General features: G+C 71.8%; 45 protein-coding genes. 23 read left to right on the top strand and 22 right to left on the bottom strand.

What is annotated here, in order from left to right; translation table 11 throughout:
- Positions 1-247 precede the first annotated feature (247 nt).
- The 12 genes from glyA (at position 248) to ACIPXM_RS24815 (ending at position 11,694) form a co-directional block, all read left to right on the top strand.
- Complete coding sequence (gene glyA, locus ACIPXM_RS24870) at positions 248-1,501, top strand: serine hydroxymethyltransferase (RefSeq protein ID WP_401659159.1); 1,254 nt, start codon at positions 248-250, stop codon at positions 1,499-1,501.
- 118 nt (positions 1,502-1,619) lie between these two features.
- Entirely contained in the window at positions 1,620-3,032 is a 1,413-nt protein-coding gene (locus ACIPXM_RS24865; protein WP_401659156.1) for an MraY family glycosyltransferase, read from the top strand.
- 262 nt (positions 3,033-3,294) lie between these two features.
- Positions 3,295-3,708 (top strand): hypothetical protein, encoded by a 414-nt coding sequence (locus tag ACIPXM_RS24860; RefSeq protein WP_401659153.1) that lies wholly within the window; start codon positions 3,295-3,297, stop codon positions 3,706-3,708.
- 225 nt (positions 3,709-3,933) lie between these two features.
- Entirely contained in the window at positions 3,934-4,743 is an 810-nt protein-coding gene (gene atpB, locus ACIPXM_RS24855; protein ID WP_401659150.1) for a F0F1 ATP synthase subunit A, read from the top strand.
- Between the two features lie 92 nt (positions 4,744-4,835).
- Positions 4,836-5,069 carry an ATP synthase F0 subunit C gene (atpE, locus tag ACIPXM_RS24850; RefSeq protein ID WP_010474382.1) on the top strand — a complete coding sequence of 78 codons (234 nt, stop codon included), beginning with the start codon at positions 4,836-4,838 and terminating at the stop codon, positions 5,067-5,069.
- Between the two features lie 41 nt (positions 5,070-5,110).
- On the top strand, positions 5,111-5,656 hold the full coding sequence (locus tag ACIPXM_RS24845) for a F0F1 ATP synthase subunit B (RefSeq protein WP_401659147.1): 546 nt from the start codon (positions 5,111-5,113) through the stop codon (positions 5,654-5,656).
- Positions 5,653-6,468 (top strand): F0F1 ATP synthase subunit delta, encoded by an 816-nt coding sequence (locus ACIPXM_RS24840; RefSeq protein WP_401659144.1) that lies wholly within the window; start codon positions 5,653-5,655, stop codon positions 6,466-6,468. Before ACIPXM_RS24845 ends, ACIPXM_RS24840 begins: the two co-directional genes overlap by 4 nt.
- A 134-nt stretch (positions 6,469-6,602) precedes the next feature.
- Positions 6,603-8,198, top strand: a complete 1,596-nt coding sequence (atpA, locus tag ACIPXM_RS24835; RefSeq protein ID WP_401659141.1) for a F0F1 ATP synthase subunit alpha — start codon at positions 6,603-6,605, stop codon at positions 8,196-8,198.
- A 20-nt stretch (positions 8,199-8,218) separates the two neighbouring features.
- The gene (locus ACIPXM_RS24830; protein WP_401659138.1) at positions 8,219-9,136 is read left to right on the top strand and encodes a F0F1 ATP synthase subunit gamma; all 918 of its coding nucleotides are present in this window, start codon (positions 8,219-8,221) and stop codon (positions 9,134-9,136) included.
- A complete protein-coding gene (gene atpD, locus ACIPXM_RS24825; protein WP_401659135.1) occupies positions 9,136-10,575 on the top strand; it encodes a F0F1 ATP synthase subunit beta in 1,440 nt (479 codons plus the stop codon). Before ACIPXM_RS24830 ends, atpD begins: the two co-directional genes overlap by 1 nt.
- Before the next feature lie 154 nt (positions 10,576-10,729).
- Positions 10,730-11,104, top strand: coding sequence for a F0F1 ATP synthase subunit epsilon (locus ACIPXM_RS24820; protein ID WP_401659132.1), 375 nt, complete (start codon positions 10,730-10,732; stop codon positions 11,102-11,104).
- Positions 11,105-11,247: 143 nt separating this feature from the next.
- Entirely contained in the window at positions 11,248-11,694 is a 447-nt protein-coding gene (locus ACIPXM_RS24815; protein WP_401659130.1) for a DUF2550 domain-containing protein, read from the top strand.
- A 102-nt stretch (positions 11,695-11,796) separates the two neighbouring features.
- Here ACIPXM_RS24815 and ACIPXM_RS24810 read toward each other — a convergent pair whose 3' ends face one another.
- From ACIPXM_RS24810 to ACIPXM_RS24800, 3 genes are all read right to left on the bottom strand, one after another.
- On the bottom strand, positions 11,797-13,560 hold the full coding sequence (locus ACIPXM_RS24810) for a glycosyl hydrolase family 18 protein (protein WP_401659191.1): 1,764 nt from the start codon (positions 13,558-13,560) through the stop codon (positions 11,797-11,799).
- A gap of 232 nt (positions 13,561-13,792) precedes the next feature.
- On the bottom strand, positions 13,793-14,542 hold the full coding sequence (locus ACIPXM_RS24805) for a response regulator (protein WP_401659125.1): 750 nt from the start codon (positions 14,540-14,542) through the stop codon (positions 13,793-13,795).
- Complete coding sequence (locus ACIPXM_RS24800; RefSeq protein ID WP_401659122.1) at positions 14,539-15,741, bottom strand: sensor histidine kinase; 1,203 nt, start codon at positions 15,739-15,741, stop codon at positions 14,539-14,541. The genes ACIPXM_RS24805 and ACIPXM_RS24800 overlap by 4 nt, the downstream gene beginning before the upstream one ends.
- Before the next feature lie 151 nt (positions 15,742-15,892).
- Between ACIPXM_RS24800 and ACIPXM_RS24795 the strand changes: the two genes are divergently transcribed.
- Positions 15,893-16,552: a hypothetical protein gene (locus ACIPXM_RS24795; RefSeq protein ID WP_401659119.1), complete on the top strand. Its 660-nt coding sequence runs from the start codon at positions 15,893-15,895 to the stop codon at positions 16,550-16,552.
- Here the strand turns inward: ACIPXM_RS24795 and ACIPXM_RS24790 are convergent.
- From ACIPXM_RS24790 to ACIPXM_RS24780, 3 genes are all read right to left on the bottom strand, one after another.
- The gene (locus ACIPXM_RS24790) at positions 16,469-17,041 is read right to left on the bottom strand and encodes a cob(I)yrinic acid a,c-diamide adenosyltransferase (RefSeq protein WP_401659116.1); all 573 of its coding nucleotides are present in this window, start codon (positions 17,039-17,041) and stop codon (positions 16,469-16,471) included. The genes ACIPXM_RS24795 and ACIPXM_RS24790 overlap by 84 nt on opposite strands.
- Positions 17,042-17,070: 29 nt before the next feature.
- Positions 17,071-17,820, bottom strand: a complete 750-nt coding sequence (locus ACIPXM_RS24785) for an ABC transporter permease (RefSeq protein ID WP_401659113.1) — start codon at positions 17,818-17,820, stop codon at positions 17,071-17,073.
- Between the two features lie 69 nt (positions 17,821-17,889).
- Positions 17,890-18,696, bottom strand: a complete 807-nt coding sequence (locus ACIPXM_RS24780) for an ABC transporter ATP-binding protein (RefSeq protein WP_401659110.1) — start codon at positions 18,694-18,696, stop codon at positions 17,890-17,892.
- An 83-nt stretch (positions 18,697-18,779) separates the two neighbouring features.
- On the opposite strand from ACIPXM_RS24780, the gene ACIPXM_RS24775 reads away from it, so the two are divergent.
- Complete coding sequence (locus tag ACIPXM_RS24775; RefSeq protein WP_401659107.1) at positions 18,780-19,427, top strand: TetR/AcrR family transcriptional regulator; 648 nt, start codon at positions 18,780-18,782, stop codon at positions 19,425-19,427.
- Here the strand turns inward: ACIPXM_RS24775 and ACIPXM_RS24770 are convergent.
- Genes ACIPXM_RS24770 through ACIPXM_RS24760 form a run of 3 tightly spaced genes read right to left on the bottom strand, consistent with a single transcriptional unit; the run spans position 19,397 to position 22,469 of the window.
- Positions 19,397-20,683, bottom strand: coding sequence for a cysteine desulfurase family protein (locus ACIPXM_RS24770; protein WP_401659104.1), 1,287 nt, complete (start codon positions 20,681-20,683; stop codon positions 19,397-19,399). The two genes, ACIPXM_RS24775 and ACIPXM_RS24770, sit on opposite strands and share 31 nt — an antisense overlap.
- Before the next feature lie 38 nt (positions 20,684-20,721).
- Entirely contained in the window at positions 20,722-21,492 is a 771-nt protein-coding gene (locus ACIPXM_RS24765; protein ID WP_401659102.1) for a hypothetical protein, read from the bottom strand.
- On the bottom strand, positions 21,489-22,469 hold the full coding sequence (locus ACIPXM_RS24760; RefSeq protein ID WP_401659099.1) for an EamA family transporter: 981 nt from the start codon (positions 22,467-22,469) through the stop codon (positions 21,489-21,491). Before ACIPXM_RS24760 ends, ACIPXM_RS24765 begins: the two co-directional genes overlap by 4 nt.
- Positions 22,470-22,687: 218 nt before the next feature.
- On the opposite strand from ACIPXM_RS24760, the gene ACIPXM_RS24755 reads away from it, so the two are divergent.
- From ACIPXM_RS24755 to ACIPXM_RS24745, 3 genes are all read left to right on the top strand, one after another.
- The gene (locus tag ACIPXM_RS24755) at positions 22,688-23,536 is read left to right on the top strand and encodes a 3-hydroxyacyl-CoA dehydrogenase family protein (RefSeq protein ID WP_401659096.1); all 849 of its coding nucleotides are present in this window, start codon (positions 22,688-22,690) and stop codon (positions 23,534-23,536) included.
- A gap of 210 nt (positions 23,537-23,746) precedes the next feature.
- Positions 23,747-24,070, top strand: coding sequence for an STAS domain-containing protein (locus ACIPXM_RS24750; protein WP_401659093.1), 324 nt, complete (start codon positions 23,747-23,749; stop codon positions 24,068-24,070).
- A 330-nt stretch (positions 24,071-24,400) separates the two neighbouring features.
- Positions 24,401-27,127: an ATP-binding protein gene (locus ACIPXM_RS24745; RefSeq protein ID WP_401659090.1), complete on the top strand. Its 2,727-nt coding sequence runs from the start codon at positions 24,401-24,403 to the stop codon at positions 27,125-27,127.
- 89 nt (positions 27,128-27,216) lie between these two features.
- On the opposite strand, the gene nucS is transcribed toward ACIPXM_RS24745, so the two are convergent.
- Complete coding sequence (nucS, locus tag ACIPXM_RS24740; protein WP_401659087.1) at positions 27,217-27,909, bottom strand: endonuclease NucS; 693 nt, start codon at positions 27,907-27,909, stop codon at positions 27,217-27,219.
- A gap of 286 nt (positions 27,910-28,195) precedes the next feature.
- Here nucS and ACIPXM_RS24735 point away from each other — a divergent pair, with 286 nt between their 5' ends.
- Entirely contained in the window at positions 28,196-28,588 is a 393-nt protein-coding gene (locus ACIPXM_RS24735) for an SCO5389 family protein (RefSeq protein WP_005311822.1), read from the top strand.
- 174 nt (positions 28,589-28,762) lie between these two features.
- Here ACIPXM_RS24735 and ACIPXM_RS24730 read toward each other — a convergent pair whose 3' ends face one another.
- Entirely contained in the window at positions 28,763-29,797 is a 1,035-nt protein-coding gene (locus tag ACIPXM_RS24730) for an LLM class flavin-dependent oxidoreductase (protein WP_401659083.1), read from the bottom strand.
- Positions 29,798-30,071: 274 nt separating this feature from the next.
- Between ACIPXM_RS24730 and ACIPXM_RS24725 the strand changes: the two genes are divergently transcribed.
- Positions 30,072-30,404 carry an ATP/GTP-binding protein gene (locus tag ACIPXM_RS24725; protein WP_401659080.1) on the top strand — a complete coding sequence of 111 codons (333 nt, stop codon included), beginning with the start codon at positions 30,072-30,074 and terminating at the stop codon, positions 30,402-30,404.
- 32 nt (positions 30,405-30,436) lie between these two features.
- On the opposite strand, the gene ACIPXM_RS24720 is transcribed toward ACIPXM_RS24725, so the two are convergent.
- The 7 genes from ACIPXM_RS24720 to mce all read right to left on the bottom strand — a co-directional run bounded on the left by ACIPXM_RS24720 (position 30,437) and on the right by mce (position 40,696).
- Entirely contained in the window at positions 30,437-31,297 is an 861-nt protein-coding gene (locus tag ACIPXM_RS24720; RefSeq protein WP_401659078.1) for an ABC transporter permease, read from the bottom strand.
- Positions 31,294-32,472, bottom strand: a complete 1,179-nt coding sequence (locus ACIPXM_RS24715) for an ATP-binding cassette domain-containing protein (protein ID WP_401659076.1) — start codon at positions 32,470-32,472, stop codon at positions 31,294-31,296. The genes ACIPXM_RS24720 and ACIPXM_RS24715 overlap by 4 nt, the downstream gene beginning before the upstream one ends.
- A gap of 234 nt (positions 32,473-32,706) precedes the next feature.
- Positions 32,707-33,486 (bottom strand): ABC transporter permease, encoded by a 780-nt coding sequence (locus tag ACIPXM_RS24710; protein ID WP_401659073.1) that lies wholly within the window; start codon positions 33,484-33,486, stop codon positions 32,707-32,709.
- Between the two features lie 3 nt (positions 33,487-33,489).
- Positions 33,490-34,479, bottom strand: coding sequence for an ABC transporter ATP-binding protein (locus ACIPXM_RS24705; RefSeq protein ID WP_401659070.1), 990 nt, complete (start codon positions 34,477-34,479; stop codon positions 33,490-33,492).
- A gap of 211 nt (positions 34,480-34,690) precedes the next feature.
- Positions 34,691-35,626: a cellulose-binding protein gene (locus ACIPXM_RS24700; RefSeq protein WP_401659067.1), complete on the bottom strand. Its 936-nt coding sequence runs from the start codon at positions 35,624-35,626 to the stop codon at positions 34,691-34,693.
- A gap of 114 nt (positions 35,627-35,740) precedes the next feature.
- Complete coding sequence (scy, locus tag ACIPXM_RS24695; protein ID WP_401659188.1) at positions 35,741-40,030, bottom strand: polarized growth protein Scy; 4,290 nt, start codon at positions 40,028-40,030, stop codon at positions 35,741-35,743.
- Positions 40,031-40,243: 213 nt separating this feature from the next.
- The gene (gene mce / locus ACIPXM_RS24690; RefSeq protein ID WP_401659064.1) at positions 40,244-40,696 is read right to left on the bottom strand and encodes a methylmalonyl-CoA epimerase; all 453 of its coding nucleotides are present in this window, start codon (positions 40,694-40,696) and stop codon (positions 40,244-40,246) included.
- A 136-nt stretch (positions 40,697-40,832) separates the two neighbouring features.
- Here mce and ACIPXM_RS24685 point away from each other — a divergent pair, with 136 nt between their 5' ends.
- Positions 40,833-42,035: an acetyl-CoA C-acetyltransferase gene (locus ACIPXM_RS24685; RefSeq protein WP_401659061.1), complete on the top strand. Its 1,203-nt coding sequence runs from the start codon at positions 40,833-40,835 to the stop codon at positions 42,033-42,035.
- A 114-nt stretch (positions 42,036-42,149) separates the two neighbouring features.
- On the top strand, positions 42,150-43,106 hold the full coding sequence (gene meaB, locus ACIPXM_RS24680; RefSeq protein ID WP_401659058.1) for a methylmalonyl Co-A mutase-associated GTPase MeaB: 957 nt from the start codon (positions 42,150-42,152) through the stop codon (positions 43,104-43,106).
- Positions 43,107-43,193: 87 nt separating this feature from the next.
- On the opposite strand, the gene ACIPXM_RS24675 is transcribed toward meaB, so the two are convergent.
- The 4 genes from ACIPXM_RS24675 to ACIPXM_RS24660 all read right to left on the bottom strand — a co-directional run bounded on the left by ACIPXM_RS24675 (position 43,194) and on the right by ACIPXM_RS24660 (position 45,831).
- The gene (locus ACIPXM_RS24675; protein WP_401659055.1) at positions 43,194-43,670 is read right to left on the bottom strand and encodes a MarR family winged helix-turn-helix transcriptional regulator; all 477 of its coding nucleotides are present in this window, start codon (positions 43,668-43,670) and stop codon (positions 43,194-43,196) included.
- A gap of 81 nt (positions 43,671-43,751) precedes the next feature.
- Positions 43,752-44,552: an AIM24 family protein gene (locus ACIPXM_RS24670; RefSeq protein ID WP_401659052.1), complete on the bottom strand. Its 801-nt coding sequence runs from the start codon at positions 44,550-44,552 to the stop codon at positions 43,752-43,754.
- Positions 44,549-45,199 (bottom strand): AIM24 family protein, encoded by a 651-nt coding sequence (locus ACIPXM_RS24665; RefSeq protein WP_401659050.1) that lies wholly within the window; start codon positions 45,197-45,199, stop codon positions 44,549-44,551. Before ACIPXM_RS24665 ends, ACIPXM_RS24670 begins: the two co-directional genes overlap by 4 nt.
- Entirely contained in the window at positions 45,199-45,831 is a 633-nt protein-coding gene (locus tag ACIPXM_RS24660) for an AIM24 family protein (protein ID WP_401659185.1), read from the bottom strand. Before ACIPXM_RS24660 ends, ACIPXM_RS24665 begins: the two co-directional genes overlap by 1 nt.
- A gap of 113 nt (positions 45,832-45,944) precedes the next feature.
- Here ACIPXM_RS24660 and ACIPXM_RS24655 point away from each other — a divergent pair, with 113 nt between their 5' ends.
- Both ACIPXM_RS24655 and ACIPXM_RS24650 read left to right on the top strand, forming a co-directional pair.
- Complete coding sequence (locus ACIPXM_RS24655) at positions 45,945-46,289, top strand: DUF3817 domain-containing protein (protein WP_401659048.1); 345 nt, start codon at positions 45,945-45,947, stop codon at positions 46,287-46,289.
- Positions 46,286-46,579 (top strand): MTH1187 family thiamine-binding protein, encoded by a 294-nt coding sequence (locus ACIPXM_RS24650; RefSeq protein ID WP_401659045.1) that lies wholly within the window; start codon positions 46,286-46,288, stop codon positions 46,577-46,579. The genes ACIPXM_RS24655 and ACIPXM_RS24650 overlap by 4 nt, the downstream gene beginning before the upstream one ends.
- Positions 46,580-46,925: the final 346 nt, after the last annotated feature.

Raw genomic sequence — 46,925 nt, 5'->3', positions numbered from 1 at the left:
GTCGCAATCCACACCGAACCCGGAAGGCCCTCACCCGTTCAAGACGCCTCAGCCGAGACCTGCATCACCCGTCCACAACCTCCCGGGACAGAACAGCTAGGCCCGGGCCCCCGCACCCCCTGGGCCCCCGCACCCCCTGGGCCCCCCTTCCGGGGCCCCTGGTGCTCGTGTGGCGCATCGGGAGGGCGGGGGGCGGGGTCGGGTGCCTAGAGTGGGTTGACAGGCCCGCTCACGCCCGGAGTGACCCATGTCCGTCACCGCGTCCACCGAGCAAGTCCCCGCGCTCGACCTGCTGCGCAGGCAGGACCCCGAGGTCGCCGACGTGCTGATGGGGGAGGAGCGGCGGCAGGCGGACAGCCTGCAGCTGATCGCCGCCGAGAACTTCGCCTCGCCCGCCGTCCTCGCCGCGCTCGGTTCGCGGCTCGCCAACAAGTACGCCGAGGGCTACCCGGGCGCCCGGCACCACGGCGGCTGCGAGTACGCCGACGCCGTCGAGCGGATCGCGATCGGCCGGGCCACCGCCCTGTTCGGCGCCGAACATGCCAACGTACAGCCGCACTCCGGCTCCGCCGCCGTCCTTGCCGCCTACGCCGCGCTGCTGCGCCCCGGCGACACCGTGCTCGCCATGGGGCTCCCGTACGGCGGCCACCTCACCCACGGTTCGCCCGGCAACTTCTCCGGCCGCTGGTTCGACTTCGTCCCGTACGGCGTCGACGCCGAGACCGGGCTCGTCGACTACGAGCAGGTCGCCGCGCTCGCCCGGCACCACCGCCCGAAGGCGATCGTGTGCGGCTCGATCTCGTACCCCCGGCACCTCGACTACGGCATCTTCCGGGAGATCGCCGACGAGGTCGGCGCGTACCTCATCGCCGACGCCGCCCACCCCCTCGGCCTGATCGCGGGCGGCGCGGCGCCCAGCCCGGTGCCGTACGCCGACATCGTCTGCGGCACCACCCACAAGGTGCTGCGCGGTCCCCGCGGCGGGCTGCTGCTGTGCGGCGCGGACCTCGCCGAGCGGGTGGACCGGGCCGTCTTCCCGTTCTCCCAGGGTGGCGCCCAGATGCACACCATCGCCGCCAAGGCCGTCGCCTTCGGGGAGGCGTCCACTCCCGCGTTCACCGGGTACGCCCATCAGGTGGTCCAGCACGCGCGGGTGCTCGCCGCCGCGCTCGCCGCGGAGGGCTTCGCGCTGACCACCGGCGGCACCGACACCCACCTGATCACCGCCGACCCCGCCCCGCTCGGCGTCGACGGACGGACCGCCAGGGCCCGGCTGGCCGCCGCCGGGATCGTGCTCGACACCTGCGCGCTGCCGTACGGGGACGGGCGCGGGATCCGGCTCGGCACCGCCGCCGTCACCACCCAGGGCATGGGGGCACCCGAGATGGCGAGAATTGCCGCACTGTTCACCGCCGCGCTACGAGATGACGTACGGGAGACGGCCAGGGCACGGGTCGAGGTACGTCGTCTCGCGGGGCGATTTCCCCCGTACGGCGGGTGAGGAAGAGGTGCGGAACACGTCACCGCAACCATTCCGGCCCCCGGTATGTCCTCGACCATGGGGACGGCCCGGCTAGGGTGTGGGGCTGAGATGGCCAGCGATTCCTGTGGGGCAGCCCGTGCGTGATTACCTGCTGACGCTCTGTGTCACGGCCGCGGTGACCTATCTGCTCACCGGTCCGGTGCGGAAGTTCGCCATCGCGACCGGGGCGATGCCGGAGATCCGCGCCCGCGACGTGCACCGAGAACCGACTCCGCGGCTCGGTGGCATCGCCATGTTCTTCGGGCTGTGCGCGGGTCTGCTCGTGGCCGACCACCTGCAGAACCTGAACAACGTCTTCGAGCTGTCCAACGAACCGCGCGCGCTGCTGTCCGGCGCCGCGCTGATCTGGCTGATCGGCGTCCTCGACGACAAGTTCGAGCTGGACGCGCTGATCAAGCTCGGCGCGCAGATGATCTCCGCCGGTGTGATGGTCATGCAGGGTCTGACGATCCTGTGGCTGCCGATCCCCGGTGTCGGCACGGTCGCGCTCACCCAGTGGCAGGGCACCCTGCTGACCGTGGCCCTGGTCGTGCTGACCATCAACGCGGTCAACTTCGTCGACGGACTCGACGGTCTCGCGGCCGGCATGGTGTGCATCGCCGCCGCCGCCTTCTTCCTGTACGCGTACCGGATCTGGTTCGGCTACACGATCGAGGCGGCCGCCCCCGCGACGCTGTTCGCGGCCATCCTGATGGGCATGTGCCTGGGCTTCCTGCCGCACAACATGCACCCGGCGCGGATCTTCATGGGCGACTCGGGCTCGATGCTGATCGGTCTGATCCTGGCCGCGTCCGCCATCTCCATCACCGGCCAGGTCGACCCGGACGCGCTGAAGATCTTCGCCGGTTCGACCAAGGCCGCCACCCACGCCGCGCTGCCGGTCTTCATCCCGCTGGTGCTGCCGCTGACCGTCATCGCGATCCCGATGGCCGACCTGGTGCTGGCCATCGTGCGCCGCACCTGGAAGGGCCAGTCGCCGTTCGCCGCGGACCGCGGGCACCTGCACCACCGGCTCCTGGAGATCGGGCACTCGCACAGCCGCGCGGTGCTGATCATGTACTTCTGGTCGGCGCTCATCGCCTTCGGCACGCTCGCCTACTCGGTGCACTCCACCTCGATGTGGATCGTGCTCGTGGTGGTGCTGCTGAGCGCCGTGGGTCTGGTGCTGCTCCTGCTGCCGCGGTTCACCCCGCGCGCCCCGCGCTGGGCGGAGGCCGTCGTGCCGCCGCGCTACCGGCGCCGGGCCGTGCGCGGCGGCGCCGCCGGGTCCGCCGACGCACCCCTCGATCACGAGAGCGACGACGAGGGCGACGGCGGGAACGGCGGCGCGAACGGCGGCGACGACGAGCACGCGCACGGTCTCGCCGACGGGACCGACGCCGAGGGCGGCCGCGAGCACGAGGCGGTGCCGGCCGGGGTCAACGGAGCGACCGCCATCGGTCACCGTTCGCGCTTCACCGGCAGAAGTAAGGCCGGGGCGCGAGGTTGACGTAACCCTCAACGAGGGCCAATACCAGACAAGTCGACCCGCTGTCGCGCACACACGCGCACGGTCACTCTCACGTGTGAGAGTTGGCACACTTCATGGGTAAAGACCTATTCAAATAGTTTGTGATACGGTTCACGAGACCCGGCGACAGTGCCGAAAGACCGTAGTGCGACGGTCATTTGGCCCCGAGACACACCTCGGACCGGGATTACGCTCGTCCTCGACGACACCATCGCCCCCTCCAGCAAGCGGAGACACCGCCATGCCGTCCAACGACGCACGCACCCTGCTGCTCACCGCAGTCCCCACCGCCGCCGTAGGCGCTGTCGCCACGGTCGTCAGCGGTGTGGTCGCCGGTGGCAAGGGCGCGCTCGGCGCCGTCGTCGGCACCCTGGTCGTGCTTCTCTTCATGGGCATCGGGCTGGTGGTGCTGCAGCGGACGGCGAGGAAACTTCCGCAGCTGTTCCAGGCGATGGGGCTCATGCTCTACACGGCCCAGCTGCTGATCCTGTTCGTCTTCCTGGCCTTGCTGAAGGACACCTCGGCGTTCGACTTCAAGGCCTTCGCCTTCACGCTGCTCGCCACGACCATCGTGTGGGTCGCCGCCCAGGCCCGGGCCTATATGAAGGCCAAGATCATGTACGTCGAGCCCGAGAAAACGGGGTCGAAGTCGTGAAGGGTAGGGCCGGGATAAAGACGCGTTCGGCTTCCTGCTATCGTCCGGTGCCAACTGCGGCACTGCGGGCGCGGGCATCCGAAGCGGCGCCTGTCCCAGCGCGAGGCTCGATGCCGAACCGCCGCCCCCTTATCCGTAAGACCAGTCCAGTGCCGAACCGCGGCTGTGCGCCGCGCCGACACAACGAGGTTGCCGTACCTATGCGCCACGCTGAAGGAGCCCGCGGTGAGTGCTGACCAGACGCTTGCCTTCGACCCGGATTGCCACATCTTCACCGGATGTGGCTTCCCGGCGCCGGGGCTGCACACGTTCATGTACGAGCCCATCTTCACCGTGGGCAGCTTCGAGTTCACCAAGCCGATGCTGCTGGCGATCCTGGGCTCGATCGTGGTCGTCGGCTTCTTCTGGGCCGCTTTCAACAAGCCCAAGCTGATCCCCGGCAAGATGCAGATGGTCGGCGAGGCCGGTTACGACTTCGTGCGGCGCGGCATCGTCTACGAGATCATCGGCAAGCGCGACGGTGAGAAGTACGTCCCGCTCATGGTGTCGATGTTCTTCTTCGTATGGATCATGAATCTCTGGTCCATCATCCCGCTCGCGCAGTTCCCGGTCACCTCGCTGATCGCCTTCCCGGCGGCCCTCGCGCTGATCGTCTACGTGCTCTGGATCTCGCTGACCTTCAAGAAGCACGGCTTCGTCGGCGGCTGGAAGAACATCACGGGCTACGACAAGTCGCTCGGCCCGATCCTTCCCCTGGTCGTCGTGCTCGAGTTCTTCTCGAACCTGCTGATCCGGCCCTTCACGCACGCGGTCCGACTGTTCGCGAACATGTTCGCCGGTCACCTGCTCATCGTGATGTTCTCGCTCGCCACCTGGTACCTCATGAACGGCCTGGGCTTCGTCTACGCCGGCGCCTCGTTCGTGATGGTCCTCGTGATGACCGCCTTCGAGCTCTTCATCCAGGCCGTCCAGGCGTACGTCTTCGTCCTCCTGGCCTGCAGCTACGTCCAGGGCGCGCTCTCCGAGCACCACTGAGCCGGCCCGGCAGCAGCACGCACCACCCCCCAACCAACAGTCGTCCGGTGGCCAACCCCCACCGGGTCCTTGAAAGAGAAGGAAGAACCGGCATGTCCGCTCTCGAGACTCTCGCCGCCGTCAACGGAAACGTCGCCTCCATCGGCTACGGCCTCGCGGCCATCGGCCCCGGCGTCGGCGTCGGCATCATCTTCGGTAACGGCACCCAGGCCCTCGCCCGTCAGCCCGAGGCGGCCGGCCTGATCCGTACCAACCAGATCATGGGTTTCGCCTTCTGTGAGGCGCTCGCCCTCATCGGCATCGTCATGGGCTTCGTCTACAAGTAAGCCGGACCGACAGCCCGATTCTTTTTATGGAAGGCACTGATGTGAACGCTCTGCTTCTTGCGGCAGCGGCGGAGGAGCAGCCTCCGCTCATCCCGCATCTCGACGAGCTCGTCATCGGCCTGATCGCCTTCGTCATCGTCTTCGGCTTCCTCGCCAAGAAGCTCCTCCCGAACATCAACAAGGTTCTGGACGAGCGCCGCGAGGCCATCGAGGGTGGCATCGAGAAGGCCGAGTCGGCCCAGGTCGAGGCTCAGAGTGTGCTGGAGCAGTACAAGGCCCAGCTCGCCGAGGCCCGCCACGAAGCCGCGCGTCTCCGCCAGGAGGCGACGGAGCAGGGCACCGCGATCATCCAGGAGATGAAGGCGGAGGGCCAGCGCCAGCGCGAGGAGATCATCGCGGCCGGTCACAGCCAGATCGAGGCCGACCGCAAGGCCGCCTCCGCAGCGCTGCGTCAGGACGTCGGCAAGCTCGCCACGGATCTGGCCGCGAAGCTGGTCGGCGAGTCCCTTGAGGACCACGCCCGCCAGAGCCGCACCATCGACCGGTTCCTCGAGGAGCTCGAGGAGAAGGCCGAGGCCGTCCGATGAACGGTGCGAGCCGCGAGGCACTGGTTGCCGCACGTGAGGCCCTCGACGCGCTGACCGACAACACGTCGGTCGACGCGGGCAAGCTCGCGGGAGAGCTGGCCGCGGTCACCGCGCTGCTCCACCGCGAGGTGTCGCTGCGTCGGGTCCTGACCGACCCGGCGCAGGCGGGCGAGGCCAAGGCCGAGCTCGCGGGCCGTCTCCTGGCCGGTCAGGTGGGCGGCGAGACCGTCGACCTGGTCTCCGGCATGGTCCGGTCGCGTTGGTCGACCTCCCGTGACCTGGTGGACGGCGCCGAGGAGCTGGCGAACATCGCCGACCTCACCGCCGCCCAGAAGTCGGGCACGCTCGACGACGTCGAGGACGAGCTGTTCCGCTTCGGCCGGATCGTCTCCTCCAGCCCCGAGCTCCGCTCGGCGCTGACGGACAAGAGCGCCACGGCCAAGGCCAAGGGCGAGCTGCTCGGCAGCCTGCTCGGCGGCAAGGCCAACCCCGTCACCGAGCGACTCGTCGTCCGTCTGGTGACCCAGCCCCGGGGACGTAGCCTGGAAGCGGGACTCGAGTCCCTGTCCAAGCTCGCCGCGGCGCGCCGGGACCGCATGGTCGCCGTCGTCACCTCGGCGGTGCCGCTCACGGACCAGCAGAAGCAGCGCCTCGGTGCCGTTCTCGCCAAGCTCTACGGCCGCGAGATGCACCTGAACCTGGACGTGGACCCGGCGGTCCTCGGCGGGATCTCGGTGCGCGTCGGCGACGAGGTCATCGACGGCACCATCGCGGAGCGCCTCGACGAGGCGACCCGTCGACTGGCCGGCTGACCTCGGCCGCTCGGCAACTGAACAAGCAAGAACAGCGGCCCGGTTGGGCCGTGCAGAGATTGCAGAAGATTCCTGGGGGTCGCCCCCAGACCCCTAAGAAACTTCGGGCCCAACAAGGAGAGCAGGGAACCCAGATGGCGGAGCTCACGATCCGGCCGGAGGAGATCCGGGACGCGCTGGAGAACTTCGTCCAGTCGTACCAGCCGGACGCGGCCTCGCGCGAGGAGGTCGGCACGGTCAGCCTGGCCGGTGACGGTATCGCGAAGGTCGAGGGTCTTCCCTCGGCCATGGCGAACGAGCTGCTGAAGTTCGAGGACGGCACCCTCGGTCTCGCCCTCAACCTCGAGGAGCGCGAGATCGGCGCGATCGTCCTCGGCGAGTTCAGCGGCATCGAGGAGGGGCAGCCGGTGCACCGCACCGGCGAGATCCTCTCCGTCGGTGTCGGCGAGGGATACCTGGGTCGCGTCGTCGACCCGCTCGGCAACCCGATCGACGGTCTCGGCGAGATCGCGACCGAGGGCCGCCGCGCCCTCGAGCTGCAGGCGCCCGGCGTCATGCAGCGCAAGTCGGTCCACGAGCCGATGGAGACCGGCTACAAGGCCGTCGACGCCATGACCCCGGTCGGCCGTGGTCAGCGTCAGCTGATCATCGGTGACCGTCAGACCGGCAAGACCGCGCTGGCCGTCGACACGATCATCAACCAGCGCGACAACTGGCGCTCGGGCGACGTGAACAAGCAGGTCCGCTGCATCTACGTCGCCGTCGGTCAGAAGGGCTCCACCATCGCGTCCGTGCGCGCGGCCCTCGAAGAGGCCGGTGCGCTCGAGTACACGACCATCGTCGCCGCCCCGGCGTCCGACCCGGCGGGCTTCAAGTACCTGGCCCCGTACACCGGTTCGGCCATCGGTCAGCACTGGATGTACCAGGGCAAGCACGTCCTGATCGTCTTCGACGACCTGTCGAAGCAGGCCGACGCCTACCGCGCCGTGTCGCTGCTGCTGCGTCGTCCGCCGGGCCGTGAGGCGTACCCGGGTGACGTCTTCTACCTGCACTCCCGTCTGCTCGAGCGCTGCGCCAAGCTCTCGGACGACCTCGGTTCGGGCTCGATGACCGGTCTCCCGATCGTCGAGACGAAGGCCAACGACGTCTCGGCGTTCATCCCGACCAACGTCATCTCCATCACCGACGGCCAGTGCTTCCTGGAGTCCGACCTGTTCAACGCCGGTCAGCGTCCGGCCCTGAACGTCGGTATCTCGGTCTCCCGTGTCGGTGGCTCCGCCCAGCACAAGGCGATGAAGCAGATCTCCGGCCGTCTCCGCGTGGACCTGGCCCAGTTCCGTGAGCTGGAGGCGTTCGCCGCCTTCGGTTCCGACCTGGACGCCGCGTCGAAGGCGCAGCTGGAGCGGGGTCAGCGCATGGTCGAGCTGCTGAAGCAGGCTCAGTACCAGCCGATGGCCACCGAGAACCAGGTCGTCTCCATCTGGGCCGGCACCACCGGCAAGATGGACGACGTCCCGGTCGCCGACATCCGCCGCTTCGAGGCCGAGCTCCTGGCGTTCCTGCGCCAGAACCACTCGGGCCTCATGACCTCCATCCGTGAGGGCGGCAAGATGTCCGACGACACGCTGCAGTCCGTGGGCGACGCGATCGCGGAGTTCAAGAAGCAGTTCGAGACCTCTGACGGCAAGCTGCTCGGCGACGACGCCTCCGCCGTCAACGTCTCGAAGTGACGACGGAAGGGACCTGACTCATGGGAGCGCAGCTCCGGGTCTACAAGCGTCGCATCAAATCCGTCACCGCGACGAAGAAGATCACCAAGGCGATGGAGATGATCGCCGCCTCGCGCGTCGTCAAGGCGCAGCGCAAGGTGCAGGCGTCGACGCCGTACGCCACCGAGCTCACCCGCGCGGTGACCGCGGTGGCCACCGGTGCCAACGACAAGCACGCGCTGACCACCGAGGTGGCGAACCCGAGCCGTGCCGCGGTCCTGCTCCTCACGAGCGACCGCGGTCTGGCCGGTGCCTTCAACTCCAACGCCATCAAGGCGGCGGAGCAGCTCATCCGCAAGCTGGAGGCCGAGGGCCGCGAGGTCGACATCTATGTCGTCGGCCGCCGCGGTGTCGCGCACTTCAACTTCCGTGAGCGCAAGCTGGCCGACACCTGGACCGGCTTCACGGACGAGCCCTCGTACGCGGACGCCAAGAAGATCGGCGAGCCGCTGATCGAGGCGATCGAGAAGGACACGGCGGAGGGCGGCGTGGACGAACTCCACATCGTCTACACCGAGTTCGTCTCGATGATGACGCAGACGGCGATCGAGTCCCGGTTGCTGCCGCTCAGCCTCGACGAGGTCACGAAGGAGGCCGGCGAGACGGACACCCTCCGTCCGCTGTACGACTTCGAGCCGTCGGCGGAGGACGTCCTCGACGCCCTGCTGCCGCGCTACGTCGAGAGCCGGATCTACAACGCGCTGCTTCAGTCCTCGGCCTCGAAGCACGCCGCCACGCGGCGCGCGATGAAGTCGGCGACCGACAACGCGGGTGAGCTGATCACCAACCTCACCCGACTTGCCAACGCGGCCCGCCAGGCCGACATCACCCAGGAAATCAGCGAGATCGTCGGTGGCACTGCTGCCTTGGCCGACGCGACCGCGGGGAGTGACAAGTAATGACGACCTCTGTTGAGACCGCCGCTGCCACGGGCCGCGTCGCCCGGGTCATCGGCCCGGTCGTCGACGTGGAGTTCCCCGTCGACGCGATGCCGGAGATCTACAACGCGCTGAACGTCTCGGTGCCGGACCCGGAGGGTGAGGGCACCAAGACCCTGACCCTCGAGGTCGCCCAGCACCTGGGCGACGGCATGGTGCGCACCATCTCCATGCAGCCCACCGACGGTCTGGTCCGCCAGGCCGCGGTGACCGACACGGGCACCGGCATCACGGTCCCGGTCGGCGACGTGACCAAGGGCAAGGTGTTCAACACCCTGGGCGAGGTCCTCAACGAGGACCCGTCCACGGTGGCGGACGCCGAGCGCTGGTCGATCCACCGCAAGGCCCCGGCGTTCGACCAGCTCGAGTCCAAGACCGAGATGTTCGAGACCGGCCTGAAGGTCGTCGACCTGCTCACCCCGTACGTCAAGGGTGGAAAGATCGGTCTGTTCGGTGGTGCCGGTGTCGGCAAGACCGTTCTGATCCAGGAAATGATCATGCGTGTGGCGAAGCTGCACGAGGGTGTGTCGGTCTTCGCGGGCGTCGGTGAGCGCACCCGTGAGGGCAACGACCTCATGGTCGAGATGGAGGAGGCCGAGGTTCTGGACAAGACCGCCCTGGTCTTCGGCCAGATGGACGAGCCCCCGGGCACCCGTCTGCGCGTCGCCCTGGCCGGTCTGACCATGGCGGAGTACTTCCGCGATGTGCAGAAGCAGGACGTGCTGTTCTTCATCGACAACATCTTCCGCTTCACCCAGGCGGGCTCCGAGGTGTCGACCCTGCTCGGCCGGATGCCCTCCGCGGTGGGTTACCAGCCGAACCTGGCCGACGAGATGGGTCTCCTCCAGGAGCGCATCACCTCGACCCGTGGTCACTCGATCACCTCGATGCAGGCGATCTACGTGCCCGCCGACGACCTCACCGACCCGGCGCCGGCGACCACCTTCGCCCACCTCGACGCGACGACGGTTCTGTCCCGTCCGATCTCCGAGAAGGGCATCTACCCGGCCGTGGACCCGCTGGACTCCACGTCCCGGATCCTGGACCCGCGTTACATCGCGCAGGACCACTACGACACCGCCATGCGGGTCAAGGGCATCCTGCAGAAGTACAAGGACCTCCAGGACATCATCGCGATCCTCGGTATCGACGAGCTGAGCGAGGAGGACAAGCTCGTTGTCCACCGCGCCCGCCGTGTCGAGCGCTTCCTGTCCCAGAACACCCACGCGGCGAAGCAGTTCACCGGCGTGGACGGTTCGGACGTTCCGCTCGACGAGTCGATCGCCGCGTTCAACGCGATCTGCGACGGTGAGTACGACCACTTCCCGGAGCAGGCCTTCTTCATGTGTGGTGGTCTTGAGGACCTCAAGAAGAACGCCAAGGAGCTCGGCGTCTCCTGAGCCCTGTGCTCGCCCGAGGGGGGCGGGATCGCTCCCGCCCCCCTCGGCACGCCCATCAGCTGTGCGGGCCCCGGCACCATCGGTGCCGGACGCCCGATTAGACTTTGACCCAACACCCGGCAGCACCGCCGGGTGGTGACCCGAGGAGCCACCCTTGGCTGCTGAGCTGCACGTCGAGCTGGTCGCAGCGGACCGGAGTGTCTGGTCCGGCGAGGCCACCCTGGTCATCGCGCGTACGACCTCCGGCGACATCGGCGTCATGCCCGGTCACCAGCCGCTGCTCGGTGTGCTGGAGTCGGGCCCCGTGACCATCCGTACCAGTGAGGGCGACACGGTCGTGGCCGCCGTCCACGGCGGTTTCATCTCCTTCGCGGACGACAAGCTGTCGCTCCTCGCGGAGATCGCCGAGCTGGCGGACGAGATCGACGCCCAGCGCGCCGAGCGCGCGCTGGAGCGTGCCAAGTCGGACGAGGACGCCGCCGCCGAGCGGCGCGCCGAGGTCCGGCTGCGCGCGGTATCGGTCCGCTAGCGGACCGCGCAGAGCCCCAGCCCTCAGCCGCGGCACGGCTGGAATTTTCCAGACCGTGCCGCGGCTGAGGCGATGCAGATGCAGGTCGTATTCGGTCAGGCCGGTCGTGCCGGTCACGGGACGCAGCGAGGAGGTCGGTGAAGATGTTCCTCGCGTTGCTCGTGTGCGGCCTGGTCGTCGCGACTCTGGTGATCGGGCTCTTCGTCTTCGGCCTGCGCCGCAGACTGATCCAGCGGGCCGGCGGCACCTTCGACTGTTCGCTGCGCTGGGACATCCCCGAGACCCCGGACACCACCGGCAAAGGCTGGTCGTACGGGGTCGCGCGGTACAGCGGCGACGAGATCGGCTGGTTCCGCGTCTTCTCGTACGCGCCCCGCCCCCGCCGGATCCTGGAGCGCTCGGCCATCGAGGTCCTGGAGCGCCGGATGCCGGAGGGCGAGGAGGAGCTGGCGCTGCTCTCCGACTCGGTGATCCAGGGCTGCCGGGTCCGCGGCACCCGCCTCGAACTGGCGATGAGCGAGGACGCTCTCACCGGCTTCCTCGCCTGGCTGGAGGCGGCACCGCCCGGCCAGCGGGTGAACGTCGCCTGAGGGGCTGACACGACACGGAAGCGGGGACGGCGTGCTGCGCCGTCCCCGCTTCGTCGTACGGGCCTGCCGGCCTACGGCGGCCCGGGCCGGTAGGCGTACGGCCTAGTTCAGGCCGGTGTTGATCGCGCCGACCAGCTCACCGTTGCTGGTGTCGCCGCTGAACTCCCAGAAGAACGCGCCGCCGAGGCCCTGCCCCTTGGCCCAGCTCATCTTGGAGTTGACGGTCGCCGGGGTGTCGTAGCTCCACCAGTTGCTGCCGCACTTGGCGTAGGCGGTGCCGGCGATGGTGCCGGTGGACGGGCAGGAGTTCTTCAGGACCTTGTAGTCCTCGATGCCCTGCTCGTACGTGCCGGGCGCGGGCCCGGTCGCGGTGCCGCCCGGGGTGGCCTGGGTGACGCCGGTCCAGCCGCGGCCGTAGAAGCCGATGCCGAGCAGCAGCTTGGCGGCCGGGACGCCCTGGGCCTTGTACCTGGCGATCGCCTCGGCGGAGTTGAAGCCCGCCTGCGGGATGCCCGCGTACGAGGTCAGCGGGGAGTGCGGGGCCGTCGGGCCCTGCGCCGCCCAGGCGCCGAAGAAGTCGTACGTCATCACGTTGAACCAGTTCATGTACTGCGCGGCGCCCGCGTAGTCGGTGGCGTCGATCTTGCCGCCGCTCGACGCGTCGGCCGTCACGGCCGCCGTGACCAGCGCGTTCGCGCCGAACTTGGCGCGCATCGCCTGCATCATGTTCTTGAAGGCGTTGGGGCCGCTGGTGTCGCAGGACAGACCGCAGGCGTTCGGGTACTCCCAGTCCAGGTCGATGCCGTCGAAGACGTCGGCCCAGCGCGGGTCCTCCACCAGGTCGTAGCAGGACTGGGCGAAGGCGGTCGGGTTCTGCACCGCCTGGCCGAAGCCGCCGGACCAGGTCCAGCCGCCGAAGGACCAGATGATCTTGATGTTCGGGTACGCCTTCTTCAGCTTGCGCAGCTGGTTGAAGTTGCCGCGCAGCGGCTGGTCCCAGGTGTCGGCGACGCCGTCCACGGACTGGTCGGCGGTGTACGCCTTGTCGTAGTCGGCGTACGAGTCACCGATGGTGCACCGGCCGCCGGTGACGTTACCGAAGGCGTAGTTGATGTGGGTGATCTTGGCCGCGGAGCCCGACGTCACGATGTTCTTGACGTGGTAGTTCCGGCCGTAGACACCCCAGTTGGTGAAGTAGCCCATCTTCACCACGTTGCCGGGCTGCGGGTCGCCCCCGCCGCCGCCGGTGGTGCGGACCTGGACGGCGCCGCTCTCCGGGCCCGTCTGGTCGGCGGAGTCCCGGGCGACGACCGTGTAGGTGTAGTCGGTGCCCGCGGTCAGACCGGTGTTGGTGTACGTCAGGCCGGTCACCGTGGTGATGGTGGTGCCGTTGCGCTTGACGTCGTAGTTCTTGACGCCCTTGTCGTCGGTGGCCGCGCTCCAGGTGAGCTTGACCGAGGTGTCGGTGATGTTCGAGGCGGCCGGGGTGCCGGGCGCGGACGGCGGGTTGTCACCCGGCTGGGTGGAGCCGTCGCAGGAGCCGCCGTTGACCTTGCAGCCGCTGGGGGCGCCGGAGCCGGAGCCGTTGAAGCCGAAGGAGATGCTGGCGCCCGGCGCGAGGGTGCCGTTCCAGCCGACGTTCTTGGCGGTCCAGTGGGTTCCGGAGCTGGTGACGGTGGCGTCCCAGGCGGAGGTGACCGCGGTGCCGGAGGGGTAGTCCCACTCGACGGTCCAGGAGCTGAGGGTCGTGGTGCCGGTGTTCTTCACCGTCCACTTGCCCTCGAAGCCGGTGCCCCAGTCCTGCACCTTGGTGTAGGTGGCGGAGGCGGAGGCGGCTGCTTCGGCGGGGGCGGCGAGGCCGATCATCGCGGCCAGGGGCAGGGCCAGGGCGGTCAGAGCGGCCGCGGCCCGGCGTCTGAACCCTGATCTGCGCGTCGGTGCTTGAGTGCTCAACGGTGCTCCTCAAGTTGCGGACGACAAGGCGGGGGTGGTCCGAGAAGGTGCGCGCGCCCCGCGAGCGTAGAAAGGTCTGGACCAGCCGTCAAGAGGTCCAGACCAAGGGAGGACCGGGCCCTCCCGGTCCGCCGTCACCCACCCGTCAGATCCCCAACTCCTGTGCCAGCACCGCCGCTTGGACCCGGCTGCGCAGTTCCAGCTTGCCCAGCACCTTGCTGACGTGCGTCTTCACGGTGGCCTCGGCCATGTCGAGCCGTACCGCGATCTCCGCGTTGGAGAGCCCCGCGCCGAGCGCCGAGAGCACCTCCCGCTCCCGGGGGGTGAGCCGGTCGAGCACCGCCGGATCGGTGCCGCCCGCCGTCCGGGCCGGGCGGCTCGGCGCCGCGAACTCGGCGATCAGCCGCCGGGTCACCGCCGGGGCGATCAGCCCCTCGCCGCGCGCCACCGTGCGCACCGCCTCGATCAGGTCCCGGGCCTCGGTGTTCTTCAGGAGGAAGCCCGAGGCCCCGGCGCGCAGCGCCCCGAACACGTACTCGTCCAGGTCGAAGGTGGTGAGCACGAGGACGTCCGCGAGCCGCTCCGCGACCACCTGCCGGGTCGCCGACACCCCGTCCAGCTTCGGCATCTGGACGTCCATCAGGACCAGGTCGGGGCGGAGTTCGCGGGCGAGCTCGACGGCCCGCTCGCCGTCCGCGGCCTCGCCGACCACCTCGATGTCGGGCGCGCTGCCCAGGATCAGCACCAGCCCTGCCCGTACCGCGCTCTGGTCCTCCGCGACCACGACCCGGACGGTCCCGCTCCCGGCGCCCGTTCCCTTCCCGGCGCCCGTCCCCTTCCCCGCGCCCGCGCCCGTGCCCGATCCGCCGTACGTCCCGCTCCCGGTGTCCGTCATGCGTCCGGTGTCCTCTCCTCGGCGGGCAGCACCGCCCGCACCTGCCAGATCTTCGAACCGTCCGGGGCGGGCACCGGACCCGCCTCGAACTCCCCGCCGAGCAGCGCCACCCGCTCCCGCATTCCCACCAGACCCGCGCCCGAGCCCGGCGCGCGCGGCCCCGGCCGGTCGCCGAACGGGCTGCGCACCCGCACCGCCAGGGCCCGCGCGTCCCGTTCGAGGCACACCTCGACCCGGCCGGGTGCCGCGTGCTTGAGGGCGTTGGTCAGCGACTCCTGCACGATCCGGTAGGCGGCCAGCTCCACCGGCGCGGGCAGCGGCCCGTCGCCGTCGCCGGTCTCATGGGTGCCGTCGAGGCGGAAGGTGAGGCCGCTGGAGGCGCCGTTGGTCCTGGCCTGCTCGACCAGGGCGGCGAGCCCGGCCAGGGTGGGCGCGGCGGCCGGTTCGGTGTCCCCGCCGCTGTCCCGGAGCAGCCCGATCAGCCGCCGCATCTCCGCGAGGCCCGCCACGCTGTTCTCCCGGATCACGGTGAGCGCCTGCCGGGTGGTCGCCTCGTCGTCGAGCGAGAGCGCCGCCGTCGAGTGGATGGCGATCGCCGACAGATGGTTGGCCACCATGTCGTGCAGCTCGCGGGCCATCCGGGCGCGCTCCGCGCCCACCGCCTGGACCCGGTCCATCTCCGCAAGCAGCGCGGTCTGCTCGGCGCGCACCCGGGCGGCGTCGGCCGCGTCCCGGTGGTTGCGCACGATGACCCCGGTGACCGCGGGCAGGAACGAGATCATGCCGGTGATCAGGCCGATGAGCAGCGCGAAGGCGTTCTGCCACCAGACCAGGAAGCCGATGGTCACACCGATGGTGATGAGCCCGGTGGTCCAGGGGACGCGGCGGGCCGTGGCGGCGGGGCCGTACACGACAGAGGCGTAGACCACGTCCGTGAACATCAGCGCGGTGACCAGGCTGCCGTAGGTGAACTGGTCGGCGACCATGGCGAGGGTGCCGACGGTGAGCGCGGTCTGCGGCATGGTGCGGCGCAGCGATTCCATCGCGGCCATCACGACCAGCGGGACGAGCGTCGCCCAGCGGGCCTCGAAGAGCCGGCCGCCCTGGGTGTGCAGCCCGAAGAACCACAGCAGCAGGCCGACGGCGAGGCCGCCCGCGGCGATCAGCAGGTCGTCACGGTGGGGGCGGGGGAGTGTCACGTGTCCATCCAACACGGCGCCGGGGCCGCGGGCCTCGCCGCCCGGGCCGATCCCGCCCTCCGTCGAAGGATGTAGGCGGTTCTCGTCAGCGCCGACGACGAATCCGCCCGCTCCCGGCGGGACGCTGAAGGGGTACCGAAAGGGGAGTCCCGTGATCGTCCTGCTCATCGCGATCTGCGAGGTCGGCTTCTGGGTCCTGCTCGCCGCAGGACTCGCCGCCCGCTACGTGCTCAAGATGCCCCGGCTCGGCCTCGCCCTGCTGCTCTGCGAGCCGCTCCTGGAGGTCGTGCTCCTGGTCGCCACCGCGATCGACCTGAAGAACGGCGCCGACCCCAGCTGGAAGCACGGCCTGGCCGCCGTCTACATCGGCTACACCGTCGGCCACGGCCACCGCACCGTGAAGTGGCTGGACGGCCACGCCGCCCACCGCTTCGGCGGCGGCCCGCCGCCGGTGAAGCCGCCGCGCTACGGCATGGCCAGGGCGCGTCACGAGGGCGAGGTCTGGCTGGGCTCGGTGGTCGCCGCGGCCGTCGCCAGCGGGCTGCTGCTGCTCGCGAGCTGGTACGTCGGCTCCGACGGTGACACCGCGTCGTTGACGTCCTGGATCGGGTTCGCCTGGCGGGCGGCCGGGATCCACGGCGTGATCGCCCTCACCTATCTGATCTGGCCGAAGAAGGCGCCCGCCGGCGAGGAGCCGGTCCCGGGGTCCGCCGCCGCGAAGGGTGACTCAGCGGTCGCCGCCCGGGACCCACAGCACGTCCCCGACCTCCCGGTTCGCCGTCCTGGCGAGGATGAAGAGCAGGTCCGATAGCCGGTTGAGGTAGGTGGCGGTGAGCGGGTTCATGATCTCCCCGTGCACCTCCATCGCCGCCCAGGTGGACCGCTCGGCCCGCCGGACCACCGTGCACGCCTGGTGCAGCAGCGCCGCACCGGGCGTGCCGCCGGGCAGGATGAAGGAGCGCAGCTTGTCGAGCCGCTCCAGGAAGCGGTCGCAGTCCGCCTCCAGCTTGTCGATGTACGTCTGCTCCACCCGCAGCGGTGGGTACTTGGGAGACTCCACGACCGGCGTGGACAGATCGGCGCCCACGTCGAACAGGTCGTTCTGGACCCGGACGAGGACCTCCACCACGTCCGCGTCCAGCTGCCCGAGCGCGACGGCGGTGCCGATGACCGCGTTGGCCTCGTTGGTGTCGGCGTAGGCCGAGATCCGCAGATCGGTCTTGGCGGTCCTGCTCATGTCACCGAGGGCGGTGGTGCCCTGGTCCCCGGTACGGGTGTAGATGCGCGTCAGATTGACCATGGGCCCAGCCTAGGGCGCCGCGACCCGTCCTAGGAGGTCGCGCCCCGGAAGGTACGGGCGCCGACCGTCACCGCGAGCCCGGTGAGGGCGAGGGCCGCGAGCACCCCGTACAGCATCGTGGTGGTCGCGTAGTGGCCGGTGTACGCGTCCCGCACCGCGTCCACCAGATAGCGCAGCGGCATGAAGTGCGAGACCACGTCGAGCCAGCCGGGCGCGAGGGCCATCGGCAGCATCAGCCCGGACAGCAGCATCGACGGCATGGCGAGGGTGTTGACCGCCGGGCCGAACTCCTGCGGGCTGGGCAGCCGCAGCGCCAGCACGTACGACAGCGAGGCGAGCGAGAAGGTCAGCAGGGCGACGAAGCCGAAGCCGATCAGGATCCCGGCGAGCGGCGCCCGCAGCCCCATCAGAAGCGCGGCGAGCACCAGCAGCACCGCCTGGAACAGGAACAGGGCGGCGTCCCGCAGGGTGCGCCCGAGGAGCAGCGCGAGCCGGCTGACCGGGGTGACCCGCATCCGTTCGAGGACGCCCCAGTTCTGTTCCATCAGCACCGCGAAGCCCGCGAACGAGGCCCCGAACAGGCCGAGCTGGAGCAGCAGTCCGGGCACCAGGACCTGCCAGGAGTCGCCGGACCTGCCGAGCGGCAGCCCGGTCAGCAGGGGCCCGAAGAAGAACAGGTAGAGCAGCGGCATCAGGGCGCCGAAGAAGATCTGGAACGGCGAGCGCAGGGTCTGCCGGGCGTAGCGGCCGAACAGCACGGCGGTGTCGTGGAGCAGCATGACGGTCGGATCCTTCGGGGGCGAGGGACGGCAGGGGTCGGACGGCGACGGGGTCGGACGGCGACGGGGTCAGACGGCGACGGGGGCGCGGTCGACGGGCGCCGGGCCGCGCCCGGTGATGGCGAGGAAGGCGTCCTGGAGGGTGCCGGCGCCGTGCGCGGCCTTGAGCGCGGCCGGGGTGCCCTCGGCGGCGACCACGCCCGCGTCGATGATCACCAGCCGGTCGGCGAGGGCGTCCGCCTCGTCGAGGTAGTGGGTGGTGAGGACGACGGTGGTGCCGTGCCGGTCGCGCAGCCGCCGCACCAGGTCCCACAGCGCGGCCCGGCTGCCCGGGTCGAGGCCGGTGGTCGGCTCGTCGAGGAACAGCAGCTCGGGCCGGTGGGTGAGGCCGAGCGCGAGGTCGAGGCGGCGGCGCTGGCCGCCGGAGAGCGACATCGGGCCGCGGTCGAGCAGCTCGGTGAGGTCGAGCTCGGCGGCCAGTTCGGCCGCGCGCTCGGCCGCCTCGGCCCGCGTCAGCCCGTACAGCCGTCCCTGGAGGAGCAGTTCGGAGCGCACGGTCTCCTGCGGGTCGACGCCGCCGGACTGGGCGACGTAGCCGATCCTGCGGCGCACCCCGACGGGGTCGCGGAGCAGGTCGTGGCCCGCGACGGTGGCGGCGCCGCCGGTCGGCGCGAGCAGGGTGCTGAGCATTCGCAGGGTGGTGCTCTTGCCCGCGCCGTTGGGGCCGAGGAAGCCGAGGATCTCGCCGGGCGCCACGGTGAGGTCGATGCCGCGGACCGCGTGCACCTCGCCGCGCTTGGTGCGGAAGGTCCGGGAGAGGCCGGACGTGCTGATGACCGGCGGCGTGGCCGCCGCCGTGCTTGCCATGGTTGCCATAGCCACTACAAAAACAGAGTCTCTGAAATTTTGCAACGACTCCAAAATTTCAGTGGATACGACTCCGGCCTAGGATGGGCGGCATGACCGAAGGGCTGAGGGAGCGCAAGAAGCGCCAGACACGGCAGCGCATCTCCGACATCGCGACCGGGCTCTTCCTGGAGCGCGGCTTCGCGGCGGTGACGGTGGCGGAGATCGCCGAGGTCGCGGAGGTCTCCGTCAACACCGTCTACAACTACTTCCCGGTCAAGGAGGACCTCTTCCTCGACCGGATGGAGGGCGTCACCCACCGGCTCGCCCGGATGATCCGCGGCCGTGACCCCGGCGAGTCCGCCGCGGGCGCGGTGCTGCGCGAGATCCGCGGCCATGTCACCGCCGTGTCGCCTGCGTACGGCCTGATGGAGGGCTTCGCCGACTTCATGCGCGTGATCGACGACGCCCCCACCCTCAAGGCCCGGCTGTTCTACCTCCAGCAGGAGGTCCGCGACGCCACCGTCGCCGCGCTGCGCGAGGAGACCGGCGCCGCCCCCGACGATCCGATGCCGCTGCTCGTCGGCGGCCAGATCACCTGGATCCAGCACACCGTGATCACCTTCGTCACCGAGCGGATGGTCGCGGGCGGCCGGGCGAACGAGGTCTCGCGCGAGGCGCTCGACCTGCTCGACGACATCGAGGAACTGCTGAGCGACGCCGTCCTCGACTACGCGGTACGGGCCCCCGCCGGGGCCTGAGCCGGGACCCGGCCCATGGGGGCCGGGGCGCGCCCGGCGGCCAGGCCCGGATTCGCCGCCCGCACCCCGGCGGCCAGCGCCCGGGCCCCGCGCACCGCGTCCGCCTCGGTCGAGAACCGCCCGAAGCCGATCCGGACACTGCCCCGCACCCGCTCCGGCGGCAGCCCGATCGCGGTCAGGACGTGCGACGGCTCCTGCGCCGAGCTGTTGCACGCCGAACCGGACGACACCGCCACCTCGGTCACCTCAAGGAGCAGCGTCTGCGCGTCCGTGTCCGGGAACGACAGGCTCACCGCGTGCGGCAGGAAGCCCGCGCCCGTACCGCTGTTGAGGGTGTACGGCACGAGCTCGGCCAGCTCCGCGAGGAACCGCGCCCGCAGCCCCGCCAGCCGCTCCGCCTCATCGGCCCGGCCCGCCGCGAGCAGTTCGACCGCCGCGGCGAGCCCGACGACCGCGGCGGTGTTCACCGTGCCCGCGCGCAGCCCGCGCTCCTGCCCGCCGCCGTGCAGCAGCGGCGCCAGCGGCGCCCGGTCGGACAGCGCGTTCGCCACGTACAGCACCCCGATGCCCTTCGGGCCGTGGATCTTGTGCCCGGAGCAGGTCAGCAGGTCGACCCCGAGCTCCGCCACGTCCACCGGCAGGGTGCCGACGCCCTGCGTCGCGTCGCAGTGCAGCGGCACCCCGGCCGCCCTGGTCAGCGCGGCGATCTCGGCCACCGGCTGCACGGTGGCGATCTCGTTGTTGGCGAGCATCACCGACACCAGCGCCGTGTCCGGGCGCAGCGCCGCCGCCACCCGCGCCGGATCCACCCGGCCCGCCCCGTCCACCGGAACGACCGTCACCTCGTGGCCCGCCGCCGTCAGCGAACGGCAGGTGTCCAGCACCGACTTGTGCTCCACCGCAGTGGTCACCACATGCCGGGGCGGGACCGCCCCGGCGCCGCCCAGGACCACGCCCTTGATCGCCAGATTGTTGCCCTCGGTCGCGCCCGAGGTGAAGTAGATCTCGCTGCGCGCCGCCCCCAGGAACCGGGCCACCGTGCCGCGCGCCCGCTCGACCTCGCGGAACGCCCGGATGCCGGCCGCGTGCGGGCTCGACGGATTGGCGAAGAACTCGGTCGCCGCCCGCTGCATCGCGGCCGCGACCACCGGGTCCGTCGGGGTGGTCGCCTGGTGGTCGAGGTAGATGGTCCCGGTGGGGCCGGTGGTGCTGGTGGTGGTGCCGGTGGCCCCGGTCGTGCCCTGTGCGCCGTTCATGTCGTGCTCCTCCCGCGATTGCTGACGGACGGCCGGGTTCAGAAGTCGTACGCGGTGTACGGCAGCGCGATCGGGTCGGCGCAGCCCGCGTCCGCGAAGACCAGGACGATCTCCTCGTCGGGCGTGCCGAGGGTGCGCAGATAGATCTCCGCGCCCTTGGTCACCTTGTCCCGGTCGGCGAGCGAGTTGATGTCGACGACGTACCGGCGCGGGCAGTCCCGGAAGGCCCGCAGCCGGGCGAAGTAGCGGGCGAAGTACTCGGCGACGATGAGCGGGCAGCGCGGCACCACATGGCCGTCCACCACCACCCCGGCCAGGACCCGGGCGTAACCGCGCGAACGGAACACGATCTCGTCGCCCTCGCGCGCGTACGGCGGTTCGAGTGCGGCGCCGCGCGCCGCGTGCTTCATCGACCGGGCGGCCCGGTTGCGCAGGGTCCGTTCCCGGGTGACCGAGAAGGTGATCCCGGCCGCGGCCGCCGCCTCGTCCAGCGGGCTCAGGTCAAGCGCCCCGGCGACGGCCGCACCCGGCGCCGGGACCGTACAGGCGTCGGCGGAACAGGACATGCCGAGGTCGTTGACGATGACGTCGTACAGGACCTTGTTGCCGCGGTGCAGCCGCTTCGCGGCGGCGCCGGTGGCGAGGCCCAGGTCGAAGGAGTTCCGGGAGAAGGCGCCGATCCCGGCGGCGGTGTCGAAGTAGCCGCCCGCGACGAGCACGGCGGAGCGGGCGGTGCGGGGGACGGTCTCCAGGAGGGGCGCGACGCGGGCGGCGCCTTCGGTGGTCGTGGTCATGGTCAGCGGGGTCATCTCGGGTGCACTCCGTTCTCGGTGTTCTCGGTGTTCTCGGGTTTTTCCTTGCGGTCGGTGGTGTCGGTGGTGTCGGGGGTCGAGGGGGAGGAGGTGGGGGCGGAGGCGCGGGCCGCCGTCGCCGCGCCGATGGCGGTGCCGGTCGCCGCGCCCACCACGCACAGCACGGCGGCCCACTGAACGAGCGTCAGGTGCTCACCGAGGAGGGCGAGACCGGCCAGTGCGGCGATGACCGGTTCCACCGTCGACAGGACGGCGAACACCCGGGGCGGCAGCCGCCGCAGCGCGGCGAACTCCAGCGAGAACGGGATCACCGTGGTCAGTACGGCGACCCCGAGCGCCGCCGCGAGCACCGCGGGCTCGGCCAGCGTGCCGAGCGGCGGCAGCCCGAGCAGCGGCGCCGTCGGCAGCGCGAGGACGGCGGCCACGAAGAGCCCGAGGGCGAGGCCCGCACCGCCGGGCACCGCCCGGCCGACCTTGGCGCCGATCAGGATGTAGCCGGTCAGCGCCGCCCCGGTGACCAGGGCGGCGGCAAGCCCGACCGGGTCGTCGAGGCCCCGGGTGCCGCCGAGCACGAGCAGCCCGGCCGCCGCGAGCAGCACCCACACCCGGTCCAGGGCGCGCCGTGAGGTCAGCGCGGCGAGCAGCAGCGGTCCGCTGAACTCCAGGGTGACCACGACGCCCAGCGGGAGCCGGGCGGTGGCCTGGTAGAACGCGAACTGCATGACGGTGAACACCGCCCCGTACCCGAGCAGCAGCCGCCCGTGGGTGCGCAGCAGCCGGGGTGCGGGCCGGGTGAACAGACACAGCAGCGCGGCCGCGAAAAGCAGCCGCAGCAGCGTGGTGCCCGCCGGTCCGACGCGCTCGAAAAGCGTCTTGGCGACGGCGGAGCCGAACTGCAGGCTGACCATGCCGGCCAGCAGCAGCACGGGCGCCGGCGTGGCCGCGGCCGTGGCCCTCAGGTCGGACCGGCGCATCGGCGGCCTCCTCTCCCCACCGCACTCTATACCCCTAGGGGGTATGTCGCGACGGGGTTCTGGGCCGGACGGGGGTGTCGTGAGTGTGACGTCCGTCAAACCCGGCGTGACGTGGCTTACTTAGCGGTCACATGGCGCCCGCCGCCCGCTAATCTCCGCCGAAGAGCCAAGAAGTGAACAGTTGCCAAGGGCGCCGTGCGCGACAAGGGGTGGAAGCAGTGGCCAGGAAGCTCGCCGTCATCGGAGCCGGACTCATGGGGTCCGGCATCGCGCAGGTCTCGGCCCAGGCCGGCTGGGAGGTCGTGCTGCGCGACGTCACCGACGCCGCGCTGACCCGGGGCACCGACGCCATCCGGGCCTCCTACGAGCGCTTCGTCGCCAAGGGCAGGCTCAGCGCCGAGGACGCCGAGGCCGCGCTCGGCCGGATCACCGCCACCACCGAACTCGACGCCGTCGCCGACGCGGACGTCGTGGTCGAGGCCGTGTTCGAGAAGCTGGAGGTCAAGCACGAGATCTTCCGCGCCCTCGACAAGGTCGCCAAGGACGGCGCGGTGCTCGCCTCCAACACCTCCGCCATCCCGATCACCAAGATCGCGGCGGTCACCGGGCGCCCCGAGGCCGTGGTCGGCACCCACTTCTTCTCGCCGGTCCCGATGATGCAGCTCTGCGAGCTTGTCCGCGGCTACAAGACCAGCGACGAAACCCTCGCCACCGCGCGGGAGTTCGCCGAGTCCGTCGGCAAGACCTGCATCGTCGTCAACCGCGACGTGGCGGGCTTCGTCACCACCCGCCTCATCTCGGCGCTCGTCGTCGAGGCCGCCAAGCTGTACGAGTCGGGCGTGGCCACCGCCGAGGACATCGACCTCGCCTGCAAGCTGGGCTTCGGGCACGCCATGGGCCCGCTCGCCACCACCGACCTGACCGGCGTCGACATCCTCGTCAACGCCACCGGGAACATCTACACCGAGACCCAGGACGAGAAGTTCGCGCCGCCGGAGCTGATGCGCCGGATGGTGGACGCTGGTGACATCGGCCGCAAGAGCGGGCAGGGCTTCTACACGTACTGACATCGCGGCCGACGTCCGCGCCGGGGTGGCGTACCGATTCCGCACAGGGGTCCGACCGCCCCGGCGCCATCGCCCTCAAGGGTGAATTTCGATATCGGTTCGCTTACAAGGCGCAACGCTTCTGCCGATGTGGCAGTCAAGCGTTGCGAAGACGGGCACGCACGACACGGGCACGCACGACGGAGCACACTCGGGACTCGGGGAGCGCATATGCACATCAGGGGCGACCACGCCGAGCTGGTCGTCGGGGGCCGCCTCGACGTCCGCAGCGCGGCGGACGCCCGTACGGTCCTGCACACGGCCGTCGACGACGGAGTCGGCGACCTCGTGCTCGACCTGACCGGCCTCGACTCCTGGGACGCCACCGGACTCGGCGTCATCATGGGCGCCCACCGCCGGGCCGGCCGCTGCGGCCGCCGCCTGGTGCTCCGCGGAGTGCCGCCCCAGATGCAGCGCCTCCTCGTCGCCACCCGGCTGCACCGCATCCTCGCGATCGAGGGCGGCCTCGCCGCGGAGTCGCTGCCCCGGGTCTGACACCGCCCCGGGTCTGACACGCCGTCGGGGGACGGCCGGACCGGCGGGCAGAGCGGCGGACCGATGGCGGACCGGCGGACGGATCGCCGGGCGGACCGACGGGCGGACCGACGGGCGGACCGACGGGACGAACACCGCGGGACGCGCGGGTCACGGCAGGCTCACAGGGCTGTGAAACATCTGTGAGAACCAGGCGTCACACCCAAAGTTCACAAGACCGTGACGTCTTGGTCTCCACTCCACCCCGCCTGTTCCCGGCGCCCTGACAACCGTCTAGGGTCGGCTCGCCTGCACATCGCGCACACCGCCCGCCGCTTGGGAGCTTGGACCATGGACCCGATCAACCGGGGACCGGAGGAGTACGGTCACGACACCGAGGGCGAGGACGTACGCCCCGCCCCCTCCGCAGCCGTGCCCGTCCCCGTGTCCACCAGCTCCGCCACCCGGGTGCGCACCGCCCGGCTGGTCTCCGGCGGACTGCTGCTCACGGTCAACCCCCTCGACGGCAGCGAGATCGAGATCTGCCCGCCCGCCGACCAGCCCGCGGCCCCGCGCCGCCGCTCCGCCCAGGAGCGCGCCGAGACCACCCGCGCGGCCGGACCGCCCGTACCGCCCGGCCCCGCCGCCCCCGCGCTGCCGCTGCTCGAACGGACCGAACAGCGCGAGGCGCTGGTCCAGCACCTCACCCGGGGCCGGTCCGCCCGGCTCACCGGACCCGCCGGATCCGGCCGCAGCCGGCTCCTCGACGCGGTCGCCGCCGACTGCGCCCGGGTCGCCCCGGACGGCGTCGTCCGGCTCTCCGGCCACCACCGCACCCCCACCGACCTGCTGTACGAGCTCTTCCAGGCCGTCCAGTACGCGCCCGCGTTCCGCCCCGACCGGGAGGAACTGCTCCTGGAGGTCCGCGGCATCGGCGCGATCGTCGTCGTCGACGACCTCGAGTTCGGCGGCAAGGCCCTCGACGAACTCCTCGCCGCCACCCCCGACTGCGCCTTCCTGCTCGCCGCCACCCCCGACACCCCGGCGCCGTCCGCCGACGCCGGACTCGAGGAGGTCGAGCTGCCCGGCCTCGGCCGCGCCGCCGCCGTCGAACTCCTGGAGCACGCCACCGGACGCGCCCTCACCGACGACGAGATCAACTGGGCGGGCGACCTCTGGTTCGAGTCCGAGGGACTGCCGCTCCGCTTCGTCCAGGCCGGCGCCCTGCTCCGGCAACGCGACCGGCTCCGGGTCGGCCCCGCCGAGTTCGACGCCTTCGGCGCCCTGGAGGAAGCCTTCGGCTCGTCCGGTGCCCCCGCGCCCGTACCCGCCCTGGCCGACCCGACCGGCGACCCCGACGTCGAGGTGCGGGAGATACCCCTGCCCAGCCTCGGCGAGGGCGCGGCCCCCGCCGTCCTGCTCGCCTCCCGGCTCAGCCGGGCCGCCCAGGACACCCTGCGGTTCGCCGTCGCCCTCGGCGGCGAGGTGCCGCACCAGGCCCACCTGCCCGCCCTGGTCGGCGACACCCACGCCGACGCCGCCGTCGGCGAACTGATGGCCTGCGGACTGCTCTCCCCGGTCGGCCCCCGCTACCGGCTCGCCGCCGGGGTGCTCACCCAACTGCTCGCGCAGGAGTACGAGCCCGAGCCCACCGGCCGCGCCGACACCGTCGCCCAGCACTACGCCTGGTGGGCGGGCCACCCCTCGGTCACCCCGGAACGCGCCACCGCCGAGGCCGACTCGCTGCTCGCCGCCCTCACGGCACTCGTGCCGAGCGGCGCGCCCGACCACACCGCCACCGCCGTCCAGCTCGCCCGCGCCGCCGCGCCCGCCTTCGCCGCCGGACTGCACTGGAGCGCCTGGGAGCGCGCCCTGCGCGGCGGCCAGGAGGCCGCCCGGCGCAGCGGTGACGTCGCCGAGGAGGCGTGGTTCCACCACGAGCTGGGCGTTCTCTCGCTGTGCCGGGGCAGGCTCCAGCGGGCCCGCGCCGAACTGGAGGCGTCCATCGGGCTGCGCGGCGCGCTCGCCGACAAGCGCGGCACCGTCGCGGGCCGCCGGGCCCTCGCCCTCGTCGCCGACCTCACCGGCGAGAGCGCCCCGATCGAACCACTGGCCCTGTCCGCCCCGCACGACTTCCCGGCGCTGCCCCCGGCCGGATCCGCCCCCGGGGCCGACCCGGGCGCCACCGGGCCGACCGCCGTGCTTCCGCCGGTGCCCCCGGCCGTCCGCCCGGCCGCGCTGCCGCGCCGCGAGGGCCCCGCCTCACCGCCGCGCGGTGTCCCGGTCGCCGCGCCGCTCCCGGCCAAGTCCGCGTTCCCGAACCTGGCCCCGCCGAGCGCGGCCTACCCCACGTACCCGTCGTACGGCGGCAAGCCCGCGGTCCCGGCCCAGACCTCGCCCGCGGCCTCCGCCGACGCCTTCGCGGCGTTCTCGGCCGAGCCGCCGACCGTCGTGGTCGGCCACGGTCCAGGGTCCGGTTCCGGCCCCGACGGCGACAAGCGCGGCGGCCTGCGCACCGGCATCCTCGCGGGCGCCCGGCGCAACCTCGCCGCCGTCGGCGCGGGCGCCCTGCTCGTCGCCGTCCTCGGCACCGTGGTCACCATCGGCGCCACCTCGGGCGACGCCGACGACCCGGCGGGCCGGGTCACCTCCGACAGCACCGCGCCGGAGGACCCCGCCACGGACGACGGCGACGGGGGAGAGGCCGACCCCACCGACGGCGCCACCGACCACCCGTCCGAGTCGGCCGCCCCCGGTACGGGCAGCTCGCCGACGCCCGGTTCGACGGCGAGCACGGGCACCCCGACCGCGACGACGGGCACGCCCACGGCCACGGGCAGCGCGAGCACCAGCACCAGCCCCAGCCCGACGGCGACCACCAAGCCGCCGAAGCCGACGACCTCGCCGACGAAGACGACGCCCCCGTCGCCCTCGCCGTCGAGCACGCCGCCCAAGCCGCCGACGACGCCGCCCACGCCGCCGACCACCGAACCGACCCCGTCCCAGAGCGCGAGCGAGGAGAGCCCCAGCAACTCCGCCTCCGCCTCCCGCTCCGAGTCGGTCACCCCCACCGACTGAGCCACCCCGGCCGGTACGCACGAGGGCCCGGGCGCGTCACACGCACCCGGGCCCTTCGTCGTACCGCCGTACCGCCATACCGAGAACGGCTAGAACAGCCGCAGCTTGTCGTCCTCGATGCCGCGCAGCGCGTCGTAGTCGAGGACCACGCAGTCGATGCCGCGGTCGTTCGCCAGCACCCGCGCCTGCGGCTTGATCTCCTGCGCGGCGAAGATGCCCTTCACCGGCGCCAGGTGCGGATCGCGGTTGAGCAGCTCCAGATAGCGGGTCAGCTGCTCGACGCCGTCGATCTCGCCGCGCCGCTTGATCTCCACCGCGACCGTCCCGCCGTCCTTGTCCCGGCACAGGATGTCGACCGGGCCGATCGCCGTCGGGTACTCGCGGCGCACCAGGCTCCAGCCCTCGCCGAGGGTCTCGATCCGGTCCGCGAGCAGCTCCTGGAGGTGCGCCTCCACGCCGTCCTTGATGAGACCCGGGTCCACCCCGAGCTCGTGCGAGGAGTCGTGGAGGATCTCCTCCATCGTGATGATCAGTTTCTCGCCCGCCTTGTTGATCACCGTCCAGACGGCGGCGGCCCCGGTGTCGCCGTCCTGTTCCTGACCGGGCTCCTCCTTGAGGGTGCACGGCGGCGACATCCAGTTGAGCGGTTTGTACGCGCGGTCGTCCGCGTGGATCGAGACGCTGCCGTCGGCCTTGACCAGGATCAGACGGGGAGCGGAGGGCAGGTGGGCCGTGAGCCGGCCCGCGTAGTCCACGGAGCAACGGGCGATGACGAGACGCATGGTCGGCAACGCTACAAGACGGACGCCACCCGACGCGATTCGGGCATCGCGCCGAAGCCGGACGCACTCCGCGCGGTGGACGGGGCGCGCGGCCGATCCGCCGCCAATGCTTCCAACACCCGTCACTTATTGGCCGGTTGTGCGCCCATTCTCCTGGTGCGGTCAGGACCCGGCGCTTAACGTGGAGGACAGGAGGTCGTCGCCCGGGCACGCTGCGTGTGCGGCGGCGCCTTCCTGTCCCTTGCCCGCAAGACCCCGCGCACGCGGGGTCGCGAGAGGAGAACCCATGTCGCTCGACGTCTCACCGGCGCTGTTGGAACAGGCCGAGCGAGGCGAGGTCGACGAAGCCGCCTTCGTCGACTGCGTCCGGACCTCCCTGCCCTACGCATGGGAGATGATCAGTTCTCTGGTGGCACAGCTGAAGGTCGACGGCGGAGAGTTCGCCGACAACCAGACGCCGCCGCCGGACGAGCAGGCACGTGGTCAGCTGCTGCGCGCGCTCGCGAGCGATGCCATCCGTGGTGCGCTGCAGCGGCACTTCGGGGTACGCCTCGCGTTCCAGAACTGCCACCGAGTGGCGGTCTTCCCGCTGGACCCGTCGGTCGACGAGCGGCTCGCCCGCTTCACGTCCATCCGGGGGCAGCTCCTCAACCAGTCGCCGGAACTGCGCGACTGCTGACGGCCTGGTGCCGCCGCCCGACGCCGCGGGAGAGCAGTACGGCGTCGGCGCGGCGGCACGGTCCGTCCCTCCGCACCGGTCATGCCCTTCCCACCCACGGCCCCACCCACGGCCCTGCCCACAGCCCCGCCCGCACCCGCGTCGATCCTCCGGTGTTCACCTCGGGCGCGGGTCTCAGCCGAGCAGCGGGAGCACCTCGGAGCCGAGCCGCCGCAGATTGTCCTCGGTCGCGGCCAGGTCCCCGGAGCCCTCGGCGAGCAGCGCGAAGCGGGTGATGCCGGTCCGCTCCGCGGTCGCCGCCAGCCGGTCGGCGGCCAGCTTCGGAGTGCCCACCGGATGCAGCGCGCACAGCAGCTCGGTGTACGCCACCGGGTCCCGCATCGACCGGAACCGGCCGTCCACGGTCACATGCGCGTCCAGGCCCTGCTTCAGCCAGCCGGGCATCGCCTTCACCAGGGTCTCCGCCGCGTCCGCCGTCCGGTCCGCGAGCTGCACCACACCGGCCGACACATGCTGGGCGCCGATCGCCGCGATCTCGTCCGGGGTCCGGCCCGCCTCCCGCGCGCACCGCTGCCAGCAGGCCACCATCTCGGCCTTGTCGGCGTCGCCGCAGTGCATCCCGAGCAGCATCGGCAGCCCGCGCTCGGCGGCCAGCCGCACGCTCTTCGGCGAGGTGCAGGCGACCACCACCTCGGGGGCGGCGGGCCCGCCGATCAGCTCGCCGGGCGCCGGGACCACCGCGACCTCGCGGAAGGAGAATCGTTCTCCCTGGGCGCCGACACGGGACTCGCCGAGCCAGCGGAGCAGCAGGTCGAGGGAGTCGGGGAAGCCCTCCTCGTACGCCGGGAGCCCGGCGCCGAACACCTCCAGGTCGACCCACGGCCCGCCGCGGCCCACCCCGAGGGTGAATCTGCCGCCCGAGGCGACATGCAGCAGGGCGGCCTGCTCGCCCAGCGCCACCGGGTGCACGGTCGGCAGCACGCTGACCGCCGTGCCCACCCGCAGCCGCCGGGTCCTGCCGAGCAGCAGGGCGGCCAGGGTCACCGCCGAGGGACACACCCCGTACGGCACGAAGTGGTGCTCGGCCAGCCAGACCGCGTCGAGGCCCGCCTCCTCGGCGACCTCCGCGGTCCGCACCGCCCGGTGCAGCGCCTCTGCCTGACCCTGCCCCGGAAACTGGGCGGCCAGCACGAACGTACCCACGCGCATCGCTTCTGCCTCCTCGCGGCCGGCGCGTCAATCCCCGGCGGGCCCTTCCCGGCATCCCCGGCGGCCCTCCGGCGGCCCCCGGGCCCCGCTCGGACCCGGGGCCCGTGTACCCCTCGTACCGGCAACAACGCCTGACACGTGCCAAAGGCAACGGCCCTTCATGAAGTTCTTGCGATTTTCGGCTGATCCGCCGCGACCGGGTGCCGGGCCACCCGGTCGCGGCCCGTAGGCTTGACGGAACCGTCCGTGTCCCCGACCCGAGCGAGGTGCCGAAGTGTCCCCGCGCCACAACCGCCCCCGAGGCGGCGCGAAGCCCGACGATCAGCCGGGCGGCGAGCCGGGCGACCGCTACGGCGGTGTGCAGAGCACCGAGACCTGGCAGGGCGAGGAGTGGTACGTCCGGCACGTCGCGGGCGCCAGCGCCCCCGGCAAGCGCTACCGCTGCCCCGGCTGCGACCAGGAGATCCCGCCCGGCGCCCCGCACCTGGTGGCCTGGCCCGAGTACGGCGGCGTCGACGACCGCAGGCACTGGCACAAGGCGTGCTGGAACGCGAAGGACCGCCGCACCACGCGGGTGCAGCGGTCCCGTAACGCCCCCCGGCACTGAGCCGGGGGCTGGGCCCCCCAGGGGCCTCCCGGTCAGACGTCGCGGCTGTTGAGCAGCGCGAACGCGCCGCCGAGCACCGCGGCCGTGATGCCGGCCAGGATGAACACCGACTCCCAGCCGTGCGGGCCCTGGCCGTTGAACGGCGGGCTGTCGCTGTAGAGCGCGATCATCTGCGACGGCACCGCGTACATCAGCAGCCACTCCTGCAGCGAGCGCAGCGCCTCGGACATCATGAACAGCGCCGCCACCAGCGGCAGCAGCAGCACGCCGACCATCGCCGCGATCGCGCCCGCCGAGTGCCGCAGCACCGCGCCCACGCCCATCGCGAGCAGCCCGAGCAGCGCCATGTACAGCCCGGTGCCGACGGTGGCCCGCAGCCACTGGTCGGCGGTCGGCGCCGTCCAGTCGACGATCGACACCTGGAGCGCGCCGACCACCCCGGCCACCACGGTGACCGTGGTGAACACCAGCAGGAAGAAGACGATCGCCTTCGCCGCGAGCACCCGGCCCCGGCTGGGGCAGGCGGTCAGGGTGGTGCGGATCATGCCGGTGCCGTACTCGGAGCTGATCGCGAGCACGCCGAGCGTGATCACACAGATCGAAGCGGGCAGCATCCCGAAGAAGCCGAGGCTGAGCACCGTCTCCTCGGCGGGCGCGCCCTCGTTCGAGGTCGCGTTGGCGGCGACCGCGGCCACGGCAAGACCGATGCCCACCATCAGCAGCACCGCGACACCGAGCGTCCACATCGTGGAGCGCACCGACCGGATCTTGGTCCACTCGGAGGCCAGCGCGTCGCCCAGCGTCGCCCGGCGCACCGGGATCGGCGAGACGTACACGTACGGGGCGGGCGGCGGGCCCGGGGCGGCGGGCGGCGGAGTCATCGGGGCGCTCATCGGACGTCCTCGGGGTTCTGGCCCTGCGGTGCCTGCGGCTGCGCGGCCTGCGGCTGCGGTGCCGGGGCTGCCTGCGGTGCGGGTGCCTGCGGTGCCTGGGGTGCGGGTGCCTGCGGGGTGGCGTACGGGTTCTGTCCGGGCGGCGGCGGGGCGTACCAGCCCTGCTGCGGCACCTCGGGCGCCGCGTACTCCGGCTGCGCCGGGCCCTGGTGCGCCTGGTGCGGCGGCAGCGGCGGCTGGAGGTGGGCGAGCCGGTCGTCGGTGGACCGGTAGTCCACGGCGCCCTGCGTCATCCGCATGTACGCCTCCTCAAGGGACGCCTGGTGCGGGGACAGCTCCCACAGCCGTACGTCGGAGCCGTGCGCCAGGTCGCTGATCCGGGGCAGCGGCAGACCGGTCACCCGCAGCGCCCCGTCCGGCTCGGACATCACCCGGCCACCGGCCTCGATCAGCACCGCGGTCAGCTTCTCGCGGGTCTGCGGCTCGGTCGCGGGGGTGCGCACCCGGGCGAAGTCGGCCGAGTTCGCCGAGATGAAGTCGGTGACGCTCATGTCGGCGAGCAGCTGGCCGCGGCCGATCACGATGAGGTGGTCGGCGGTCAGCGCCATCTCGCTCATCAGGTGGCTGGAGACGAAGACGGTCCGGCCCTCGGCGGCCAGCTTCTTCATCAGGTTGCGCACCCAGAGGATGCCCTCGGGGTCGAGCCCGTTGACCGGCTCGTCGAAGAGCAGCACCTGCGGGTCGCCGAGCAGCGCCGCCGCGATGCCGAGCCGCTGCCCCATGCCCAGCGAGAAGCCCTTGGAGCGCCGCTTGGCGACGTCCTGGAGGCCGACCACGCCCAGCACCTCGTCGACCCGCTGGGCCGGGATCCCGGCGAGCTGGGCGAGCGAGAGCAGGTGGTTGCGGGCGCTGCGGCCGCCGTGCACGGCCTTGGCGTCGAGCAGCGCGCCGACCTGCCGGGGCGCGTTCGGCAGCTGCCGGAACGGGTGGCCGCCGATCGTGACGTGCCCGGCGGTGGGCCGGTCGAGACCGAGGATCATGCGCATGGTGGTGGACTTGCCCGAGCCGTTGGGGCCCAGGAAGCCGGTCACGTGCCCCGGCCGCACCTGGAAGGAAAGGTTGTACACGGCCGTCTTGTCGCCGTAGCGCTTCGTCAGGCCGACTGCCTCGATCATTCAACAGCCCCATCGACAGGTCAGGTCATGTCCTCGTCGGGGCGTGGCGGCCGCTGGCCGGAGCCCCCCGTACGAGCGAAGAGCTTATCGAGCCGTTTACGGTTCCGCCGCTGCCGGAATCGTGACCTTCCCGGAAACGGCGGAGCCGGGACCCCGTGGGGCCCCGGCTCTCCAGGGTTCCGGGCGCCCGCGGGCGCCGGGGACATGACCGGTGTCACGAGGACATGACCGGTGTCACGCGTCCCGCTGCTTCAGGACCGCGTACCCGCCGAGCAGCGCCGCGAGCACCCACAGCACCATGATCGCGAGCCCGCCCCACGGCCCGTAGGGCGCCTTCTCCGAGCCGAGCGCGTCCGGCACCACCTGCATGATCTTGGAGCCGGCCTGGTCGGGGAAGTACTTCGCGACCTCCTTGGCCTTCGGCACCGCCGACAGGATCTGCGAGATCAGGAAGAAGAACGGCACCAGGATGCCGAGCGACAGCATCGAGGACCGCAGCATCATCGTCACGCCCATCGAGAACAGCGCGATCAGACACATGTAGAGCCCGCCGCCGACCACCGCCCGCAGCACGTTGTCCGCGCCGAGCGTGGTGCGGTGCTCGCCGAGCAGCGCCTGCCCGAGGAAGAACGACAGGAAGCTGGTCGCCAGACCGACGACCAGGGCGAGCCCGCCCGCCACCATGACCTTGGAGAACAGGAAGGTGGCCCGCTGCGGCACCGCCGCCAGCGAGGTGCGGATCATGCCCGAGGAGTACTCGGTGCCGACCACGAGCACCCCGAACACCACCATCGCCAGCTGCCCCAGCACCATCCCGGAGAAGCTGACGAAGGTCGGGTCGAAGGTGGCCCGCTCCACGTCGGACAGGTCGTCGAAGGTCGACTTCAGCAGCGCGGACAGCGCCGCGCCCATCGCCACCGTCACGATCAGGGCGCTCGCGAGCGTCCACACCGTCGACGAGACCGTCCGGATCTTGGTCCATTCCGACTGGAGGACCGCGGGTACCGCTGCCATCGCTCAGGCTCCCTTGTAGGTCTCGCCCCACTGGGGCCCGGCCGGTGACTGCGGCGGTGCGGCCGGCGGCCGCGCGCCGCCGACGTCGGTGCCGTGCGCGTGGTACTCCACCGCGCCCGCCGTCATCTGCATGAACGCTTCTTCGAGCGAGGCCCGCTGGGCGCTCAGCTCGTGCAGCACCAGCTGGTGCGAAGCGGCCAGCTCACCGAGCTGCTCGGTGGTGGCACCGTCCACCTCGATCGTGCCCGCGCCCGCCTCGACGGCGATGAAACCGTTCTCGTGCAGCACATCGCGCAGCCGCTCCTGCTGCGGCGAACGGAGCCGTACATAGCTGCGGGAATTCTGCTGGATGAAATCCGCCATCGACGTGTCGGCGAGCAGCTTTCCCTGCCCGATCACGATCAGATGATCGGCCGTCAGGGCCATTTCACTCATCAGATGACTCGATACGAAGATCGTCCGGCCCTCTCCGGCGAGCGCCTTCATCAGATTGCGGATCCAGTGAATTCCCTCGGGATCAAGACCGTTCACCGGCTCGTCGAACATCAGGATCTCCGGATCACCCAGCAACGCCGAGGCGATTCCCAGGCGTTGCCCCATCCCGAGCGAGAAGCCCTTCGACTTCTTCCGCGCCACCGCCGTCAGACCGACCAGACCGAGCACCTCGTCGACCCGCCGGGCCGGGATCCGGTTCGACTGCGCCAGACAGAGCAGGTTGTTGTACGCCGAACGCCCGCCGTGCATCGCCTTCGCGTCGAGCAGCGCCCCGATGTACTTCAACGGCTCCTGCAGCTCGCGGTAGTGCTTGCCGTCGATCCGGACCGACCCGCTCGTCGGGTTGTCCAGGTCCAGCATCATCCGCATCGTCGTCGACTTGCCCGCCCCGTTCGGCCCCAGGAAGCCGGTGACCACGCCCGGCCGCACGGTGAAGGTGAGATGGTCGACCGCCGTCTTCGACCCGTACCGTTTGGTGAGACCCTCAAGCTCGATCATGCGTACCAACCTACGGGTACGGAAAATCCCCCGCCACCGGAATGACAGGGGATTTCGGCCGTCGTGACCGAGACTTCACCGGGGCGACGCCCGACGCCCGCCGGGCGCCCACCGGGAGCCCGCCGGGCCGCGCACCACGGCCCACCGACCCAGGGGCCCCCGAAGGGGCCCCGTACGGCGAAGGCGGACCGCTCGGGCCCGCCCGCTGGGCTCAGCGCGCCTGCTGGGCCGGGACACCGGCCGTACGCTCGTCGTCGATCGGCGAGCCGGCCGCCGCCACCGCGGCACCGGTCAGCGTGGCCAGCATCTCGCGGACGTTGGTCAGCTGCGCGTTGATCGAGTCGCGGCGGTTGGTGAGCGCCGCCAGCTCGCGCTCCGATTCGCTGCGGATCCGGTCCGCCTTGGCGTTCGCGTCGGCCACGATGTCCTCGGCCTGGCGCTGCGCGGTCTCCACCGTCTGACGGGCCCGGCGCTCGGCGTCCGTGCGCAGCTTCTCCGCCTCCAGGCGGAGCTGCTCGGCGCGGTGCTCGATCTCCGCCAGGCGCTTCTCGGCCTTCTGCTGACGCGAGGCCAGGTCGCGCTCGGACTGCTCGCGGCGCTTGGCCAGGTTGGTCTCGAAGTCCGCGGCGGCCTGGGCGGCCTTGGCGCGGGTCTCCTCGAACAGCGCGTCGGCCTCCTCGCGCTTCGACTGCGCGTCCTTCTGGGCCTCGGCACGCAGCGAGTTGGCCTCGCCCTGCGCCTTCTCGACGATCCGGACGCCCTCGTCCTCGGCCTTCGCCTTGCGCTCGGCCGCGAACGACTCGGCGTCGTTGCGGACCTGCTGCGCGGCGGAGTCCGCCAGCTCGCGGTGCTGCTCGGCGGCGCGACGGGCCTCCTCACGCAGGTCCTTCGCCTCCTCCTCGGCGAGCCGGAGGATCTTCTCGACACGCGCACCGAGCCCGGCGTACGACGGCTCGGCGTCGCTGACCTGGGCCTGGGCGTTCTGCGTTTCGAGGTGCAACTCCTCGATGCGCTTTTCCAGAGAGGTGATTCGGGCCAGAGCACTGTCACGGTCGGCGACGAGCTTGGTAATGCGGTCGTCCACCTGACCGCGGTCGTAACCACGCCGCACGAGCTCGAAGCCGAAGGGGGAGGAAGTGTCGCTCATGGGGTTCCTGTCGAATGAGACCGGTGAGGTGTTAGAGGGAATCCTAGGGGTCCGAGCGGCGTGTCATCGAGCGTATGCCCGTTTGATCTGGAGAATGTCCAGCCTTTTGAGTGGCTAGCCTTCGGTGTCCTTGCCGCCCGAACGAGTGCCCCCCGAACGGGTGCCTCCCGCGGACGCGCCCGCCTTGACCCCGTCCCGGCCGCCGTCGGACTTCGCACCGGAGGAAGGCGTCTCGAAAGACTCCAACGCTTCCAGCACGTCCTGGACACGGGAGATCTCGGCATTGATGTCCTCGCGCCTGCGCACCAGGACGTCCAGCTCGCGCTTCCCGCCGGCGATCGTCTCCTCCGCCTCCGCCTCGGCCTCGGCCTTGACCCGCTCCGCGTCCGCGACCAGCTTGGCCGTCTTCTGCTCGGCCTCCTTGAGCAGCCCCTCCGCCTTGCGGACGGCGGCGATCCGCACCCGGCTCGCCTCCGAAGTCGCCTCCGAGAGCAGCTCCTTGGCCTTCTCGTCGGCCTCGGCGCGCTGCTCCTCCGCGGCCTTCACCAGCTTGTCGACCCGCTCGCCCGCCGTCTTCATCTGCTCGGACGTCTCGCGCCTGGCGCGCTCGTGCAGCTCCTCGATCTCGCCCTCGATCCGGCCGCGCAGCTCCTCCGCCCGCTCCCTTATGGCGGTCGCGTCGGTGCGCGCCCCGACCAGCAGCTCGTCGGCGTCCGTACGGGCCTTCTCCACCAGCGAGTTGCCCTCGATGGTCGCCTCGGCGACGATCCGGTCCGCCTCCTTGCGGGCCGCGCCCACCATGGTGTCGGCCTGTTCCTCGGCCTCGGTGGTGGCGCGCAGCGCCTCCTCCTGGGCCTTCGCCATCAACTGGTCGGCCTGCTCCGCCGCGTCCGCCCGCTTGCGCGCCCCGGCCTCACGGGCCTCGTCGAGCGTGCGGTCGGCCTCGGCCCGCGCGTCGGACCGCATCTCCTCGGCCGCCGCCTCGGCGTCCGCCTTGAGCCGCGCCGCCTCGGTCGCGATCCGCTCGGCCTCGGCGGCCGACTCGGCGGCGATCCGCTCCGCCTCCGCCGTCGCCTCGCCGACCAGCGTGTCGGCCTGCCCGGCCGCGTCCGCGCGCCGCTTGTCGGCCGCCTTGCGGGCCTCGTCGAGGATCCGGTCGGCGTCCGCGAGCGCGGCACTGCGCAGCGCCTGCGCGTGCGCCTCGCCGTCCACCTTGACCTGCTCGGCCTCGGTACGGATGCGCAGCGCGTCCTGCTCCGTCGACTCGAGCAGCTCGGCCGCCTCCAGGGTCAGCCGCTCCGCCTCCGCCGTCGCCTCGCCGATGAGGGTGTCGGCCTGCTCGGCCGCGTCCGCGCGCCGCTTGTCGGCTGCCTCGCGGGCCTCGTCGAGGACCCGCTCGCCGTCCGCCCGGGCAGCGGCCCGCAGCTCCTCCGCCTCGGCCTCGCCGGCCGCCTTGACCTGCTCCGCCTCGACCCGCAGCAGTTCCGCCGCCGCGGTCAGCCGCTCGGCCTCCGCCGTCGCCTCGCCGATGAGGGTGTCGGCCTGCTCGGCCGCGTCCGCGCGTCGCTTGTCGGCTGCCTCGCGGGCCTCGTCGAGAACCCGCTCGGCCTCCGCGCCGATCCGCTCCGCCTCGGTACGGGCGTCGCCGACCACCGTCTCGGCCTGCGCCGCCGCCTCCGACCTGATCCGGTTGGCGTCGTCCCGGGCGTCCGCCCGGGTGCGGGCCGCGTCCTGCTCGGCCGACGCCAGCGCGTCGGTCGCCTCGGTCCGTACCCGCTGGGCGTACTCCGCGGTGTCCCCGCGCAGCTTCTCCGCCTCGGCGATCGCGTCCCCGACCGTCCGCTCGGCCAGCGCCTTCGCCGCCTCGGACTCCTCCTGGGCGCGCTCCCGGGTGCGGTTGGCGTCCTCCGACGCCCGCTCCCGCTCCTCGTACGCGTCGGCGCGGACCCGGTCCGCCTCCTCCTGCGCCTCGGTACGGGTCCGCTCGGCCGCGTGCTCGGCGGCGCTGCGCAGCCCGGCGATCTCCTCGTCGGCGCTCTCGCGCAGGCCCGCGACCGAGTCCCGTACCTCCTGCGCGGTCGTCTCGGCCGCCGACACCGTCTCGGTGGCGCGCGCGTCCGCCTCCGCCACCAGGCGGTGCGCCTCGGTCTGCGCCTCCTCCACCCGGTTGCGGGCGGCGGCGAGCAGCTCCTCGCTCTGCTCCCGGGCCAGCTCACGCTCCCGGCCCGCCTCGGTGCGCGCCGAGTCCAGCGTCTCCTCGGCCTCCCGGCGGCGCCGGTTGGCCTCCTCCTGGGCGGCCGACAGCGCCTCGGCGGCCTCCGCGGCGACCCGCTCGGCCGCGGCCGCGGCCTCCGCGCGGACCCGGTCGGCGGTCTCCTGCGCCTCCGAGCGCAGCCGCTCGGCCTCGGCACCGGCCTCGGTCCGCTCGGTGTCCGCGGCGCTCTCCGCCTCGGCCCGGGTCGCCGACGCCTCGGCCGCGGCCTCGGCCCGCAGCCGCTCCGCCTCCTGCTCGGCCTGCGCCTGCAGCGTACGGATCCGCTCGGCGGACTCGGTGCGCTGCCGCTCGGACTCCTCGGCGGCCTCGCGCCGGATCCGCTCGCCCTCGGCGCGCGCGTCCGTCAGCTCCTGACCGGCGGACGCCAGCTTGGTCTCCGCCTCGGTGTGCAGCCGGGTCAGCTCGTCGGCCGCCTCCGCCCGCCGGGCCGCGGCGGCCCGCTCGGCGTCCTCGCGCAGCGTCGCCGCCGCGGCCTCGGCCGCCTCCTTGACCGACTCGGCCTGCTCCTCGGCCTCGCCGCGCATCCGCTCGGCCTCGGCCCGGGTGCGCTCCAGGGTCTCCTCGGCCTGGGTGCGCAGGGTCTGCGCCCGCTCCATGGCCTCGCCGCGCACCCGCTCGCTCTCGGCGCCGGCCCCGGCCCGCAGCTCGTCCGCGTCGGTGCGGGCCTTGGTCAGCAGCTCCTCCGCGGTGCGTGCCGACTCCTCGATCTGCTGGACGGCCTCGCGGCGCGCCTCGCCGCGGATCCGCTCGCCCTCGGCGATCGCCTCGGCGCGCAGGCCCTCGGCCTCGCCGCGCAGCCGCCGGGCCTCCTCCTGGAGCTCGACCGTCTTGGCCCGGTACTCCTTGGTGTCGTCCTTCGCCGACCCGAGCAGTTCGTCGGCCTGCTCCTCGGCGGTGGACCGCAGCCGGTCGGCCTCGGTCTCGGCCTCGCGGCGGATCCGCTCGGCCTCCTCGGTGGCCTTGCGGGTGGTCTCCTGGGCGTCGGCGGACGCCTTGGTCAGCACCTCCTCGGCCTGCCGCGCGGCCTTGGCCAGGGCGGCGGCGGAGTCCTCGGCGGCGACCGTACGGGCCTTCTCACCGGCCTCCGAGACCAGCTTCTCGGCCTCGGCGGTGGCTTCGCGCAGCTTCTCCGCGGCCTGCTCCTTGAGGGCCTCGGCCTCCTTGGTGGCCTCGGCGACGAGCCGCGCGATCTCCGCCTTCGCGGTCCTGGTGCGCTGTTCGCCCGCGGCCTCGGCGGCCGACAGCTGGCGGGCGGCGGCGTCCTTGGCCTCGGCGAGACCGCGCTCGGCCTCGGCCCGGGCCTCGCGGAGCCTGTCCTCGGCCTCCTGGAGGCGGACCTCGGCGGTACGGGAAAGATCGGCGGCCTGACGGCGCGCCTGGTCGGTCTCGGCGGTGGTCGAGGAACGCAGCTGCTCGGCGTGGCTGGTGGCTTCCTGGGCCTGGCTGGTCGCGGCGCCGATCAGGCGCTCGGCGTCCTTGCGGGCCCGGAGCAGAATCGCTTCGGCCTCGGCCCGGGCCGCCTCCGCCTCGGCGCCGGTCCTGCGCCGGGTCTCCTCGGCGAGCCGGACGGCCTCCGCGCGGGCCGCGGTCAGCGACTGCTCGGCCTCCGCCCGGGCCTCCTCCATCAGGCGGCGGGCCTGCGCCTCGCTGCGGGCGCGGAGCTGCTCGGCCCAGGCGACGTTCTCGTTGACGTGCGACTCGACGGTCTGGCGGCGCTCGTTCAGTTCCTGGTCGAGCTGCTGACGGCGCTGCACGGCCTCGGTGTGCAGTTCCGACTGGAGCCGGGCCTGCTGTTCGGCGTGCTCCTGAAGGATCCGCTGGGTCTGCGCCCGGGCGTCGCGCAGCTCGCGCTCGGCGTCCTGCCGCAGCTGCTCGGCCTGGGCCTGCGCCTGGCGCAGCATCTGCTCGGCCTGATAGCCGATGTCCGCGCTGTCGTAGGCGGGCCGGGACGCGATGGTGCGGCGCGCCTCGTGGAGCTTGGCGCGCAAGACCTCGACCTGGTACCCGAGGTCCTCGGCGTGCTGGACGGCCTTCTCTCGCTCCTTCTTCAGCCGCTCCATCTCGGCCTCGAACCGCGAGAGATGGTCGTCTTCAGCTCGGTGGCTCTCCTGGCGTTCGTAGCCCCGCACTGCGCGGTCCATCCTTCCCCGAGCTCTGCGAGCAGGGGAGACCCCAACCCGGTCGCAACGTTCCGACGGGCACCGTTCACCGGACTGAACGGCCCCCCGGGGAATCGTGGCAGATCGGACGACCCCGACATCCCGACTTCGGCACCGCGCACGCGCGGCTCCGACCGGCCCCGGCCCGGAGTCGCCCACTCTACCGGGCCGGGAATCCGGAGGTCAGTGCTCCGCCGAGGACCGGTGCTCCGACGGGGGCGCCGAGGTGACGAGTTCGGTCAGTACGCCGTGACAGTCCTTGGGGTGCAGGAAGGTGATCCGGGACCCCATCGAGCCGGTCCGCGGCTCGTCGTAGAGCACCCGGACGCCCTTGCCGCGGATCGCCTCGGCGTCGCCGTCCACGTCCGCCGTGCCGAAGGCGATGTGGTGGACGCCCTCGCCGTTCTTCGCCAGCCACTTGCCCACCGCGGAGTCCTCGCGGGTGGGTTCGAGGAGCTGGAGGTAGGAGGCCCCGCCGTCCGAGGTCTCGTTGATCTTGAGCATGGCCTCCCGCACGCCCTGCTCCTCGTTCACCTCTTCGTGGAAGACCTCGAAGCCGTACGTCGCCCGATAGAACTCGACGGTCCGGTCCAGGTCGAAACAGGCGATCCCGATGTGGTCGATTCGCGTCAGCATGGCTCCAGTGCAGCGCCGACCGGATGGTTACGCAACGTGCGCGCCGTCACACCGGCAGGCCGGTGACCCGGCGCGGCACGGCTCAGTACATTGACGTAAACCCTCGTTCACTCCTCATCCCAAGGGGCTGTGCCTCATGTCTGGAACGACCGGTACCACTTCAGTGATCGTCGCGGGCGCCCGTACGCCCATGGGGCGCCTGCTGGGCTCGCTCAAGTCCTTCTCGGGCGCCGATCTCGGCGGTTTCGCGATCAAGGCCGCCCTGGACCGGGCGGGCATCGGCGGCGACCAGGTGCAGTACGTGATCATGGGCCAGGTGCTCCAGGCGGGCGCCGGTCAGATCCCCGCCCGGCAGGCGGCGGTCAAGGCCGGCATCCCGATGAACGTGCCCGCGCTCACCATCAACAAGGTGTGCCTGTCCGGCCTCGACGCCATCGCGCTCGCCGACCAGCTCATCCGCGCGGGCGAGTTCGACATCGTGGTCGCGGGCGGCCAGGAGTCCATGACCAACGCCCCCCACCTGCTGCCGAAGTCCCGCGAGGGCCACAAGTACGGCGCCATCGAGATGCTCGACGCCATGGCGTACGACGGCCTCACCGACTCCTTCGACGGCGTCGCCATGGGCGAGTCCACCGAGAAGCACAACACCCGCCTCGGCATCCCGCGCGACGTCCAGGACGAGATCGCCGCCCTGTCGCACCAGCGCGCCGCCGCCGCCCAGAAGAACGGCCTGTTCGAGGCCGAGATCACCCCGGTCGAGATCCCGCAGCGCAAGGGCGACCCGGTGCTCTTCGCCCTCGACGAGGGCATCCGCGCCGAGACCACCGTCGAGTCCCTCGGCAGGCTCCGCCCGGCGTTCAGCAAGGACGGCACCATCACCGCGGGCAGCGCCTCGCAGATCTCCGACGGCGCCGCCGCCGTGGTCGTGATGAGCAAGGCCAAGGCCGAGGAGCTGGGCCTGGAGTGGATCGCCGAGATCGGCGCCCACGGCAATGTGGCGGGCCCGGACAACTCGCTCCAGTCGCAGCCGTCGAACGCGATCCGGCACGCCCTGGCGAAGGAGGGCCTGGAGGTCGGCGACCTCGATCTGATCGAGATCAACGAGGCGTTCGCGGCCGTCTCCCACCAGTCAATGAAGGACCTCGGCGTCACACCGGAAAAGGTGAATGTCAACGGCGGCGCCATCGCGCTCGGCCACCCCATCGGCATGTCCGGCGCCCGGCTTGTGCTGCACCTGGCCCTGGAGCTGAAGCGGCGCGGCGGCGGCGTGGGCGCGGCGGCGCTGTGCGGCGGCGGCGGCCAGGGCGACGCCCTGATCGTACGCGTGCCCGGCAAGTAACCCCGCCCGGCAACCCCGCACTCCCGCCCGGCAACCCCGCCCGGGGCCCGGCCCGTTCGGCCCGGGCCCCGGCCCCCGCCCCGCCCCCGCTCAACCGGCAAGGAGCAGCTGCACATGGTGGACGTCCCCGCACTGGTCGCCCAGGCACGGGAGGGCCGGCCGCGCGCCGTGGCCCGGCTCATCTCGCTCGTGGAGGGGGCGTCGCCGCAGCTGCGCGAGGTGATGGCGGCGCTCGCGCCGCTGACCGGCAACGCGTACGTGGTCGGGCTCACCGGCTCACCGGGCGTCGGCAAGTCCACCTCCACGTCGGCGCTGGTCGCCGCGTACCGGCGGGCGGGCCGTCGGGTCGGGGTGCTCGCGGTCGACCCGTCCTCGCCGTTCAGCGGCGGCGCGCTGCTCGGCGACCGGGTCCGGATGTCGGAGCACGCCTCCGACCCGGGCGTCTACATCCGCTCCATGGCGACCCGCGGCCACCTCGGCGGTCTCGCCTGGTCGGCCCCGCAGGCGATCCGGGTGCTCGACGCGGCCGGCTGCGAGGTGATCCTGGTGGAGACCGTGGGCGTCGGCCAGTCCGAGGTGGAGATCGCCTCACAGGCCGACACCTCGGTGGTGCTCCTTGCGCCCGGCATGGGCGACGGGATCCAGGCGGCCAAGGCGGGCATCCTGGAGATCGGCGACGTGTACGTGGTCAACAAGGCCGACCGGGACGGCGCCGACGCCACCGCCCGCGAGCTCAACCACATGCTGGGCCTCGGCGAGTCCCGGGCGCCGGGCGACTGGCGGCCGCCGATCGTCAAGACCGTCGCCGCGCGCGGCGAGGGCATCGACGAGGTCGTGGCGGCCCTGGAGAAGCACCGGGCGTGGATGGAGGAGCACGGGGTGCTCACCGAGCGCCGACGGGCCCGGGCGGCCCGCGAGGTCGAGACGATCGCGGTGACCGCGCTGCGGGCCCGGATCGGCGATCTGCGCGGCGACCGGCGGCTCGACGCGCTGGCGGCCCGGATCACGGCGGGGGAGCTGGACCCGTACGCGGCGTCGGACGAGCTGATCGAGAGTCTGACCGGCCAGTAGGGCTCTGACATGACGGTGGCCGGGGGGGGGGGGGGGGGACGCCCCCCCCCCCCCCCCGGCCACCGTCATGTCATGTCCTGAGATGCGCTACGGCTTGCCGCGTCGGCCGCGGAGCTGGTCCGCGATCGGCTTCAGCGACTCGTGGAGGTCGCTGAACGCCTCCGGGCTGAGCTGGTCGACGAAGTGGCGGCGGACCGACTCGACGTGGTGCGGGGCGACCTTGTGCATGGTCGCCATGCCCTCGTCGGTGAGCACCGCGTAAAGCCCGCGCCGGTCCGACTCGCAGTTCTCGCGGCGCACCAGGCCCGCGTTCTCCATGCGGGTGATCTGGTGCGAGAGGCGGCTCTTGGACTGCAGCGTGGCCGCCGCCAGGTCGCTCATGCGCAGCCGCCGCTCGGCCGACTCCGAGAGGTTCACCAGGATCTCGTAGTCGTTCATCGTCAGGCCGAACGGCTGGAGGTCCTTCTCCAGCTGGTACGTCAGCATTCTCTGGACGTCCAGGAAGGTGCGCCAGGCGCACTGCTCGGCGTCGGTGAGCCAGGGGGTGGCCGTCTCGGTGTCCATGTATGGAGTCTACCTAAAGAAGTTGAATACTTGACGATTTCTGGGAGTGTGTTCGACGCGTCACTCTCCGCAGACTACCGCTCACAGCCCGAAGCGACGCTGTAGGTCCCCGAGCTGTCCGGGAAGACGCGGTACCGAACTCTGCTGACCATGGCCGGAACCGTACGGTGCCGAAGACCCCGGGACGCCCGGCTGGGCGCCCGGCTCGCCGATCGCCCGCTCCGGCATCAGCAGCTCCGTCGACTGGAGCAGCACCGTGCCCGCCCCGACGAACTCGAACTGGTGCTCCTCGCCCGAGGTGCCGCCGAGACCCGTCAGTGCCCGCACGCCGCCCATCACTCCGGTCAGGTAGCCGTGGTCGTAATGGTGACAGGGAGAGGGGCAGTCCGCCCAGCCGACCAGCGCCTGCGGATCGACCCGGAGCGGCGGCTCCATGAACACCACCGGACCGTTGGACGCCGCCACGAACTTGCCGGTTCCGATCAGCGTCACGAAACCCGGCACGATCGACTGCTTCAGCGCCAACGTGGGCTGGTAGGCGAGCAGATTGCCCGACCTGATCGTCAGATTGCCCTGGTCCAGGTCGAACGAGTTCACGTCGAAGGCCCGGTCCGCCAGCAGCATCTTGCCGCTGCCCTCCGCCACCACCCAGTCGCTCGCGTGCAGCGGCGAATGGAACGACGTCCGCACCAGCCGGTCGAGCCGCCCGTGCCCGATGCCGTTGAACTCGATCCGCCCGTAATAGGCGATCATCTTCCCCTTCTGCAGGAACCACTGGGAGCCCTTCAGCTCCACGCAGAAGGTGTACGCGTTGACGTTGTCGTCGCTCGGCAGTGAGTGCGGATCGAGAACGACCGGGCCCTGGCTCGCATGGGTGCTCACAGCTTCTCCTCCGACGCCTGCACGTACACCGCACCGCTCCCGCTCAGCTCCAGCTGGAACGCCTCGCCCGAACCGCGCCCCACCATGTCCCGCCAGCCCAGCGCCGTGGACAGCTTGTTGCGGACGTCGCCGTGGTGCGCCACGTACGCCTGCGGGTCGACGTGCACCGGCCGGCCCGGCGTGATCGGCAGCTCGATGACACCGCCGTGCGCCATCACGGCCACCGCGCCGCGCCCGCGCAGCGTGGTGGTGAACAGGCCCTGCCCGGTCACCTGACCGCGCACCATGCCCATGACACCGCCCTGCGCGCCCATGAACATGGTCCCCTGCTCCAGGGTGCCGTCGAAGGCGAGCAGCCGGTCCGCCTCCACGTAGAGGGTGTCGCCGGTCAGCTCGATCACCTGGATGTGGTGACCGCCGTGCCCGAACATCACGGTGCCGCTGCCCTCGACGGTCATCAGCGGGGTCGCCTCGCCCGCCACCCGGCGGCCGATCATCGACATCAGGCCGCCCTGGCCGCCGGCGATGTTCGGCGTGAAAGTGACGTCGCCGCGGTACGCGAGCATCGCGCCGCGCTGGCTGAACATCCGCTGCCCGGGGATCACCTGGGCCTCGATCATCTTGGAGTTGATCTCGCGGAAGGGCATCAGACGTCACCGCCGATCGTGTTCCGCTCGCTGGGCTGGACGTACACGAGTCCGTCGCCCTCGAAGCGCATCTGGAACGCCTCGCCGCCGCCCTCGCCGAGCAGTGTGCGGAAGGTCACACCGGACTGGAGGTGCTGCTGGAGGTTGCCCTGATGGGCGATGTACGCGCCGGGGTCGACCGACAGCGGGTACTGCGGGGACACCCGGAGCACCACCGCCGGACCGTCGGACATGATCGCGGCCTGCCCGCTGCCCTCGACGGTGGTGGTGAACAGACCGTTGCCGGAGGCGCCGCCGCGCAGCCCGGTGAAGGTGGTGCCGGTGCGCAGCCCGGCGTCGGTGCAGAGCAGGTTGCTGGCCTCCACGAACAGCTTGTCGCCGTGGAGTCGCACGAGGTTGATCTCGGAGGCCCGGTCGGCGAACCAGCAGGTGCCCTGCCCGCGGACCTCCATCACCTCCATCTGCTCACCGGTCAGGCGCCGGGTGACCATGCCGCGCAGGCCCTCACCGCCGCCGGACATCTTCTTGAACGCCATCTGGCCGTCGTAGGCGACCATCGCGCCGTTCTTCGCCTTGACGGCGTCGCCGGTCATGGTCACGGCGAGGACTTTGCTGCCCTGGAGTCGGAACATTGCCACGGAGGGACGGTACTGGCCCCCCGGATAAAGGGACAGCAAAGTCGGCATGCACAATGGAACGGCCCTTGTGCATCCGTTCACAAGATCGAACGAAGGTGACCCCTGCCGTGGACATCAAGACCGCATCCTCCCTGCACCGGCTCCGGCTGATCTCCGGGCCCGAAGGAGTGTCGTTCCTGCTCCTCCTGGTCTGCTCGGTGCTCAAGCGGACCACGTCCTTCGACGCGGTGCCGGTGATGGGCATGGTCCACGGCGTGCTCTTCATCCTGTACGTGCTGTTCTGGCTGGACGCCTGGAACCGCACCAAGTGGAGCTTCGGCACCGCCGCCCTCTACTTCATCCTCTCCGTGCTGCCCTTCGGCGGCTTCGTCGCCGAGCGCCGCCTCAAGCGCGCGGCCGAGGACGCGGTCATCGCCTCCCGCGCCCGTCGCGAAGGTGTGGTCAAGGCATGATCGTCGCGTTCTCGGTGACCCCGCTCGGGGTCGGTGAAGAGGTCGGCGAGTACGTCGCCGACGCGGTCCGCGTGGTCCGCGAGTCCGGTCTCCCGAACCGCACCGACGCCATGTTCACCTCGATCGAGGGTGAGTGGGACGAGGTGATGGACGTCGTGAAGCGCGCCGTCGCCGCGGTCGAGGCCCGCGCCCCGCGGGTGTCCGTGGTCCTGAAGGCGGACATCCGCCCGGGTGTGACGGGCGGTCTGACGTCGAAGGTGGAGACGGTGGAACGGCACCTGGCCGGCTGACTCGGGCTGCGCGCCGTTGGCGGGCCGGTTCGCGTACCTGCGCCTGCGGGGCTGCGAACTGGCCCCCGTCGTAGCTGCGCGGAACGCTGTACTCAGATCGGCAAGTCCCAATTGCCCATGGGGGCCAGCAGACGGCCCCCCCTCGGGTGAAATCTCCGCTCGCATGTCATACAGAGGGAACTGGTTGCACTCGTCCCAGCGTCGGCGTACCTCCTCCAAGCTGTCCCAGAGTCGGGGGGGGGGGGCCCGGGGGGCCCGGGGGGGGGCCGCCCCCCCCGGGCGGGGCCCCCCCCCCCCCCCCCCCCCCCCCCCCCCCCCCCCCCCCCCCCCCCCCGCGGGGGGGGCG

Source organism: Streptomyces sp. NPDC090025, from assembly GCF_044748125.1.
Lineage (GTDB): Bacteria > Actinomycetota > Actinomycetes > Streptomycetales > Streptomycetaceae > Streptomyces.
Note: the sequence above shows the minus strand (reverse complement) of the source record. Positions and strands in the feature narration are given on the sequence as shown.

Excerpts from the sequence above, each read along its gene's own strand:
- ACIPXM_RS24760 (WP_401659099.1), bottom strand. The coding sequence starts at position 22,469 with ATGCGCCGGTCCGACCTGAGGGCCACGGCCGCGGCCACGCCGGCGCCC.
- ACIPXM_RS24775 (WP_401659107.1), top strand. The coding sequence starts at position 18,780 with ATGACCGAAGGGCTGAGGGAGCGCAAGAAGCGCCAGACACGGCAGCGC.
- ACIPXM_RS24745 (WP_401659090.1), top strand. The coding sequence starts at position 24,401 with ATGGACCCGATCAACCGGGGACCGGAGGAGTACGGTCACGACACCGAG.
- atpE (WP_010474382.1), top strand. The coding sequence starts at position 4,836 with ATGTCCGCTCTCGAGACTCTCGCCGCCGTCAACGGAAACGTCGCCTCC.
- ACIPXM_RS24665 (WP_401659050.1), bottom strand. The coding sequence starts at position 45,199 with ATGCCCTTCCGCGAGATCAACTCCAAGATGATCGAGGCCCAGGTGATC.
- ACIPXM_RS24840 (WP_401659144.1), top strand. The coding sequence starts at position 5,653 with ATGAACGGTGCGAGCCGCGAGGCACTGGTTGCCGCACGTGAGGCCCTC.
- ACIPXM_RS24650 (WP_401659045.1), top strand. The coding sequence starts at position 46,286 with ATGATCGTCGCGTTCTCGGTGACCCCGCTCGGGGTCGGTGAAGAGGTC.
- mce (WP_401659064.1), bottom strand. The coding sequence starts at position 40,696 with ATGCTGACGCGAATCGACCACATCGGGATCGCCTGTTTCGACCTGGAC.
- ACIPXM_RS24860 (WP_401659153.1), top strand. The coding sequence starts at position 3,295 with ATGCCGTCCAACGACGCACGCACCCTGCTGCTCACCGCAGTCCCCACC.
- ACIPXM_RS24720 (WP_401659078.1), bottom strand. The coding sequence starts at position 31,297 with ATGAGCGCCCCGATGACTCCGCCGCCCGCCGCCCCGGGCCCGCCGCCC.
- atpD (WP_401659135.1), top strand. The coding sequence starts at position 9,136 with ATGACGACCTCTGTTGAGACCGCCGCTGCCACGGGCCGCGTCGCCCGG.
- atpA (WP_401659141.1), top strand. The coding sequence starts at position 6,603 with ATGGCGGAGCTCACGATCCGGCCGGAGGAGATCCGGGACGCGCTGGAG.
- ACIPXM_RS24785 (WP_401659113.1), bottom strand. The coding sequence starts at position 17,820 with ATGCTGCTCCACGACACCGCCGTGCTGTTCGGCCGCTACGCCCGGCAG.
- ACIPXM_RS24705 (WP_401659070.1), bottom strand. The coding sequence starts at position 34,479 with ATGATCGAGCTTGAGGGTCTCACCAAACGGTACGGGTCGAAGACGGCG.
- ACIPXM_RS24710 (WP_401659073.1), bottom strand. The coding sequence starts at position 33,486 with ATGGCAGCGGTACCCGCGGTCCTCCAGTCGGAATGGACCAAGATCCGG.
- ACIPXM_RS24730 (WP_401659083.1), bottom strand. The coding sequence starts at position 29,797 with ATGCGCGTGGGTACGTTCGTGCTGGCCGCCCAGTTTCCGGGGCAGGGT.
- ACIPXM_RS24660 (WP_401659185.1), bottom strand. The coding sequence starts at position 45,831 with ATGTTCCGACTCCAGGGCAGCAAAGTCCTCGCCGTGACCATGACCGGC.
- ACIPXM_RS24675 (WP_401659055.1), bottom strand. The coding sequence starts at position 43,670 with ATGGACACCGAGACGGCCACCCCCTGGCTCACCGACGCCGAGCAGTGC.
- ACIPXM_RS24770 (WP_401659104.1), bottom strand. The coding sequence starts at position 20,683 with ATGAACGGCGCACAGGGCACGACCGGGGCCACCGGCACCACCACCAGC.
- ACIPXM_RS24810 (WP_401659191.1), bottom strand. The coding sequence starts at position 13,560 with ATGATCGGCCTCGCCGCCCCCGCCGAAGCAGCCGCCTCCGCCTCCGCC.
- meaB (WP_401659058.1), top strand. The coding sequence starts at position 42,150 with ATGGTGGACGTCCCCGCACTGGTCGCCCAGGCACGGGAGGGCCGGCCG.
- ACIPXM_RS24830 (WP_401659138.1), top strand. The coding sequence starts at position 8,219 with ATGGGAGCGCAGCTCCGGGTCTACAAGCGTCGCATCAAATCCGTCACC.
- ACIPXM_RS24815 (WP_401659130.1), top strand. The coding sequence starts at position 11,248 with ATGTTCCTCGCGTTGCTCGTGTGCGGCCTGGTCGTCGCGACTCTGGTG.
- glyA (WP_401659159.1), top strand. The coding sequence starts at position 248 with ATGTCCGTCACCGCGTCCACCGAGCAAGTCCCCGCGCTCGACCTGCTG.
- ACIPXM_RS24685 (WP_401659061.1), top strand. The coding sequence starts at position 40,833 with ATGTCTGGAACGACCGGTACCACTTCAGTGATCGTCGCGGGCGCCCGT.
- ACIPXM_RS24735 (WP_005311822.1), top strand. The coding sequence starts at position 28,196 with ATGTCGCTCGACGTCTCACCGGCGCTGTTGGAACAGGCCGAGCGAGGC.
- ACIPXM_RS24700 (WP_401659067.1), bottom strand. The coding sequence starts at position 35,626 with ATGAGCGACACTTCCTCCCCCTTCGGCTTCGAGCTCGTGCGGCGTGGT.
- ACIPXM_RS24790 (WP_401659116.1), bottom strand. The coding sequence starts at position 17,041 with ATGGTCAATCTGACGCGCATCTACACCCGTACCGGGGACCAGGGCACC.
- ACIPXM_RS24805 (WP_401659125.1), bottom strand. The coding sequence starts at position 14,542 with ATGACGGACACCGGGAGCGGGACGTACGGCGGATCGGGCACGGGCGCG.
- ACIPXM_RS24780 (WP_401659110.1), bottom strand. The coding sequence starts at position 18,696 with ATGGCAACCATGGCAAGCACGGCGGCGGCCACGCCGCCGGTCATCAGC.
- ACIPXM_RS24765 (WP_401659102.1), bottom strand. The coding sequence starts at position 21,492 with ATGACCCCGCTGACCATGACCACGACCACCGAAGGCGCCGCCCGCGTC.
- ACIPXM_RS24750 (WP_401659093.1), top strand. The coding sequence starts at position 23,747 with ATGCACATCAGGGGCGACCACGCCGAGCTGGTCGTCGGGGGCCGCCTC.
- nucS (WP_401659087.1), bottom strand. The coding sequence starts at position 27,909 with ATGCGTCTCGTCATCGCCCGTTGCTCCGTGGACTACGCGGGCCGGCTC.
- ACIPXM_RS24715 (WP_401659076.1), bottom strand. The coding sequence starts at position 32,472 with ATGATCGAGGCAGTCGGCCTGACGAAGCGCTACGGCGACAAGACGGCC.